Below are 45532 nucleotides of genomic sequence, written 5' to 3' on the forward strand. Positions count from 1 at the left end.
TCAGGACTTGACATTGATGCCTTGCGTATCGTCGCGGAAGGAGTGAATTCTCTTCGTTCTCCTGAGCGTTCTGCGATCGTGGTTACCCACTACCAGCGTCTGTTGGATTATATCGTTCCTGATTTTGTACACGTACTTTACAAAGGAAGAATTGTTAAATCCGGTGGAAAAGAGCTTGCTTTTGAATTGGAAGAAAAAGGATATGACTGGATTAAAGCCGAAGTTGAGGCTCAGGAAGTAAACTAATAATCTGTCAGTTTTAATTTTCAGGTTATTGTTGGATTGACCAGCGGGTTGATCAGATAACATCACTTTCAATACCAAAAACGGAATGAGTACCGAAACAATAGATTTAAGAACGAAATTAATCACTGATTTTCACGCGCGGGAATCCGTGATGAATGGTGAAGCAAAATCTGCTTTCCATCAGAAAAAACGTGCTGCTTTCACTCAGTTTGAAACATTGGGATTCCCAACGCCTAAAAACGAAGAGTGGAAATACAGCAACGTACGTGACTTGATCAGTGCTTCCTATAACTTTAATACCAGCGACACGCTTTCGGCAGAAGATCTTATCGATCTGAAAATGCCGGAGCAGGCTGCTAACATATTGTATTTTGTAAACGGTCATTACAATCCGGCACTTTCTACGGTGGTTTCTTCTACGGATCAGATCATTATAGATTCTTTACAAAATGCGTATAAAAACAATCCGGATCTTGTCAATTCTTATTTTGATGAATTGGTGAAAAACGACTCGGATGCTTTTACTTCATTAAATACTGCATTTGCTCACGACGGAGTTTTTATTTATGTGCCAAACAATCAGACTGTTGAGCACCCGGTAATTCTTCGTTTTGTTAGTGATGCCCGTGTAGAAAATGTAGCAAGTCAGCCGCGTAATATCATTGCCGTTGGAAAAAACGCGCATGTGAAAATTGCCGAAGCTTTCAGAACAATCGGCGACGAACGTTCTTTCACAAATGTGGTTACCGAAATTAACGTCGGTGAAGAAGCAGGCGTTGAATATTACAAAGTGCAGAATGAAAGTGAAAATGCTTATCACATTGGGACTACGCAGGTTCGGATGCTGGAAAAATCGCATTTTTACGCAGCTACGGTAACTTTAAACGGAAAGTTCACAAGAAACAACCTGAATATTGTTATTGATGGTGAGCATTGCGAAGCGCATATGTACGGATTGTATTTTCCGGATGGTACGCAGCATGTTGATAATCATACGGTTGCTGACCATAGCAAACCAAATTCTGAAAGTAACGAGTTATATAAAGGGATTTTGCGCGACAAGTCGAAAGGTGTTTTCAATGGTAAAATATTTGTTCGTCCTGACGCCCAAAAAACCAACGCATTTCAGTCTTGTAAAAACATCGTTTTGTCAAATGACGCAACGATGTATACCAAACCTCAGCTTGAAATTTTTGCTGATGACGTGAAATGTTCTCACGGAACTACAACCGGACAAATCGACGAGGAAGCATTATTTTACATGCGTTCACGTGGCATTTCCAAGGCAGAAGCCATGTCACTTTTGATGTTTGCTTTCTGTGCTGACGTTGTTTCGCAGATCAAAATCGATTCAATTCGTGAATATCTTGAAAATGTAATCGCAGAGAAACTTTCCAGGAAGTAATTATCGTTCTGTCTTTACGAATACTTATTATAATGCCCAACCTTCTCTTCAATTGGGTTGGGCATTTTTCTTAATACTTCATTAAAATGACTAATTTCCCAGATATAGCGTCCATTCGTAATGACTTCCCAATTCTTAATGAAGTCATTAACGGAAAACAACTTGTGTATTTTGACAATGCCGCTACAACGCAAAAACCTCGTATTGTACTGGATGCGCTGTCGGGATATTATGAGCATTATAATGCCAACATTCACCGAGGAATTCACCATTTGGCAGAAAAAGCAACTTTTGCCTTTGAAGAATCACGCCGGAGACTACAAAAATTTATCAATGCTGAATTGTCTGAAGAAGTAATATTTACTTATGGGACAACGGATAGTATTAATCTGGTTGCGCAAACATACGGACGGAAATTCCTGAAAGAAGGGGATGAGATCATCATTTCCACGATGGAACACCATTCGAATATTGTTCCATGGCAAATGCTCTGTGAGGAAAAAGGATGCGTTTTAAGAGTGATCCCGATCAATGATGAAGGAGAACTTTTAATGGATGAATATGAGAAAATGCTTTCGGAAAAGACGAAGTTTGTTTCTATCGTCCATGTTTCAAACGCACTGGGAACAATAAATCCGGTGGCAGAAATTATTGAAAAAGCGCATAAAGTAGGAGCAAAGGTTTTATTGGACGGTGCTCAGGCAAGTTCACATTTTACGATTGATGTCCAAGCACTGGATGTTGATTTTTACGCTTTGTCGCTGCACAAAATATACGGACCAACCGGAATGGGTATTTTATATGGTAAAAAAGAATTGCTTGAAGCCATGCCTCCATACCGTGGCGGCGGTGAAATGATCAAGGAAGTAACGTTTGAAAAAACGACTTACAACGAATTGCCGTATAAATTTGAAGCCGGAACGCCGAATATTGCGGATGTTGTTGCTGCTAAATATGCGATTGATTATGTTGATACTTTGGGCAAGTCAAACATTGCAAAACATGAAAATGATCTGCTTTTGTATGCGACCGATGCAGTTAAAGAAATTTCCGGGTTGAGGATCATTGGTCAGGCAAAGGAAAAAGTGAGCGTACTTTCTTTTGTTATAGACGGTATGCACCACCAGGATATTGCTGTGATTCTGGATAATCAGGGAATCGCGGTTCGTACGGGTCACCATTGCACGCAACCTTTAATGTCGCGTTTGGGGATTTTAGGAACCACCCGTGCCTCTTTTGCTGTTTACAACACGATTGAAGAAATTGACGGTTTGATCAAAGGACTTCATAAGGCGAAGAAGATGTTGGGTTGATTCGATCTCAATTATTTTGTATATTCATAAGCTTAAACTATTTAATATTCAGAAAATGGAAACTATTCCTAAAAATGTATTGATAGAGTCGCTTGAAGCAATGCCAGATAATTTGGAAGTAGAGCAAGTAATTGAACAAATAATTGTACTATCTAAAATCGAACGGTCAAGAAAGCAGTTGGATAACGGAGCGTTTCATACACACGAAGAAGTTAAAAATGCCTATAAAAAATGGCTCGAATAAATTGGTCCGAAGAAGCCAGACAAGATTTAGATACAATTTTTCTAGGATTGAATTCAGAATCTCTGTCTTATTCTAAAAAGTGGATCAATGATGTTTTTAGTAAGATCGAACTTCTTGAAAAATTCCCCAATATGGGCAGAACACTTCCGGAAACTAGATTAATTAGTATTAGAGAGATTCCAGTAGGCAAATATCGTGTTATATACAATGTTGCAAAGGATAATGTAATTGAGATCATGGCAATCAGACACTCATCACGGCCATTATCAGAATTTTAAATTATGACAATTAACGAAGCACAAGACGAACTAATCGAAGATTTTGAATTGTTTGATGATTGGGATAGCAAGTACGAGTATATTATAGATCTCGGAAAACAATTTCCAGCGTTGCAGGAAGAATTTAAAACCGAAGAAAATATAATTAAAGGGTGCCAGTCCAGAGTTTGGTTAAATGCCTCTATGGATGGTGAGCTTTTGAAATTTGAGGCTGATAGTGATGCGATTATTACAAGAGGTTTGATCGGTATGCTTGTAAAAGTTTTATCAGGACACACACCTGAGGAAGTTGCAAGTGCCGACCTTTATTTTTTGGAGAAAGTGGGTCTTCATCAGCATCTGGCACAAACCCGTTCAAATGGATTGGCTTCCATGCTGAAACAAATGAGAGCTTACGGAATTGCCTATCAGGCTGTCAAATAAAAAAATATCAAAAGTGAAAACTAAGACGCTTCACTTGCTGTTATCATAACTAAAAAAGAAATGAGCGAATCAGAATTGCGTGAAGAAGTGATTAAGGCGATTAAAATGGTTTACGATCCGGAAATTCCGGTTGATGTTTACGAACTTGGCCTGATATACGATTTAAAAATATTCCCGGTTAATAATGTATTCGTTTCGATGACGCTTACTTCGCCTGCTTGCCCATCTGCGGGAACGCTGCCTGGTGAGGTTGAGCAGAAGATCAGAGAAGTAGAAGGCGTGAATGATGTGAGTATCGAGCTTACTTTTGATCCTCCTTACACGACCGAAATGATGTCGGAAGAGGCGAAACTTGAACTTGGATTTATGTAGGTTTAGCCGTTGACTATTGGCTTTTAGCGATTAGCTTGCAGCTCTAATAAATTAGTAAGAATTCTATTACATCAATAATAAGCTAAATGCCTAACCGCTAATAGCTAACAGCTTATCAAATTTCAACTTTAAACTTTAAGAAAATATGTATCCTCCACAGTTAGTAGCGCCTATGAAGGCGGAGTTGACTAATGTCGGTTTTCAGGATTTGACAAGTGCGGAAGAAGTAGACAACTTCATGCAGAACATGAAAGGCACTGCTTTGGTAGTGATCAATTCAGTTTGCGGTTGTGCTGCTGGTGCTGCCCGTCCGGGCGTAAGAGCTTCTTTGGAACGCAGTGAAATTAAGCCAGATCAATTGGCGACAGTTTTTGCTGGGTTCGATTCTGAGGCTGTCTCAAAAATGCGTGAGTATACTTTACCGTATCCTCCGTCATCTCCCGCGGTTGCTCTTTTCAAAGATGGTGAGTTGATCCATTTTGTTGAACGTCACCACATTGAAGGTCGTTCTGCTGAAATGATTGCTCAGCATTTGCAAATGGCATACGAAGAATTTTGTGCAGAAGAAGCATAATTAATTCTTTCTGATATTTTAAACGGCTACTTTCAAAATTATTCGAAAGTAGCCGTCTGTTTTTTGTAGATTTATTTTTCAAATCTGAATTTTATGCAAGGACATCGTTTCACCAAATTTGTACCCGCCGAACAGACCGGTAATAGCAAGTTTGATCAGCTTTTTGATATTTTTCAGCAACTTTTGCTGATGACGTCAGGTGATGTTAGCGAGGCTATGTCATGGCTTAGCGAGTTGGACAGACAATATAATCTTACAAATGATTCTTATGGGATTGGTGATTTTTTCGATGATTTAAAGAAAAAAGGCTACATCTCGGAAGAAAAACGCGAGGGAGAAAGTAAGCTGATCATGACGCCAAAAGCGGAAAAAAGTATTCGGAAGAGTGCTTTGGACGAGATTTTTGGCAAACTGAAAAGATCGAAATCAGGCGGAAATCATCACACGCCTTATATGGGAGCGGGTGATGAACTAAGCAGTGATATCCGTCAGTTTCAGTTCGGTGATACGCTTGACCAGATTGCGATGACAGAATCCATCAAAAATGCGCAGGTGAATCACGGAATTGGTGATTTTATGCTGATGGAAAATGATCTGGAAGTAGTTGAGCGTGAGCAAAAAACGACTACTGCTACGGTTGTAATGATTGATATCAGCCATTCCATGATTTTGTATGGCGAAGACAGAATTACGCCTGCGAAGAAAGTAGCTTTGGCTTTGGCAGAATTAATCCGCTCCAAATACCCAAAAGATTCTCTGGATATTATCGTTTTCGGAAATGACGCATGGCAGATACAATTAAAAGATTTACCGTATCTGGAAGTTGGTCCTTACCATACCAATACTGTTGCTGGTCTGGAACTTGCTATGGATATTCTCCGTCGAAAGAAAACCCGTAACAAACAGATTTTCATGATCACGGATGGTAAGCCAACCTGTCTGAAAGAAGGGATAAAATATTATAAAAACAGTTTTGGGCTGGATCGTAAGATTATCAGTAAAACCCTGACGCTGGCCGCGCAGTGCCGTCGTTTAGAAATTCCGGTAACTACGTTTATGATTGCGACGGACCCTTATCTGAAACAATTTGTTCAGAATTTTACCAAAGTAAATAATGGACGCGCTTACTATAGTAATCTGCAAGGATTAGGAGGATTTGTACTGGAAGATTTCCAGCGTAACCGCCGAAAAAATATGAAGTAACAAAAAACGGATTGGCGTTAAACCAATCCGTTTTTTTGTTTTATTTCTTACCTGCTGAAATCATATTAGCAAAAAGTCGGTAGGCCCCGGTAACACCTGCCGGAAGTTCCCGGAAAAATGAAAGTCCGGTATAAATGTAATGTCCTTTTCCGTATTGGGCATAAAGTACGCCTCCTTCTTTCAAACTCTCATCGGTGTCATTGGCTGAGAAAATCGCGTCATAGTGCGTTTTATCCCAGTCATTGGCAAAATATAAACCTCGTTCCTGGATCCAGCCATTGAAATCTTTCTGCGTGATTTTGTTTGGATAATTTAGTAACGCATGTTCAGGTTTTAAAAAGCGCATTTCAGCATCTTCCTCAGCAACACGATCCTGGCTTAACTGAATCGGGTAAGGCCCGATCTGCTTCACTTTCATTCTTTGTGGTATGGTGTACTGGACAACCATCGTTCCGCCATTTTTGACATATTCCATCAATTTTTCCTGATAGTAAGTCAAACGATTTTCCGTATTATATGCTCTTATTCCGACAACAATAGCGTCATAACCGCTTAAATCTTTGGAAAGTGCAGCTTCATTCAACATGGTTACCGTACAGCCCATTTGTCTTAATGCAGTTGGGACATCATCACCGGCACCAGCAATGTAGCCGATATTTTTCACACTAATTTTTACATCAAGCTTGGCCAGTTTTGCTTCTGCGGGAGGGAATAGGGTTTGGCTTGGAATGTGGCGATAGTCAATGGTTTTAATCGATTTGTCATAACTTTTTCCATCCACAAGGACAACCGCTTTTACGACACCTTCTTCATTTTTGGCAGGTGGAGTAATGGTGAAACTGTAAGTCTGTTCCTGATATTTTTCAGTCATATCAAAATTTACACTGGCTGGTTCCGATTTCCATCCTTTTGGCAAATCAAGTTTCAAAGTTCCTTTAACATTACTTTTTTGCGCTTCTACCATAACACTTAATGTTTTGGCCGCCGAGTTTGGGAAAATGAAAACCGGCTCATTGATATTAGCAGTTACTGCCGGACGTATTTCAAATGGCCGGTAAATTTCACCTGAGGCAGGATCGGTAAATTTATAAATCCAGGGTCTTGAATAGGTAAATTTCTGTCCATCAATCTCAAAAATATAATCCGTTTTGGTCTCCGGTCTGTTTTCAGGATAACCAATATCCTGCTGATTATCAATCTGGAAAATACCTTTATCAATCGGTTTCAGAAGCCAGTATGGTTGCGTTGTTTTTAAGTCTGTTGGCAACTGTGCCTTTTTGGCAAAAGCATTCATTTCATTTTCGCCCAGATTTAGGTTTAAAACACTGTCAGCTTTAATGCCCGTCCAGTTAAGGGAAATTAACTTAACAGGATATTTAGAGCGTTTCACAACAGTCATTTTTATATCGGCCGCGTCACCTGCAACGGAAGAAAACTCGGTTGGATTTGTTTCAAAAAATAAACCAACACATTGAACAAGCAAGTCACAAATTTCTTGCTTTTTCGCCTTAACATAAATATTTGCTGAATCCAGTTTTGTCAGTTCCTGATTTATTTTTAACAGCGCAGGAACTGTCGCGGAAGGATTGCCAATGTCATAATTTTTAATCGCATCAGACACCAGCGACTGCACTTTCTGACTTCCATCGACACGTTTCCAGGTAATGTCTACATCGTCAAAAAGATTGCTTTTTGCTGCTGTTCCTTCTTTGTGAAGAAAATAATCAATTCGTTCACCACGCGCTGGCGCACTTCCAAATCCCTGGCTTCTATGCTGGCTACGGCTTTCCGCAGCAATTTCAGTATACGATTTTCCTAAAACCGGATTGTAGCCACCAATTTCTAAGGAGATAAACGGATTTTTTTCGCCTTCAGGTTGCTTGTTTGTAAATCCTGGTGTGAAGGTATTCCAAACCAAACGTTTTGCCTGCCAGGTTTTTACAAATTTCAGCTGATCAGGATATGAATTCGGATCAGCGGCTAATTTGAAAGCTTCTTCTGCAAGATATGCGGATGTTTGATGGTGGCCGTGTCCAGCACGCGGATCCGGTGGAAAACGTGTAATAATTACGTCCGGTTGAAATTTACGGATCAGCCAAACTACGTCGCCCAAAACTTTATTCTGATCCCAGAAATTCAGTGTTTCTTTTCTGGTTTTTGAAAAACCGAAATCATAAGCGCGGGAAAAAAACTGTGTTGCTCCGTCAATTTTACGTGCTCCCAATAATTCCTGAGTTCGGATTATACCAATATTAGCACCCTGTTCAGCACCGATAAGATTTTGTCCGCCATCCCCTCGTGTCAAAGAAAGGTAACCAGTTCTGACCAGCTGATCTTTCGACATGTAAGACAACATTAATGTATTCTCGTCATCCGGATGTGCAGCAATATGCAGAATAGAACCAAGGACATTTAATTTTTTTACGCCTTGATAAATTTCACTGGAAGATAGGGTAGGAACTTGTGCCCGGATCTGGAAAGAGAGAAGCAGAGAAAACAGAATAGTAATTTTTTTCATACGGGAATTTCAGGGGCTTAGCTTTTAATACTACAATGTACGGGTAAGGACGTAATCTTCAAAGACTTCATAGTGAATCAGGATCGTTTCCAATTTTTCTTTTCCAAAATGCACAGAAATTTCTCCTTGTGGTTTTGCCAAAAAAGGATTGACAGACATGTTATTTCTAGGATCAAGCTCTTTGATACCAGCATATTTGTAAACCGATTCCTTGGCCGACCAGAGAATATTAATCAGAATGAAATCTGCCTTATCAACCCATAATTGCTCCTCGTCGTTCAGGAAAAAGTCGATTCCTTTGCCTATGTCCGGTTTTATTTTTTGAATATCGACACCAGCAGATTTGTCTTTAACCAGATACATGGCTGCATATTTTTCAGAGTGTGAAATAGAAATTTTATAATTTGTTGATATAAGAAATGGCTTGCCATTTTCATCATAACTGATTTCATGGGTTTCTTCCAACATTTTTTCTAACAAAAGTCTTACGGCAACGGATTCTTTTTTTCTTTTGCTGTTAACTTTCCTCTCCAACTTTTTTTGATCTGAATCAGATAATTTAATAGCCTCAAACATCTCTTCTAACGATTCCGATATTTCCCATAAACCCAAAAGTGAATCGCCTTCCAATATCTTTTTATAGACTAAGCCCATTTAATTCGTAATTTTATGCGTTAATAAAAAGGGGTAAATGAGTTGTAGGGAAAATTTTCCGATCAGAAATGCCAGTTAAGAAATTTTACTCCGAATTCCCGTTTAAGCTATATGTGGCCCAAAAATAAATCAGTAAGTACGTTTCTTAAAATAATTTTAGTAATTCTTCTCGTTGCAGGAGTCATTTTTGGCCTATTTATCTGGGCGGTAAAATTGCCTGCGCCAAAGATAGCAAGTAATAAAACTATCGAAAGTTATAAGCGTATTCAACTGGGTCCCAATCATTATAAAGTTGAAAACTGCTGGCTCAAAAAGAATAAATACGGTATTTGGGAAATGTATCTGGAAGGAAGTCCTTACGAACGCGGACTTATTTATGGTATTTTGGCCAAAGAATTGATGGAAAAACAGGAAGTTCATTTTGTTGACCAGATCAAAGAAATTGTCCCAAATGCATTCTTTTTGCAGGTATTAAAAGGTTTTGTTGCCTGGTTCAATAAGGATATTTATAAATATATTCAGGACGAAAATTTGCAGGAAATCTATGGAGTTTCTCAATCTTTTTCTGACAAGTATAATTATATCGGCCCAAAATATTACCGGATCTTAAATTACCATGCAGCGCACGATATCGGTCATGCGCTGACGGATTTAAATATGGTTGGCTGCACTTCCTTTGCCGTTAAAAATTCTCTTTCAGCTGATTCTTCTTTGTTAATTGGCAGAAATTTCGACTTTTATATGGGCGATGCTTTTGCGGAAGATAAGTTGATCGTTTTTATGAATCCCGACAAAGGATACAAATTCGCCTCTTATGCCTGGGCGGGCTTAACCGGCGTTGTTTCAGGGATAAATGAAAAGGGGATTACGGTAACGCTTAACGCTTCCAAATCAGATATTCCCTATGGAGCAAAAGAGCCGATTTCATTACTGGCGAGGGAAATTCTTCAATATGCAGCCACAATCGATGAAGCACATGCGATTGCCAAAAAACGTGACACATTTGTTTCGGAATCACTTTTGATAGGATCTGCACAGGATAATAAGGCTGCTATTATTGAAAAATCACCCACAAAAATGGATTTGTATGCATCGGGTTCTGATTACCTTGTTTGCGCCAATCATTATCAGGGAACTGCTTTTATTAAAGATTCGGTCAATATCAATAATATTACGGATACAGATTCCAAAGCCAGATTTGACAGAATGAGCCAGCTAATGGTGCGTTCGTATCCGGTAGATGTTCAGGAAGCTGCGGATATTTTAAGAAATAAAGAAGGCCTGAATGATACTTTTATAGGTTATGGAAATTCAAAATCCTTAAATCAGCTGATTGCACATCATGGAATTATTTTTAAACCATCAGCACGGAAAGTCTGGATTTCTACGCCACCTTATCAGCTTGGAGCCTTTATTTGTTATGATTTAAATGACGTTTTTAGCCATAAGGAAAGTTTTCATGCGATTGATTCTTTGTCTATTCAGCCGGATCCTTTCCTGGCAACGGACGCTTACAGAAGATTTGAAGCATTTAAAGTGACCAAGCAAAAGATCCACAAATATGTGATGCTGGGCATTCCATATAAATTGAGTTTGAAGGATGAATATGCGATGGTTAGTAATAATCCTGAAAGTTATGTTACCTATCTAACGCTGGGCGAATATTATCAAAAGAATAAAAACTACGATAAGGCGATCGGTTATTACCAGGAATCTTTGCAACATGAGGTTTCATCTAAAAATGAAATTCGTGCAATTCAGGCTAAAATCGAGGAATGCAAAAAAGAAAAATCCTGAGGATATATTTTAGCAGCTCAAAATTTTTCAAGCGTTTTGCCGACAGATTTTTAAAACCTGAAATTAATCCTAATATTTCAGTCCGAATAATTTACCCCGTTTATGACAGAAATCAGCACATCACAAAGTGAAAAGTTAAAAGAGATTCTTCGATATATTAATACCAATTCCGCTTATTATCAACGGATTTTTGCCAGAGACGGGATTGATATTGAAACCATAAAAACGGTTAAGGATTTGTCTGGAATCCCATTCACAACAAAAGATGATCTCGCGCTTTATAATGATGATTTTCTTTGTGTTTCTAAAAATAAAATCTCTGATTTCGTAACTACGTCGGGGACATTGAGTGATCCTGTTGCATTTTATCTTACAGATAAAGATGTTGAACGCTTAGCGAATAATGAGGCCGAGGCCTTTAAATGTGCCAATGGTTCTGAAAATGATATCTACCAGCTAATGACCACAATCGACCGCCGTTTTATGGCTGGTCTTGCCTATTGGATGGGCGCGCGGAAAATGGGCGCAGGGATGATCCGGGTCGGTCCGGGTGCTCCCTTTCTGCAATGGGAATCCATTCAGCGGTTTTCTCCCACAGTTCTTATTGCCATTCCGTCTTTTATTCCCAGGCTGATTGATTATGCTCTGGAAAATAATATTGACTTTAAATCCTCCTCGGTAAAATCAATTTTATGCATCGGAGAGCCGATCCGTAATCCAGATTTTTCCTACAATGAATTAGGGAAACGCATCACGTCTCAATGGGAAGTCAAACTCTATTCAACCTATGCTTCCACAGAAATGGGCGCAGCATTTACTGAATGTGAGGAAGGAAAAGGCGGACATTTAAATCCTGATCTGCTGATACTCGAAGTTGTTGATGAGGAAGGGGAAATAGTTGGTGAAGGAGAAATGGGAGAAGTTGTTGTGACCACGCTGGGTGTGGAAGGTATGCCTTTGCTAAGATATAAAACCGGCGACCTGTGTAATGTATATTATGAGCCATGTGCATGTGGAAGAACTTCAACGAGGCTAGGCCCTGTTGTAGGACGGAAACAGCAAATGATCAAGTTTAAAGGAACTACAATTTTTCCACCTGCTCTTTTTGATGTTTTGGACATGGTTCCGGAAATAGATTTGTACCAGGTTGTGGTTTCTAAAAACGAATTTGGTAATGATGAAATTTCTATATTATTGACAATGAATCTGGAAACTCCGTTGTTCAAAGAAAAGCTTCATTCTTTGTTTAAATCGCGTCTCAGAGTTACGCCAGTGTTAAATTTCATAACCACTCAAGAATTAAACCACCGAATATTCAAACAGGAAAAAAGGAAACCGGAAAAGTTGATATATATTTGATTTTTATCATTTTAAAATCACCCCTAAACATGAAAAGGACCAAAATTGCAGTAATTTTTACGATTTTGTTATTCGCCGTTCAGGCTGGTTTTGCCCAAAGAGGAGTAGACTTACGATCCGGAGATGTTAGTGTACTTTCAGGAGAAAAAACAGTGAATGTACAGTACGATTATTCCGAGTTTGGTGTCGGGAAATTTGCTACTGAAAAAGAATATCTTGATAAGAAATCTGGCGAATACAATGCCAAAGAACCTGGGAAAGGCGATGAGTGGAAAAAAACCTGGGTTGCCGACCGCAAAAACCGATACGAGCCCAAGTTTGAAGAATTGTTCAATAAAGGGATGGAAGGTAAAGGATTAAAAGTTGAACAGGGAGCATCAGCCAAGTATACGTTTGTTGTACATACCACGTATGTTGAGCCTGGTTTCAATGTTGGCGTGATGCGCAAAAATGCATACTTAAATTACAAAGTGGATCTTGTAGAATCTGCTGGTAAAAAGACTATTGCAGAGATTATTCTAAGTAATGTAGCCGGCGGACAGTTCGGTGGATTTGATTACGATTCGGGCACGCGTATTGCAGAATCCTACGCAAAGGCAGGGAAACTTCTTGCTGCGTTTCTTGAAAAACAACTGAAATAATCTTAATAATTTCTATTTTTGAAGGTGTATCTTAATTTCAATGTCATGAAAAAAACATTATTATTTCTAATTGCATTATTCTTCGCAGGTCAGGTTTCGGCGCAAACGTTATCTGATTTATTTGCAGGAAATGCCAAACTTACATTCCTTGGCCTGGACTTTACGCAGGCTAAATTCATCGGACGCCTGGGTTTCGTTGATCCGGTTGCTATTAAAAATCAGCATATCACAAGCTGGAATGACCTGATTGAATATGAACCAAAAAAATTCTCTCTTCAGGATGCTTTCAAGCTCAAACCTGAAATGTATCAGTCGAAAGTTTCTGATATGGTAAAATTGAATGAATCGGTTGATGTGAAAGGTAACATTACAGAAGATGAATACGTAATCACAGAAGATCAGGTGAAAAAGTCAGTTTCAAAATATTCGCTAAGTGTGAAGGATGGAATTGGAATCGTTTACGTTGTTGAAAGTTTGAACAAAAAAGCTGAGAAGTTATTTGCCTGGGTTACTTTTATTGATTTGAAAACAAAAAAAGTTTTATACACTGAAAAGCTTGAAGGTTCTGCCGGCGGATTTGGATTCCGTAATTATTGGGCAGGCGGCGTTTATAAAATCAATAAATCCATTGATTCAAAATATTACAAACAGTGGAGTAAAACATTAAAATAGAATTACATACCGGCTTTTTTGCCTGATTTAATTCTATAAGGCATTGATTATTAATATAAAAAAATAATATTGCTATCGGAAGCTGTACATGGCTCTTTAAAGAGTGTTGTACAGCTTCTTACTTAACTGACGATCCTGTACTTTGAAAAAAATATTTATCATGTTGATCTTTTGTATGTCCTTTTTGCAGGGATGTTCAAAAATATTTTATCGGTCGGCAGAAAAAGCATTTGAAGAGAATAAGCGAAACCAGCCTTATGACGCGATCATTGTGCCCGGGTTTCCATATCAGGGAAAGGAATGGGATATGGTGTATAAAATGAGAATTCACTGGGCTTATTATTTATATAAAAAGGGCTATGCGAAAAATATCATTTTCTCGGGCTCTGCGGTTGCCACCCCTTATATTGAAAGCAGGGTAATGGCATATTATGCCGAAGGGTTGGGGGTTCCCAAGGAAAATATTTTCACGGAGGAAAAGGCAGAGCACAGTACAGAAAACGTTTATTATGCTTACAGACTGGCCAAGGATCTCGGTTTTAATAAAATAGCGCTTGCCACAGATCCTTTCCAAAGTAGCTATATGGGAAAATTTATGCGGAAATTTGAAATACCTGTTGCACTTTTGCCGACGGTTATTGATACGTTGAAAACGCTGGATTTGTACGAACCCAAAATTGATCCTAAACTTGCGATAAAGGACGGGTTTGTAAAACTGTCTTCAAGAGAGAATTTCTTCCAGCGTTTTAAGGGAACAATGGGTAAAAACATTATCTGGCATGAGGAGGATCTGAAAAAGAAAAAATACAGACGAAGATTTAAGGACCGCATGATTCCTTCAGGTGCGTTGAGTAAAGAACATTAATTTGTACAATGAAAAAAGAGATATCGGCAATAGATGCCAAATTTGAAGCACAAAAAATAGCCTTTGGGCCGATGTATTTTCAATCGGTCATTGCATTAAGAGATTTAGGAATTCTTGAATTTATAAACAATCACCGGAAAGGAGTAAGCATTTCTACGATCATTGAAAAACTGGACGTGTCCGAATATGGTGTGGATTTGCTGATTGAAGCAGCAGAAATATTAGGCGTAGTTGAATGTTTTGATGAAGGGAAAGTCAAAATTACAAAGGTCGGTTTTTTTCTTTTAAAAGATGAAATGACCAAAGTGAATGTCAACTTCATGAATGATGTCTGTTATCTGGGAGCGAAAGCGATGACGGACAGCATTAGAAACGGGAAACCGGAAGGACTTAAAGTACTGGGTGACTGGCCAACGATTTATGAAGGTTTGTCAATTTTACCTGAACCAGCCAAGAAATCCTGGTTTGAATTTGATCATTACTATTCCGATGGTGCTTTTCCGGAGGCTCTTAAAATTGTTTTTAGTAAAAAGACGGGTACAATTTTTGATATAGGAGGGAATACGGGGAAATGGTCCTTTGCATGTTGTGGATATGATCCGGATGTTAAAATCAAAATACTGGATTTGCCGGTTCAGCTGAAAGTAGCAAAACAAAACGCAACTGAAAAAGGTCTTCTCGGCAGGATTGAGTTTTATCCAATCAATCTGCTGGATACTGAACAAAAAATTCCTCAGGGTGCAGATGTGATCTGGATGAGCCAGTTCCTGGACTGTTTTTCAAAGGAAGAAATAGTTTGTATATTGAAAAATGCTTATCAGGCGGCATCGGAGGATACCAGAGTATTTATTCTCGAACCGTTTTTTGATAATCAGAATTATCCGGCAGCCCATTTTAGTCTTGTCGCCACTTCGTTATATTTTACGATAATGGCAAACGGAAATAGTAAAATGTACCGGATTGAAGTAATGAAATCATTGGTTAATGAAGCAGGTTTTGAGGTAGTTGAAACCTATCCTTTGATCGGAGACAGTTATCATACCATTCTGGAATGTAAGAAAAGAGTGTAAATGAAATTCATCAGCATACAGCCGGTAACATTTTTGATCATAAGTTTTTGTTTCATTTTTTCTGCATTTCGCATCGTGGAAGTAGATAGAGCTGAGTTTTATGAGGCTTTATCAAGTAAAACCGAGGAAGGAATTGATAAGATGATCAGCAGGCTGGACCTGGAAAAATCATCATCCATAGTTAACGCTTACCAAGGTGCGCTTTATATGAAAAAAGCAAATTTTGTAAAAGGTGTAAACATGAAAGTGAAAACTTTTAAAAAGGGTGCTCACTTATTGGAAGATGAGATTGGCAAAAATCCATCCAACACCGAATATCATTTTTTAAGATTGGCTATTCAGGAGCATGCACCTGGAATACTTGGTTATAACAAAAATAAAGACGAAGATAAAGTTGCAATTGTAAAAGGATTTTCAAAATTGAATTCAAGTTTGAAATCAGTCATTTCAAATTATGCGAAAGATTCGAAAGTTTTGAAAGAATCTGATTTAAATAACTGATTACTTAACCCTAATAGTTTGACGACTCGCACCCTGTCAAGCTTTATACATTATAGAATTGAAAAAGATCCTGGTGATTAGCTATTCACAGTCGGGACAACTGGATGAGGTTATTGATCATTTTCTGTTGCCATTTGATACTGTTTCGGTAGAAAGAATTTATTTAAAGCCGAAGAAACCATTTCCGTTTCCATGGACTTCTGACGTATTTTTTGATACAATGCCTGAATGTGTTGTTGAAGAAGCCGTTGAACTGGAACCTGTCAATTATGCTTCCTCCGATTATGATTTGATCATACTTGGCTACCAGCCCTGGTTTTTGTCACCCTCCCTTCCAACAACATCTATTTTACAGGATCCGGCTTTTCAGCGCCTGATTAATGGAAAGCCTGTTGTAACGATTATAGCGGGAAGAAATATGTGGATCAACGCACAGGAAAGTGTAAAACCTTACATTAAAAATGCAGGAGGAATGCTAGTAGCGAACATTCCCTTAATGGACAGGACTTCCAATCTGATCAGCGCAGTAACGATTTTGCACTGGATGCTAACTGGCCGAAAAGATAGCAAATGGAATATATTTCCGCTTCCTGGTGTTAGTAAACAGGATATTGAAGGGTCGTCCAGATTTGGTGCCATTGTTGAGGATGCGTTGCAAAAAGAAAATTATGGTAATCTTCAAAATAATATTCTGGGTTTGGGATTGATAGAAATTCCTACGGATATTTTATTTATTGAAGAGAGGGCCAAAAAGATATTTAGAATTTGGGCAGGTTTGATCAAGAAAAAGGGAACAACGCTACAAAAGCGGAAAAAACTTGTTGGTTTCTTTAAATACTATCTTTTGATCGCCCTGTTTATTGTAGCGCCGATCATACTGTTTGTTTATAATTTGTTAGTGGTACCCTTTACATCACGTTCAATTAAAAAGAAAAAGGAATATTTTTGTGGTTTAGAAACCAGAGCATAATGTCAGAAGCATATATTACAAGGATTTCAAAATTTTTACCTAATGAAGCTGTTCCAAATGAAGAAATGGAACAATATTTAGGCTATATCAATGGAAAACCGTCAAAATCAAAAGCGATTGTTCTCCGCAATAATGGAATAAAAAGCAGATATTACGCATTAACAAAAGAGGGGACCGCCACGCATACAAATGCTGAAATGGCAGCTTTGGCTATCAAGGATTTGTTTTCAAACGCGCCCGAAGAGTTGAGTGAGATTGATTTACTGAGCTGTGCAACATCCAGCCCCGACCAGCTCATGCCGTCGCATGGTGTTATGGTGCACGGTTGGCTTCCTGAAACGGACTCTATTGAAGTAGTTTCTCCGTCGGGTGTTTGTTGCGCCGGAATGCATGCGCTGAAATATGCTTACATGTCGGTCAGGATTGGTGAAAAGAAAAAAGCAGTTTCCTGTGCTTCTGAACGTTTGTCGCCAGTTTTGCGTGCGGATCAGTTTGAGGATGAAGTTCAGCAATTGATCAAATTGGAGCAAAATCCATATCTGGCATTTGAAAAAGATTTTTTAAGATGGATGTTATCCGACGGTGCAGGTGCATTTCTGATCGAAGACAAGCCGAACAAAGATACTATTTCTTTAAAAATCGACTGGATTGAAGGATGTTCTTTTGCAAATGTGGAGGAAGCCTGTATGTATATGGGCTCGGATAAAGAAAGTGACGGCATTTTGAAAAGTTATAAAGATTTTTCGCCTGAGGATGTTTTGGATAAATCAATATTTAGTATCAAACAGGATGTGAAATTGTTGGGCGAGAAAATTGTAAAACTTGGTTTTGTAAAACTAAGAGATATAATTGCTGAACGTGGGCTGGATATGAGTGAGATTGATTATTTCCTGCCGCATTTGTCAAGCTTCTTTTTTGAAAAGAAAATTGAAGATTTTTTTGTAGAAAATGACATTTCGGTACCAAAGGAAAAGTGGTTTACCAATCTGGCGAGTAAGGGAAATGTTGGTGCAGCATCCATTTACATGATGTTGGAAGAAGTTTTTAATAGTGGTAAATTGAAAAAAGGAGAAAAAGTGCTGTTGGCCGTTCCCGAAAGCGCCAGATTTTCCTATATGTTTTGTTTGTTGACAGTTTGTTGATCGAATAAAATTAGTTGAATCATCCAAAATTTTGATAAAAATGAAAAAGGAAGATTTACCACAGGATCCGGGCGCACTTGCCAATTTTACAAGAGAGGTTTGTTACGTCAAAAACCAGGAGGGGAAATACGAAACCGCGCTCAGCGAAGGCTGGGATGTGAAAAAAGAAGCATTGGATAATGCCTGGGTTGATGTCAAAGAAAGAATTGAGGAAGCGCGCCAGGCTGTGATAAACGGTGAAAAAAGTCCGGTTTATTATTTCATGGAGCTTCGTCTGATGGATATTCCGCTGCTTTCCGGGTATACCGGTTTTCTTGGCTTTTTCGTGAAAAGGCATTTCAAGCCTTCTATATTTAAAGGTTTGGGTGACAATAAATTAAAAAAATATGCAGACGCCTTTGATATTACATTGGACGAATTGAAAAATTTTAAAGGTTAATTCCGTTGAGCTACGATAGTCAGATAGAAGAATTTCATCACGTACAGACTGCGCATTGTGAAAATGGTGTGACCACAGCTTTGTTGCGTCATAATGGCCTGGATTTCATGACCGAGCCTTTGGCTTTTGGTATGGGTTCCGGACTTTTTTATATTCAGATTCCTTTTCTGACTGTAAACAACGGACCGGCGATTTCCTTTCGGACAATGCCCGGAGCAATTTTTAAAAGGACTTGCAAATCGCTTGGTGTTGATGTAAAAAGCAAAAAATTCGGTAGTCCGGAATCGGCTGAGGAATTTTTGAATAAAAAGATCAGTGAACATGTTCCGGTGGGTTGTCAGGTTGGTGTTTTTCATTTAACTTATTTCCCAAAGGAATATCGTTTTCATTTCAACGCGCATAATATTATTGTGTATGGAAAAGAGGACGGGAGATATTTATTGAGTGATCCGACGATGGAAGATGTTACATCGCTGAGCGTGGAAGAACTTAATAAAGTCCGTTTTGCCAAAGGTACTTTTGCTCCAAAAGGTCATATTTATTATCCTGAAAATGTTGGGATAGTGAGTGATGAAATGATCAGAAAAGGAATTGTCAAAGGTATCCGCAGGAACGTGCGTGATATGCTGCATATTCCTGGCAGTTTTGCGGGTGTAGACGGCATTCGATATACCTCCAATAATATCAGGAAATGGCGTGATAAGCTGGGTTTGAAAAAAGCGGGTTTATTTCTTGGCCAGATCGTACGGATGCAGGAAGAAATTGGTACAGGCGGTGGCGGTTTTCGTTTTCTATATGGTGCTTTTCTGGAAGAAGCTGCTGCTTATTTACAGGACGACCGATTGATCGGAATTTCGGAGGAGTTTACAAAATCGGGTGATATGTGGCGTGGAAGTGCTATTCAGATGGCGGGGGTTTACAAAGGAAGATTAACGGAACAGCAAAGTTTTGACGAAATAGCAGATCGGCTTCTGGAAATACGCTCGGTTGAAAAGGAAGCGTTTTTAAAACTTTCTAAATTGAATCTGGGGAAGTAATTATATTTTCTCATTCAACATCAGTTTTACGATGCACAAAGGTCCGTCAATTCATATTGAAAATGTTACTAAAAGATATAAGTCTGCACAGGAAGACAGCCTGAGTCATGTTACCCTGAAAATCAATGAATCGGATGTGTACGGTTTACTTGGGCCAAACGGTGCAGGGAAAACGACACTCATTTCTATTCTCTGTGGAATTATTCCTCCTTCGCAAGGAAATATATCTTTTTACATAGGAGGAGTGGAAATCTCAGGTATAGAACGGAGAAGCAGGCTAGGTTTTGTCCCACAGGAATATGCTTTTTATCAGGAGCTTACACCAAGACAAAATCTGGATTATTTTGGAGCAATGTACAATCTTTCCAAAGGAGTACTGTCGGAACGAATCGGAGAATTGCTTGACGAACTTGGTTTGACAAAGGTTGCGGATAAGGTAGTTTCTACCTTTTCGGGAGGGATGAAAAGGCGTGTCAACCTTGCCATAGGCCTTATTCACAAGCCTGCTGTTTTATTTCTTGATGAACCAACAGTGGGTGTGGATGTACAGAGCAAGAATGCTATCATAAAATATCTTCGGGAAATTAACCGGGCTGGCACAACGATTGTGTATACATCTCATCATATGTCGGAAGCGGAAGAATTCTGTAATCGCATTGCGCTGATTGATCATGGAAAAGTGGTTGCCGAAGGTGGCATGACTGACTTATTAGCTGAAAATAATGTTTCGGGGTTACAGGATTTGTTTATAAAACTGACAGGAGAGGAGTATCGGGATTAACCTATGTTCAAATTTTTTTCATCCATTCGTAAGGAATTTATTTTGCTTGTCAGCGACAAAGTAGGCCTTGCGCTTATGTTTTTGATGCCCCTCCTTTTGGTTTTTATAATCACTATTATTCAGGACAGCGCTTACAAAATCGTGAATGAAAATGAAATTCCGATGCTGGTCGTTAATCATGATGAAGGGAACCAAGGCAATAAATTACTGGATTTACTGATCACATCCCGGCTTTTCAAAATTGATACGTTGAACAGCCTCCCGGAAAAAGCTTTGAAAAAGGAATTGCTGGCAAGAGGAAAGATGATTGCGCTTTTTATCCCGCCTAATTTTACAAGCGGACTGGAAAGTAATACGGGAGAGGTTAGTCACATGATGATGCGTGATTTTGGATTGGAGACCGATTCGGCTATTGTAAAAACGAGAGATATGCCTGCCCTTTCTTTTTACCATGATCCTGTTTTGCAGGAAAATTATAGCGCTTCAGTGATGGGGGTGATAGATTCTTATGTTGGCGTGATCGAGAAGTCTATGATGATCGACAGGATTTATGCCGATATGGATATGGAGCCAAAATCAGAAAAGCTGAATGAGAAAATGGCTGTGAACCGGGTTAAAATTAACCAGATCATCGCCACAAACGGAAATTCCGTTGCGGTGCCAAACTCAACACAACATAACGTACCGGCATGGACAATTTTTGCCATGTTTTTTATGGTTGTCTCACTTGGAAGTAATATTGTAAAGGAGCGGGTTAACGGAAGTTTTTTGAGACTTAAAACGATGCCAACCAGTTTTATGCTGGTGATGTTCAGCAAAATGGCGATTTATGTAGTCGTTGCTATCTCTCAGGTTGCCTTGACATTTTCCGTAGGAATCTGGATTCTACCTAAAATCGGTTTGCCGGAATTAACAATTCCGACTAATTTTCCAGCTTTTGCAGCGGTCGTTTTAATCAGTAGTATGGCTGCTGTAAGTTATGCTTTATTGATCGGAGCTTTGGCGCACACGCAGGAGCAGGCGAATGGTTTTGGCGCGATATCCATTATTATTTTCGGTGCCATTGGCGGTATTTTAGTTCCTACTTTTGTGATGCCGGAATTTATGCAGTTTGCCAGTAATTTTTCACCTTTGCACTGGTGCCTGGAAGGATTTTATATTCTTTTTCTGAAAGGCGGCAGCTGGCATGAGCTTAGGTGGGTTATACTGTTTTTGGGAGTATTCATTTTGATTTGCCAACTTTGCACTTATATTAAACTTAGAATAGAAAAAATTATCTGATACTAATGGAAATTGAAAGCTTAAAGCCAGTTATAAAAGAACAAATCGTACAATATTTGAATTTACTGGATATAAACCCTCAGGATATAAAAGATGATGAACCTCTTTTTGGAGGTGATTTGGGTCTGGACTCGATCGATTCTCTTGAATTGGTGGTGTTGTTAGAAAGGGAATACGGAATTAAAATTACAAATCCTGCTGAGGGACGGAAAATTCTGGTGGATGTAAACCATATGGCAGCGTATATTATAACGAATGCAAAAAAAGCGTGAAGTTTCAGGTAAAGTTTATGTGACGGGGATAGGTATTATTTCTGCACTGGGTGCTAATGTTGAGGAAAATCATACAGGATTACTGAGTGGAAAAGCTGGAATTGGAAAGGCAATTAATTTTGAATCCTATTACACTTCTGTGTTACCTTTTGGTGAAGTTAAATTTAGTAATGAGAAACTGAAAAATATTCTGGGTCTGGAAAATGAGCCAGGTTATACCCGGACTTCACTTTTGGCAGTCAAGGCATTTGAGGAAGCGATTCATGATGCAGGTTTGACAGAACACGAAATTTCCTCTTTTGATACCGCCCTTATTTCTGCAAGTACCGTTGGAGGGATGTGTTTGACGGATCAGTTGTATGAAGACGCGAATTTAAAATCAGCTGGATCTGAGTATCTGGAAGCATATGGCTGTGCAGCGCATACTTTGAAACTGGTTGAAAAATATAAGATCAACGGATTTACGAATACTATTAATACCGCTTGTTCGTCCTCTGCCAATGCCATTATGATGGGTGCCAGATTGATAAAATCCGGTCGTGCCAAACGCGTGATTGTAGGCGGTGTTGATGCGCTGGCAAAATATACGGTCAATGGTTTCAATTCACTTAAAATCCTTTCTGAATCTCCCTGCAAACCTTTTGATGAAAACCGGGATGGCTTAAATCTTGGAGAAGCCGCGGCTTATCTTGTTTTGGAATCCGAAGAAATTGTCGGGAATAAAAAAAAATATGCGGAGATCGCAGGATATGGTAATTCCAATGATGCGCACCATCCGTCTGCTATGTCTGATGACGCGGTTGGTGCTATTATTTGTATGAAGGAAGCGATAAAATCCGCCGGGATTAATGCTTTTGAAATTGATTATATCAATGCGCACGGAACCGGAACACCCAATAATGACAGCGTTGAATTGACCGGAATCTCAACAGTATTTGACAAAGTGCCACCTTTTAATTCAACAAAATCATACACTGGACATACCCTGGGAGCATCGGGAGCGGTTGAGGCTATATTCAGCATATTCAGTTTAATACATTCCGAAATTTATCCAAGTCTGCATATCGAGACAAATATGAAAGACTATGATGCAAAGCCTGTTGGCGAACTTCAAACCGGAATTCCGGTAAAGTATGTTCTTTCTAATTCTTTTGGTTTTGGGGGGAATTGTACTTCTTTGGTTTTGGGGAGGGCGGATTAATCCTCCATCAAATCCTTCAAAATCTTCTGGGCAGCCACGGAAATAATTGTCCCGGGTCCAAAAATTCCTTTCACACCGGCATCATATAAAAACTGATAATCCTGGGAAGGAATTACTCCTCCTGCAACAACCATAATATCTTCCCGTCCTATTTTTTTTAATTCTTCAATAAGTTGTGGAATAAGCGTTTTGTGCCCAGCAGCTAAACTGGATGTACCTACAATATGAACGTCATTTTCAGCTGCGTTTTTTGCAACTTCTTCGGGTGTTTGAAAAAGCGGGCCGATATCTACATCAAATCCAAGATCTGCAAAACTTGTGGCAATTATTTTTGCTCCCCGGTCATGGCCATCCTGGCCCATTTTTGCGACTAAAATCCGGGGTCGCCTGCCTTCCATTTCTGCAAACTGATTAGCCATTTCTTGAGCGAGCCGGAAATTTTCATCATCAGAGACTTCTGATTTATAAATTCCGGATACCGACCGGATTACCGCTTTATATCGTCCGAATTCTTTTTCCATCGCATCAGATATTTCTCCTAATGTAGCTCTTTTACGGGCAGCGTCCACGGCCAGTGCCAGTAAATTACTCTCCATGTCTTTGCCGCCCCTTTTTTTACAAGCAACTGTGATAGCTGCTAATGCTTCCAAAACTTCTTCCTGATTTCTTTGTGATTTTATTCTGATAAGTCGGTTAATCTGAGCTTCCCGGACACTGTTGTTATCAATATCCCGTATGTCCAAAACTTCTTTTGAATCGGTCTTGAATTTATTTACGCCCACTATGATTTCCCTGCCCGCATCAATTCTAGCCTGTTTTCTGGCAGCAGCTTCCTCAATACGCATCTTTGGCAAACCCGTTTCGATTGCCTTTGTCATACCCCCCAGTTGCTCAACTTCCTCAATTAATTCCCAGGCTTTTTGAGAAAGTTCATTGGTAAGATATTCAACATAATAAGAACCGCCCCAGGGGTCAACGGCTTTGCAAATATCGGTTTCAAACTGCAAAAATAATTGGGTATTGCGGGCGATTCTGGCCGAGGCATCCGTAGGTAAAGCAATGGCCTCATCCAGTGAATTTGTGTGTAGCGATTGTGTATGACCTAAAACTGCCGCCATCGCTTCCACGCATGTTCGTGCCACATTGTTATATGGGTCCTGCTCTGTGAGACTGTAACCGCTGGTTTGGCAATGTGCTCGTAATGCCAGGGATTTATCCGATTTTGGATTAAACTGATTCACAATTTTCGCCCATAATAATCTTCCGGCCCGGAGTTTAGCGATTTCCATAAAGTGATTCATACCAATTCCCCAGAAAAAAGATAATCTTGGTGCGAAATCATCAATTTCCATTCCTGCCTTAAGGCCGGTTCTAATATATTCCAGTCCATCTGCAAGCGTGTAAGCAAGCTCGATATGTGCCGGCGCACCGGCTTCGTGCATATGATAACCGCTGATACTGATGGAATTAAATTTTGGCATTAAACGGGAGGTATAAGCAAATATATCTCCGACAATGCGCATGGAAGGCGTAGGTGGGTATATGTAAGTATTGCGCACCATAAATTCTTTCAGAATATCATTCTGAATGGTTCCGGAAAGTTTTTCTGCAGATACGCCCTGTTCCTCGGCTGCGACAATATAAAACGCCATAATAGGAATAACGGCTCCGTTCATGGTCATGGAAACCGACATTTCATTGAGTGGTATCTGATCAAAAAGTATTTTGACATCTTCTACCGAATCAATGGCGACGCCTGCTTTTCCAACGTCACCCGTAACACGCGGGTGATCCGAATCATATCCCCGATGTGTGGCCAGATCAAAAGCCACAGAAAGTCCTTTTTGTCCTCCCGCAAGATTACGTCTGTAAAATGCATTGGAATCCTCAGCGGTGGAAAAACCAGCATACTGGCGTATCGTCCACGGTCTTTCCAGATACATACTGGCGTAAGGACCGCGAAGATAAGGCGCGGAACCTGCACCGGAACTGAGGTGACCGGATTCAGCCAAGTCTTCTTTTTGGTAGGATGATTTTAATTTTATTCCTTCCTGGGTTAGAAAAGGCTTTGCCGATTTTTCGGGAAGAGGTATCGTTTCTTCACTTTTTTGAAGCGTAATATTTTTAAAATCAGGCTTCATAATTTTAGTTTTTATTTTAAAAGCAGATTTGGTTTCTGACTTCCTCTATTTTTTGAAAATTGTTGTAGACAAATTCCTATTGGGCAAAGTTAAAAAGTCGGTAAAATTATTTTTCGAACTGTCAATTTCACTTATGTAAACGGAATCTACTTCCGACTTGTATTTATTAACGCCGATCATAATTTTTCCGCCATTCAAATCGTCTATTTTTTTCTGCCAGGAATTTTCAATTTCTGACTGGATAAAACCTTGTTTAAAAGCGGAAATCAGGCCTCCTTTTTCTTCTGTTTGTAAAAATAATTCCCAGGCTGCATCCGCAATTTTTAGCGACATCATTTCAATTTGATAAGAACCAGCTCCCGGATCTGCAACCGCACTAAGGTAACTTTCATTTGCGAGCAACGAGGAAACATTTCTGGCCACCCGCTCGCTGAATTCTATCGGATGTTTAAACGAATGATCAAAAGCCTGAACCGACAATCCGTTACATCCGCCAATAACGGCACTCATGGCCTCAGAAGTTGATCTTATCATATTAGTTTCGGCGGAGTGCGCTGAATCGTAAAATGTAGAAGTCTGCGCTTGAATAAAAACGTTACAAAGTTCATCAGGTACCTGATAAGCCCGGCTGATTTTTCTGTAAAGAAATCTTAAAGCACGAAGTTTTGAAATTTCTGTCAGATACTCTGTACCAATCGATATGGAATAAAAAAATCGGGATAATGCATGGAGCGGAGAAATTCCGGCATCGGTCAATTTGTCAAGATAATGAACCGTTGAAGCCAGCAGAAAAGCAAGCTCCTGAACCACATTTGCACCTGCGTTATGGAACACGTGACTTTCGATCATAAACGGACGAAATTCACGCATCAGTTTTGTCTGGTTTAGGACTTTGCAGATGTTTTCCGTTGCTTCTTCAAAATCATTTCCGGTACGCATCCAATTCGCCAAAGGATCATTATAAATCCCGCCTTTCAGGTAATATCCGGCGCCGCGGGAAATTTCTTCAAATAAATTTTCAGAATTTATTGATGTACGAAAAAATATTGGTGTGTCACTCAGCCTTATCCCATGCAATGTTTTCGAAAGCTCAGATTTTATAAGATCCATTTCTGTCAGATCAAGGATAACCGCGTCAGCACCGGATTCCAAAGAAGATTTTAGTTTTGCATTGTTTGGCCAGGCTTTGTCGAAAGAAATGAAAGGTATATTGAGCCATCCTGGATTTTTTTTCTGGCAATTTTGTAAATTACTTATCGCTTCATCTTCGAGGTTTTCCCCTGTGTAATAAGGTTCTACGAATAAATCAGGAGCGATCTCCCAACTGCCGATCCTTGTTTTATTTTCTCCTAGTTCTTTTTCAGCCTGCTTTTTCCAGGTGTCTTTTGTTGAGAATTTGAATTCTGAAAACAGCAGTTTTGACATAATTTCAATTTTGACAGAACATTTTTTTCAAAGTCGGCGTGCCTGAACAAAGCTACTAATTTGAGATTACATTTTTTTAATTCTCATGTTACCAGACAGGAAATTGGCCGTCAATAGGTTGGATTATTCCAATGGATTTATTTTTGGGCTTGGTATTCCTTGGGAATGGTTTTAAATTCAACACTGGTTTATCTGCAGAGACCATCTATTTTCTTATCTTTGCCGTCCTTTTGATTTATGATATCTGATTACGCAAGTTTGACATTGGAAAGAGTAACCGCACATAGAGAAGTAGACCAAATATGGGATAGTTGCCTTCGGGTGATTCAGCAGCATATTCCTGAGCAGAGTTTTAAAACGTGGTTCGAGCCAATCCGACCACTGAAAATCTATGGTAAAGTCCTTACGATTCAGGTACCAAGTCAGTTTTTTTACGAATGGCTGGAAGATAACTACGTTAATCTCTTAAGAAAAGCTTTGGACTATGCCATCGGTCGTGATGGTCTTCTGGAATATTCAATAATCGTTGACACAGGAAACGAGAAGCATCAGCCGCTTACCATGAATGTGTCGACTGTGAAGTCGCCGAAATATTCGAAACCTGATAATTTTGCTACGGACCCAAGAATGGGTTCAAATAATAATAATGTGAAAGATCAGGATTCGATGAATCTTGACACGTATCTGAATCCGAATTATTCTTTTGATAATTTCATCGAAGGAGATTGTAATCGTTTGGCGCGTTCTGCGGGCTTTGCAGTTGCTCAGCGACCTGGCTTGACTTCCTTCAACCCTTTGATGATGTACGGCGGCGTGGGGCTTGGTAAAACGCACCTTGTACAGGCTATCGGGAACTATATCATGAACCACTTCGACAATAAGCTGGTACTTTACGTTTCTTCGGAGAAATTTACAAATCAGTTTATCAACTCGATCAAAAACAATACGCTGCAAAATTTCACGGATTTCTACATGAAAGTGGATGTTTTGGCGATTGATGATGTTCAGTTTTTGTCAGGAAAAGAAAAAACACAGGATACTTTCTTCCATATATTTAATCACTTGCACCAATTAGGCAAGCAGATTATCATGACGAGTGACCGTCCGCCGAGAGAGCTTGAAGGTTTGCAGGATCGTTTGCTATCACGCTTTAAATGGGGTTTAACGGCGGATTTGCAAACGCCGGATTTTGAAACACGTATTGCTATTATTCAAAAGAAAATCCAGGCGGAAGGAATCGATATCAATTATGATGTAATTGAATATATAGCGCACAGCGTGAATTCTAACGTGCGTGAACTGGAAGGTGTAATTGTTTCTTTGATGGCTCAGGCTTCTTTGACTCGTCGTGAAATTGATGTTGAACTGGCGAAAAATACGCTGAAAAACATCGTGATGAACGAGGATAAGGAAGTTACGATTGATACGATTCAGGAAGTTGTAGCAGATTATTTCAAAGTAACCATTGCTGATCTGAAAAGTAAAAGCCGTAAAAAAGAAGTGGTTTATCCGCGTCAGCTTGCTATGTTTCTGGCAAAAGAATACACTGATCTTCCTTTGAAATCTATTGGCTATCATTTTGGGGGAAGAGATCACAGTACGGTTATTCACTCGATTCAAAGTGTAAATTTACTGATGGACGAAACACCTGATGTAGAAGAAACTTTGCAAAAGCTTCGCAGTTACTTTAAGTAAAAAATAGTCAGTTTATGACTTTGCCGATCCTGCTTCCGCGCTCCGAAATTATTGATGAGCGCTGGAATGAGTTGATCACAAAATCTGAACAAAGCATAATATATGCAAACAGTTGGTATCTTGACGTTGTTTGCGATAATTGGAAAGCGATCGTTTGGCCTTCTGCTGACGATTATCAGATTGTAATGCCCTTGCCAATTAAACGCAAATGGAATATTGAAGTAGTTCAGCAGCCTTTATTTTGTCAATATCTGGGCTTATTTTCAATAGATAAAATTTCGGAGCAACAGCTTTATTTGTTTTTGAAAAAACTTTCTTCCTCTTTTTCCTACATCTCTTCCTATCATTTTCATCCTGATCATTCAGCGATTCTATCGGATGTCTTTCATCACTTTCCAAAATTCGAAGTAAAGCATAATCATACTTACTGGCTTTCTTTATCTGATTCACTTCCTGACATTCAGTTAAAATATTCTTCTGACCGAAAAGCCAATTTGAAAAGGGGTGAAAAATTTGATTGGATAATTAAACCCAGTGAAGATATTGAGCCTCTTATTCAATTATTTCGAGACCATCATGCGGCAGGAATTTCGGGCGGAGTTTCTGAAAAAGCATATGAAATTTTGTCTTGCTTATTTAACGCATTAAAAATTAATAGCGCAGCAAATGTTTTCTATGCAGAAAAGGATGGCAGGATTAATGCAGGAGCTTTGTTTGTGAAAGCGGATAAAATGGTAATATTTTTGTTCAATGCAGCAGATTTGATAGGAAGAAAAGAGAACGCCCGAACCGTTTTGCTGGATCATTATTTCAAACTATATGCTGGAAAATCACTGAGTTTTGACTTTGAAAGTCCTGAGATAAAAAAAATTTCCAGTTTCTACAAAAGTTTTGGAGCTTCTCCCGTTCCTTATTTTTCAATCAGAAAAAACGATTTGCCATTTCCTTTCAAACAAATTCAAAACTGGCGGGTGAAGAAATCACTTAAATCAGGCACTAACTAAAAGCTTTTGAAATCCCAAACAACTTTTACATTTCGTTAACCTTCTTTTACAGGTCATTAACAGACGACAGGATAAAGACTATTAGCTTTGTTGAAATCTTAAAAACAATGAGAATATGACCAAGCTGGTGTGCGTATGTACTTTATTGATGTTTGTTTTTTGCATTTCTTCTAATGGACAAGGCAAAACTGACCAATCCCAAAATAATATCAAGTCTGAAACCAAAAACACAAGCTATTCTTATGGGCCTGACGCAATGGTTCGTAATGTCAAAAAAGGCAGAAACGGGACCATTTTGTTTGCCGCATCATCTTCTGGTGTTTTTCGATATGATCCAAAACAGGATGTAGGCGAATCATTTACTAATCTCACAAGTGAAATAGGTTCTCATAGATTCTGGGATGTTCTGGAAGATCGGCGTGGAAACTTATGGTTCGCTTCTACTGATTCCGGGGTTTATTATTATGATCGCAAACGGACAGTTGGGAAATCCTTTCAACATTTTACTACAAAGGATGGGCTTGTGAGCAATATTGTCTTTAAGATTTATGAAGATAAAGCCGGAAATATTTGGTTCGCCACAGCAGGTGGAGCAAGCCGCTTTGATCCCAACCAGACAGTGGGGAAATCTTTCCGGAATTTTACGACGAAAGACGGAATTCCCAATAACAATATTACAACTATTATGGAAGACAAAACCGGGAAATTATGGTTTGGAACACGTGGCGATGCTTGTTTTTATGACGGAAAAACATTTACAGTTTTCAGAAATAAAGACGGTAAACCCTTTTACAATGTCGGGGATATAATCGAAGATCGAAAAGGTAATATTTGGTTCGGGGGCTCGATAGTCAAAGACCGAAAAAGAACATCAGGTAAAGGCATTATTTTGACCGTTGAAGCCGGGCTTTGGCGCTTTGACGGCACCACCTATACCAAGGTGTCGGAGAGAGGTGCATCTGCAATGATTGAAGATAAAAAAGGAAATATTTGGACTACTGGTAGCATAAATCCTCCTAACGGAGCGGTCTGGGCACTTTCCCGTTACAGTCATAATACATTATACAATAAAAAACCCACTGTAACCGAAATAATGACAATAAAAGGACCGGGAATGCTTTGCGGGATTTTGGAAGCTAACGATGGAAGTATTTGGTTTGGAGCTTTGGGAGCTGAGAGTGGGGTATTTCGTTACGATGGAAAGACCATCAGGGATTTTAAACGTAAAAAGGGTCAGAAATAATTTGTATCGGCGATTTGAAAATCATTTCTCAATTATTAATCAATTTTATTTCTGTTTTATGAATAAGGAGCTATCAGTCATTTACTTAATTTTAACTATTATCCCATTGTTCTTTGGGTGCGGTGGAGGTGTAAAAGAGGAAAATAAAAATATCGAAACGGAAAGCTCTACCTCTCTGGGACATGTATCAAATGAAAAATATAGTATAGATACAAAGGAAAGTGTTGTAACATGGAAAGGTTCAAGCTTGATTGGTTCAAACAGTCATACCGGATACGTATATATATCGCAAGGGGAATTGATGATTGAAAACGGTAAACTTAAAGGCGGGTCAGTTGAAATCGACATGAATACAATTGAAGATAAAAACCATGGTCGTGATAATAAACTAGTTAACCATTTAAAAGATCCTGATTTTTTTGATATTAAAAAATTCCCATTTTCCAAAATTACTATTACCAAGATTGCATATATAAATGCTGATAATCATAAAGTTACCGGGAATCTGAGCATTAAAGCAATTACACACTCCGTTACATTTCCAGTCCGGATGGAAGTTAAGAATGGAGTTGCGCAAGCAAATGGCTGGCTGGTCATTGATCGTGCAAAATGGGACGTGCGTTATAAATCAAGTAAATTCTATGATATTTTAGCTAATCAGGTTATATCGGATTCGATTGAATTCCAGGTAAAAATTATAGCAAAAAAATAATATATTAATCAATTAAAACCATTGAAGTTCAGTCTGAAGATTTTTGACCGATTTGATATCCATTTCCAGAGATCCGATGGCAAGTTCCACCTCAGCTTTAAGAGGAATTTTATTGACGTCATCTGAAACCCATAACTTTACTGCGCCTTCTCCCTTAAATAATTTATTATCAGGAATTAAAGGATTTAATTTCAAAACTTTAATCTTTCCAAATTTCGTTTTGATCACGTCTTTACCAGCATATTTGATACGAAGTTTATAAACCTCGTCACCAAAAAAAGTCGGAATTTCAATAACTTCACCCAAAGCTACTTTCTCAAAATTTATTGTACGAAGAAAAAAATAGCCGCTGATGATGTCATTGATATTATTAGGGCAGTTAAATGTCTTGGTTTCATCCTTAATGGTCGAAGTAGCCTGATCTTTGTCGTGATTAAAAACAATTGTTTCCTCTTTCCGGTATTTATTTTCCTGAATGCTCTGGTAAAACATATGCGGCACAATGGCAAGCGTATCCACATACGATCGCCAATTGTCACGTACACGCGTGATCAGATCAAAAGCTCCAACAGTTCTGCCAGTAACGTTGATCTTGTAACACGGGTGATTATTGACAATTGATAAGTTTCTGGCAATTTCAACCTTGGCCTCGGCCGCATTGATAAAACCGTAATGAACGCGGTATTCTACCTTTTCACCAAAACTGAAACTTTTATTTACGATAATTCTATTTTGTTCAAACTGCCTGAAAGCCAGGATTCCCATAAGTGATAAAACTGCAATAATCGTAATTTTCAATCTCTTCATATATATCGTTGTATTACTATAAGGAAGGATATTTTTCTTTTAAATAGGACAAATACTTTCTGAAATTCCCTCCGAATTTTGTTTCAAATTCATTACGAAATAAATTTTGCTTTGACTTATAAGTCTGATAACTGATAAAGTAAGCATTATTAGGCAGGTTTTTACCTTCCCACCGGCTTTTGGTTTTCAACGTTTTTTTATCAGCAAACAGTGTATCAGCATCATTAAGTATTTTTAAAATTACCTGATTCTTTAAAATATCCTTTGCTGAGGTGTCCAGTTTCACTTTGTCAAATGAAGTATATAAGCTGTCAAGTCTTGAAATTCCCCTCAGCATATGCTGCGAATAAGCATCGTTATATTTTTTCGAAAATTGATATGTACGAAGTTCTTTCGATTCCAGACCATATTTTTGTTTTAAAAAACGAATTGCTCCCAAATCTCCGACGAAACTGGCCAGATTTTCATTCAATTCAAGGTCATTTTTGACAAAAAGCGTACCATGCGTAAGTTCATGGAGTATTAAATTGGCCAGACTTCCCTCACGCCTCCTTAACATACTGGAAAGAATCGGGTCTTTCAGATATCCAAGTGTAGACCACGCTGACACTTCCCCGATGTCGGTATCAAAACCTTCCTGTTTCAAAACCTTCTCTTCCCGCACGGCCCGGGTTGAATCGAAATATCCTTTATATGGGAAAGTACCAATGATTGGAAATGACCATTTGTAAGCATTTATTCGATATCTGTCCGAGGCATTGATAACCCATATTAGCGGTTTTCCGTGTTGATTATAAAATGTTGTATAATTTTTTGAAGGACTCAAACCAAGAGAATCCACACCAAATTGCTTGATTTCTTCAATAAGCCGAATTCTTGATTTTAAAGAATCCGGAAATGCAGGATCATGAAGAACTTCTTCCACATCCTGAACATTCATAAGAATTGTAACCTGCCCTTTGGCCTGCATCCAGCCGTAACTGACCAGATCATGGTAATAAATACCAAGCAAAATCAGCAAAACAAATAAGCCAAGAAATATTTTTTTTACCACGGAAATACAAATTTGTTTTATCGAAAAAGGCCAGTCAATATAACCGGCCTTTTTCGATAAAACAAAAATAGAGAAAACCTGCTGGTTTAATTGACGGGATTACAATTTCTTAATGTCCGGAAACGGAGAATTTTGAAATTCGATAAGTTTGTTAATTCATTTTGTGAAAATTTGTGCATTCGTGGCAAAAATTTACCACGAGGCACAAATTTCAAACCAAGTATAGAGGGAGGGTGTTTACATGTATTTCAGATCATTGTCCGGTTTAAGCCGAATAATTTTCAGTTTGTTGAGTAGCAAAATGAAAGGATAAGTAGGATCGAACTCATGCCATTTAAAACCGAAATTGGCTCGGCCACCGTATTTGTGGTGATTGTTATGATAGGATTCTCCCATCATCAGAAAGTCAAAAGGGAGCAGATTTTTGGCCGTATCGTCTACTTTAAAGTTTACATATCCGTAACGATGTGCATACCAGTTGATGATGACGCCGTGAACGGGACCCATCAGGAAATGAATGGGCAGCAATAAAAACATCCACCAGGAAGTAGCAAATTGTATATAAAAAGCAATATAAAATACGCCCCAGCCAATTCTTGAAATCCAGGAGTCTCCAAGTTTTTCCATGAATTCCCAATGAGGTACACCTTTCTTGAATTTAGGTTCAATTGTGTCGGTTTTGTGAACGATGTTGTTATAGTAATTTTTCGTCTTCCACATCATATCCACGATGCTGTCGGAAAAACTTGGAGAGTGCGGATCGAGCTCTGTATCCGCATAAGCATGATGTAGCCTGTGCATGACGCCATATGCATAGGGACTTAAAAAAGAGGATCCCTGAAAAACCCACGTGGCCGTATAGAAAAATTTCTCCCAGGCCGGACTCATTGTAAACATTTTGTGAGCTGCATAACGATGCAGGAAAAATGTCTGCATTAATAAGGACAAGTACCAATGCGCAATAAAAAAGATTAATATGATCATTTAAGCAGATCGAAAAGAAGAATATGATTTTAACTGGACAAATTTATTCAGGCAGCAACAAAGGGAAGATGATAAAAATCAGTTGTGGCAGAGACTTTGATCTGGCATAAAAAAGGAAATTTTTTAGGATAGCAGGCTTCCCGGGAATTAAGTTTGTCAAACCAAATAATGATACTAATAGTAAAAATTATTTTTACGAAATATGACCATAAATACTTGAAAAATAATTTCGATTTAAGTACTAAATATCTGTTTAATATTATGTTATAAATTTTTTGTGTAATACTTTAATTGATACGGAAAATATCATATCTTTGTTACTGAGTTTATCGAATGGCTGTAAACAGCTTAAATAAATTCTAAGATCTAATACTCCGGGCTAGAGAATTTATTTTTTATGTCTCGTTAAAAAGGGGTAAATTTACATTAGTCAAATGAGTGATTTCTCGCGGTTTTAAAATGAAAAACCGCTTTTATGTACAAACCAAATCAACTTGTCCTGCTTTATGGCACAATCAACAACAACGGATAAAGAAAACAAATTAAAAGCACTTCAGACAACGCTTGAAAAACTTGACAAAACGTACGGTAAAGGAACTGTAATGCGTTTGAGTGATAGTAAAGTGTTGGATATACCGGTTATTTCAACAGGTTCTCTTGGGCTCGATCTTGCCTTGGGAGTAGGAGGAGTTCCTCGTGGCCGTGTGGTTGAAATTTACGGGCCTGAATCTTCCGGTAAAACTACACTGTCAATGCATTGCATTGCAGAGGCTCAGAAAAAAGGTGGATTGGCTGCATTTATTGATGCTGAACATGCTTTTGACCGTGCTTATGCTGAAAAGCTTGGAATTGATACAAAAAATCTTTTGATTTCCCAGCCAGATAATGGTGAACAGGCACTGGAAATTGCTGAACATTTGATCAGCAGTGGAGCTGTGGATATTATCGTGATTGACTCGGTTGCCGCTCTGGTTCCCCGTGCGGAACTTGAAGGCGAGATGGGGGATAGTAAAATGGGTCTTCAGGCTCGTTTGATGTCACAGGCACTGCGTAAGCTTACAGGTGTAATTAATAAAACTGGATGCTGCTGTATCTTCATCAACCAGCTTCGTGAGAAGATCGGTGTAATGTTTGGTAATCCTGAAACAACAACCGGTGGTAATGCATTAAAATATTATGCTTCTGTTCGTTTGGATATTCGTCGGGTAGGTCAGATCAAGGAAAGTGCTGATCAGATTCTTGGTAACCGTACGCGTGTGAAAGTTGTTAAAAATAAAGTGGCTCCTCCATTTAAAGTAGTTGAATTCGACATCATGTATGGCGAAGGAATCTCGAAAGTAGGAGAGATCATTGACCTTGCTGTGGAACTTGAAATTGTTAAAAAATCAGGTTCATGGTTTAGTTATGACGGAAATCGTCTTGGACAAGGCCGTGATGCAGTAAAAGCGCTTATCAAAGATAATCCGGAATTGATGGATGAACTGGAAGCAAAAGTTCGTGCGAAAGTAAACCATGAACCAGATGTTTTGGTTGATACATTGGAACCAAATATTGTTGATGAAGGAGCACCTGAATGATCCAGGTCTTGAATAACCTATAAAAGTAAAGCCCTCCGGAATTTCCGGAGGGCTTTACTTTTATTATATGTTTGAGGTAGATTTAGAATCTACCTTTTTCATCATCATCATCGTCAAAATCGAAATCTTCATCATCCGGCCCGGAGAACATACTACTCACAAGATCCTGGAATTTAATTCCCTGGTCAAGCGATTGTTTTCCGATCAAAGAATATTCCGCCATACCGTGCAGTGCAAATTCCATCATGAAAAGTTTTTCATTCGCATCGCCATAGGCACTTAGCATATCAACGAAATCATCAAGTCCATCTATGGTTTTAAGACGGGCGATGTATTCACGATCCGGCATATCACCGATCATTTCCATTTCATTTCCTGAACCAAACCATTCAATTACTTTCGCAAATGGATTGATCTTGCTTTTCTTCGATTTTTCGGGATCAGGGAAATAATTCAGGAATTGTGTACGAATCGCCTTTCCAATCAGGTTTTGCGCAACAATCACTGGTCCTTCAACTTCACCTTCATAAACCAATTCAACTTTACCACAAATTGCAGGGATTACGCCGTATAGGTCAGAAATACGTACATAAGTTGAATCTTCACCATTGATTAGTGCACGTCTTTCAGCAGAACTTAAAAGACTTTCGTAAGCAGAGATTGTCAAACGGGCAGAAACACCACTTTTGCTATCCACATATTCACTTTCACGCGCTTCAAAAGCAATTTGTTCAATCAAAGTTTTGATCAGCTCATTAACCTTAACGATCTGCTTTTGTTCTTTTTTTACAACAGCTTCCTGTTCAGTAATTTTCTTACCGACTTCAAGCGTTTTCGGATAATGCGTTACAATCTGGCTTTCAATTCGGTCTTTCAAAGGTGTTACAATACTACCACGATTTGTATAATCTTCCGGATTGGCAGTAAATACAAATTGAATATCAAGCGGTAACCTCAATTTAAAACCACGGATCTGAATATCACCTTCCTGCAAAATATTGAACAAAGCAACCTGAATACGCGCCTGCAAATCGGGCAATTCATTGATTACAAAGATCCCACGATGTGAACGGGGAATCAAACCATAATGAATAACGCGTTCGTCCGAATATGGCAACCGTAAAGTAGCTGCTTTAATTGGATCAACATCACCAATTAAATCCGCCACAGATACATCCGGCGTAGCCAGTTTTTCTGTGTACCGCTCACTTCTGTGAAGCCATTCAATCGGTGTATTATCACCTTTTTCTTCAATTACATCTTTTGCAAAACGTGATAACGGGGCCAACGGATCATCGTGAAGTTCAGAGTCTTTCACGAATGGAATATATTCATCCAGCAAATTCACCATCATACGGGCAATACGCGTTTTCGCCTGTCCACGCAAACCCAATAAATTGATGTTGTGCATCGACAGGATCGCACGTTCCACATCAGGAATTACAGTTTCTTCATATCCCCAGATACCAGGAAAAACTTCTGTTTTACTTTTTATTTTTTCAATAAGGTTATCCCGAAGTTCCTGCTTGATAGAACGGGACTCGTAACCAGCTTTTTTTAATTCACCAAGCGTATGAATGCCCAATGTTTGTGTACTTGTCAGCTCTGAATATTTCATGTATCATTAGGCTAGTTTACCGCGCATAAGCTACTGAGCGCATTTCGCGGATTACAGTAATTTTTATTTGTCCCGGATACTGCATTTCTTTTTCAATTTTTTGCGAGATGTCAAAAGAAAGCATACCCGCTTTTTCATCAGAAACATTATCGGCATCGATGATCACACGAAGTTCACGACCGGCCTGAATTGCATAACATTTCTCAACTCCATCAAATGACATGGCCATATTTTCAAGGTCACGCAGACGCTGGATGTAAGATTCCATCATCTCACGGCGGGCACCCGGACGGGAACCTGAAATCGCATCACACACCTGAATGATCGGAGACAAAATACTCGTCATTTCAATTTCATCATGGTGAGCTCCGATAGCATTACATACTTCCGGATTTTCCTTGAATTTTTTGGCAAGTTCCATACCCAGAATTGCGTGTGGCAAATCTGATTCTTCCGGCCAGACTTTTCCAATGTCGTGTAACAGACCGGCACGTTTTGCCAGTTTAGTATTTAACCCTAATTCAGCCGCCATAGTTGCACAAAGCTTTGCAACTTCTCTTGAATGCTGCAAAAGATTTTGTCCGTAAGAAGAACGGAAGCGCATACGTCCGATCATTTTTACAAGCTCAGGATGAAGGCCATGAATACCCATATCGATAACGGTACGCTCGCCAATTTCAACGATTTCATCGTCAATATTTTTACGCGTTTTCGCAACAACTTCTTCAATACGTGCCGGGTGAATACGACCATCCTGAACAAGACGGTGTAAAGAAAGACGTGCAATTTCACGGCGAACCGGGTCAAATCCTGAAATTACGATCGCTTCCGGCGTGTCGTCCACTATGATTTCAACACCAGTTGCAGCTTCCAAAGCGCGGATATTACGTCCTTCACGACCGATGATTTTCCCTTTAATATCGTCATTTTCAATATTGAAAACAGATACACAGTTTTCAATCGCATGTTCTGCGGCTGTACGCTGGATGGTTTCAATAACAATTTTCTTAGCTTCTTTTGTAGCGGTAAGGCGAGCTTCTTCCATAGCGCTTTTCACGTATGAACCTGCTCTGGTATCAGCTTCTGCTTTCAGGGCGTCCACCAATTGATCTCTTGCCTGATCAGCCGTTAAGTTTGCCAGTTTTTCAAGTTGTGCAACTTGCTGACTAAGCATTTTTTCAGCCTCTTCACGTTTTTTAGAAGCAGTTTCAAGCTGATGCGTCAGGTTGGTTTTAAGTGTTTCAACTTCTGCTTCCTTACGCTTGCTTTGTTCAACTGTTTGCTGAAGACTTTGCTCACGTTGTTTCAGCTTTTGTTCATTTGTTTGAAGAATTACCCTTTTCTTGTTGGATTCTTCTTCAAATTCACTTTTCAGTCGCAGGTACTTTTCTTTTGCTTCAAGAATACGGTCTTTTTTGATGTTTTCGGCCGATTGCTCAGCGTTGCGCACGATCTCAGCCGCCCGGTCCTGGGCTTCTTTTTCTTTTTGATCGAATGACTTTTTGAAAATGTATTTACCTGCAAATACCCCCACACCCAGTGCGATGATATCAGATAGAAGTGCAATAAAAATTAAAGAATTTGACATTTTAGTAATGTGTTTACAATAGTTGGGTTCTACCGACTAACTGCGTTTAAAATGCCGAACTTCTCTGTTTACGGTTATAAGGAGATCATTTACGATTAATAAAAAGTTTAAATGATTGCAAACGAGTTACTTATCTATTTGCAAGGCAGAAAATTTACAGACTTAATTAGGGATACCTTCTGAAACTTTTTCATCCAGAATATTCACCCTGTTATCGAACATGGACATAAGACGTTCTGTCTCGGCTTGATTTCTTTGCAATGCCACCAGGCACTCAATAGAAGCAAGCGCTATGGCCTCGATATCGTCGTAACCTTTCCCTTTTCCTTTATTCTTAATTATTCGTACTCTTTCCATGAATGTATCATAACCGTCCCTGTAAAATATTTCCTGGTCAGCCGGAACACTCAACTTGAAACCTCTGTCAAGTATCTTGATGAAGACTGAAACATCGGGATTGGGTATATGATTATTTTTCATAAGGTATCTTCAAGCAATTCAATGCACTTATCGATCTCTTCAATATATCGTTCAACAGATTCTTTCAGTTCGGACAAACCGCCTGTTGGTGTCAGTTTACTAGTGACAATTTTAACGAAAGTTTTAGACTTATTAAAGTCTTTTTGCAAAGTAGTGTATTTTTTCTTTATTTCTTTTACTTCTTCCTTTAACTCGCTGTTGTTATTACGTAACTCTGAGTTCTCGCGTAATAATTCTGAAACTGACCAACTTAGTTTCTCTTTCGTCATGATTAAGATGTCCAACTTCTTCTCCAAGTCGGATAATTTTCTTTCAATCATACGTGGAGTGAGCTCTTCCATTTTTTTGACGAAAGCGGATCTAGCCGCAGTTAAAAGTTAAAACCGAACGGATTACCGTCCGGTTTTAATATCGTTTGTACGTTTTACAAAACCTTTATTTTTCTTAAATTCCGTATTAATCAAACGGATTGGTAATTATTATTTTCTAATGACAGCACCCAATTCGCGCTCGTAGGTGGTGATCAACCGATGCATTGATTTTTCAATTACTTTGTCGGTCAGCGTTTGCTGATCATCTTGTAAAATGAAACTGATAGAATAGGATTTCTTTCCTTCCAGATTCGCTCCTTCGTAAACATCAAAAACATTTACTGAACGTAATAATTGGCGTTCTGTTTTATAAGCGATCTGACGAAGTTCTTCAAAAGTGATTTTCTTTTCAACAACCAGCGATAAATCTCTTCGTACTTCCGGGAAACGGGAAACTTCTTTGAACTGAACTGCATAATTATATTGGCGCAGCAAATAATCCCAGTCAAAATCAGCAAAATAAACCGGAGATTTGATATCTCCTTTTTTGGTGATCGAAGATTTTAACAGGCCGAAACTAACCAGCGGTTTTTTATTAAGCGTAAGCATAATTCCTTGTTGGAAAATATTTGCGTCAGCAGCTTCCTTTTCTACATTTTTCACTTTCATGGCCGACAATACCTGATTAACCGCAGCTGCAAGATCGTGGAAAGTCACATCTCTCGACTTTTCAAGCCACGTTTCTTCCTGGAAATTTCCGGAAATGAAAAGAGCCAGACGTTCTTTCTCAGAATACTTTCCGTTTAACTCATGGTATGTTTTACCGAATTCGAAAATTTTAAGATCTTTTTGACGGCGGTTTGCATTGTAAGCAATAACTTCCAAACCTGAGAAAATTAGAGTCTGACGCATTACTGACAGATCTTCGCTCAGATAATTCAAAATCTTAACCGGATTACCAAAAACACTTTCGCCCAAAGTAGACTGTGGTTCAGGTTTTGTCAAAGAGTTTGTTATAATTTCATTATAACCATTAGCAGCCAACAATTCCGAAAGACGCATTTTTAGTTTTTCCGGATCATTAACCGGGAAATCAGAAAGGAAATCAGAACTCAGACCGGCCGATAATTCAATTTGACCAAAACCATAGATACGCAGAATTTCCTCGATCACATCCGCTTCACGCTGTACATCCACGCGGTATGGTGGAACGATAGCAGTGAAGCCAATTTCATCTTCATTCTGAATTTTAATATCAAGTCCGGTTAAAATCGTTTTGATTATCGATTTATCAAGTGGCTTTCCTAGCAGACGGTCGATGTGACGATATTTCACATTAACTTCAAAATCTTCAACCGGGTTGGGATAAATATCGGTAATGTCAGACGAGATTGTTCCGCCTGCGATTTCTTTTACCAAAAGCGCCGCACGTTTTAGTGCATAAAGCGGCATATTCGGATCTGTTCCTCTTTCAAAACGGAAAGAAGAATCTGTTTTCAAACTAAAACGTTGCGCTGTACGACGAACCCATGCCGGATCGAAATAAGCTGATTCTAAAAAGATAGAAGTTGTTTCCGCAGTCACACCCGAAGTTAAGCCACCGAAAACACCGGCGATACACATCGGTTCAGTTTCATTGCAGATCATCAGATCCAGATCAGAAAGTTTTCTTTCCTGTCCGTCCAGTGTCACAAATGGAGTGCCTGCTGCTACCGTTTTTACAATTACCTTATTTCCCGTGATTTTATCAGCATCAAAAGCGTGCATCGGTTGGCCAAGATCATGGCAAATGAAATTGGTAATATCAACGATCGAATTAATCGAACGAATCCCGATTGTAGCCAACCGTTGTTTCAACCACTCCGGCGAATCTGAAACTTTAATTCCTGTAATTGTAATACCAGCATAACGAGGTGCCGCTTCTTCATTTTCTACCGTTACCGTTATTGGTAAATTATGATTTTCAACGGCAAAAGAATCAACCGAAGGCAATTTGATTTCGCGATTCAAAACCGCTTTCAAATCACGCGCTACTCCATAATGTGAGGCTGCGTCGGCACGATTTGGTGTCAATCCGATTTCAATCATGAAATCAGAAGAAATCCCGAAATATTCAGATGCCGGTGTCCCGTTTGAAAGAACAGTATCCAAAACCAGAATTCCATCGTGAGATTCTCCCAAACCCAATTCATCTTCCGCACAAATCATTCCTTCTGAAACTGCTCCTCTTATCTTTGATTTTTTCAAAACCAAAGGTTCGTCACTTCCCGTTGGATATAACGTTGCGCCCACGGTAGCCACAATTACTTTTTGTCCGGCTTCAACATTTGGAGCTCCGCAAACGATATTTAACGGTTGTTCCAAACCAACATCAACGGTTGTAATTTTTAGACGATCTGCTTCCGGATGTTTTTCACAAGTCAGTACTTCACCGATTACAACCCCTTTCAAGCCACCTTTTATGGATTCAACCTCCTCGATTCCTTCAACTTCCAGGCCTGTTCCGGTTAGTAATACACCTATTTCTTCCGGGGATTCTGTAATTTCAATTATTTCTTTAAGCCACTTATACGAGATCTTCATGCGGGTATTTTATATAGGTACGAGGTGAGAAGCTATTAAAACCTCTTATCTTTTTGTTGCTTGTAATATTTTAACAAAATTAATGATTTCCTTGTTCTCCTGCGCGTATTGCTACTGATAAAGTATTTTCTTTTGGAGGAACCGGGCACGCGTAGGTTGGTGCATACACGCAATAAGGGTTGTAAGCTGTGTTAAAATCAAGGACCAGCGAATCGCCCTTTATTTTGGAAACCGGATAATCCAGATAACGGCCACCTCCGTAAGTTTCTTTTCCACTGGTAGCATCTTTGAAAAGAACAGAAATCACTGCTTCATTTTTCAATAACAAAAGTTTCTGCGCTACACCATTTATACTGAAATTAGCATAACCCATTTTTTCATAAGTAGTTGTGCTTCCATCCGTATACGGAACTTTCAGTTCAACATCCTTTTTATCGTAAGGTGAAATATATGCTTTTACACGATATGATGGGTCGATGTCAAAATAATGGAGCCCGTGAAAGTTGTCTTTGTCCTGAATGGGAGAGTCTTTTGTAGTCCTGAACTGATCGTCTTTTGAAACCCTTTCCTGTGTAATTTTTTCGATGTATTGCTGCGGATTTGCAGCGATCAAATCGTCTTTATCTGCCTCAGCATTGCCGGAACTAAAATTTTCAATAAAAAAATAAGCGAGGATAGCCACAAGCATCGCCAGGGTACTCCAGCGTATTACTTTGTTTTTGAACATAATATTGCAAATCAATTAGTAAAAAGAATTACAAACTTACATCTGAAATATGCGTTTGTAAAAATCAGAACCGGATTATTTATTTTTTTATGATAATTTTGGAACTTCCCGGCTGCGGAATTTGCGTTGTTGAATGAAATTTACCTAAATTCACCTGCCAAATAATTAAAAAACAATACCTGATCCATTATATGTCCTACACAAAACGAGTACTCATTGCCGAAGACAGCTCAGTAATTCAAAATCTGGCAAGGAAGATTCTGGAATTTCAACACTATGAGATTACTTCCGTAAAGAATGGAGAACAAGTGTTACAGCTTCTTGAAAAGGAAGATTTTGACATCATTTTGCTGGATATCAATATGCCTGTGATGGATGGAATGGAGTGTGCACGGAATATTAGAAAATTGGCAAATGCTGACAAAGCAAAAACACCAATTGTAGCGATAACTGGCAACGCCAAAAATTATTCAGAAGAAGACTTTAAAGAAGCCGGATTCGACGATGCGCTTATGAAACCTTTAAACTTTGACCGTTTGGTAGAAGTGGTTGCGCATTTGACAGAATAATTTGTTGCATGAAGATTACATTTTTAGGAACCGGCACATCACAAGGAGTACCCGTTATTGCTTGTGATTGTGTCGTTTGCCGTTCAACTGATTTCCACGATAAACGTCTCAGAACCTCCGTCTGGATTCAGGTTCATGGAAAATCTTTTGTAATTGACACCGGTCCGGATTTTCGGCAGCAAATGCTTCGGGCCAATGTCCGTGAACTGGATGCTATTATTTACACACACCAACATAAAGACCACACCGCAGGCCTGGATGACGCCCGCGCATTCAATCATCGTCAGGGAAAAGATATCCCGCTTTATGGACGGCAAGAAGTTCTGAATCAGATTCAGGTTGAATTTGCTTATGCATTTCAGGAAATGCGCTACCCCGGCGTTCCACACTTTGAGTTGCATTCAATAGAAAATGAACCGTTTGAAGTTCAGGGTGTTAAGTTTACGCCCATCGAAGTAATGCATTACAAACTAGCCGTCTATGGCTACCGTATCGGCGATTTTACCTACATAACCGACGCCAATTATATCTCCGAAATAGAACAGGAAAAAATTGCAGGCACGCGCGTTCTCGTCCTGGATACACTACAAAAAGAACCACATCTTTCTCATTTCACGCTTTCACAAGCACTGGAATTAATTGATAAACTCAACGTTCCTATGGCTTATCTGACGCATATCAGCCATCGACTTGGATTACATGCCGAGGTTGAAAAGGAGCTGCCTCCGAATGTGAGGCTGGCTTACGATGGGTTGGTTTTGGAGTTGTGAAGTAGTAGTGGGGAATATATTTAAAGCAGTATTTTACCAAACTATATTCAAATCGTACTGATTTAAATATTCGTCTAGTGTAATTATACTTAAATTCATGCTTATAGCGGTTGATGCAATAATCCTGTCAAAAGGATCTTTATGAAAAGATGGCAATATGAGTAGTTCGTTTAAAAAGGCTATTTCGATTGGGATGATTGAAATATTGGAGATTGAACAAGCGTTAATAAGGTCATTAATAGTGTATCCCAGTTCTAATTTTACTAAACTTAATTTTATTGTGATTTCCCAAAAGGAAGCAACACTTATATAAAGCTCTGAATCTTCATCGCTTAATATTCTCTTTGCCAATGGAGAAAGATTTTTATTGTCATCTTGCATCCAAAGTAGTGTGTGAGTATCTAATAAATATTGTGGCATCTTACATGTAATTCTTAAAATCTTCAAGAGGAGTATCAAAATCATCACTCATTTTCATTTTTCCCTTTAATAAACCCAAAATACGCTTCTTCTCCATTTTTGGCTGATTGATTTTTTTTTCCAAAATAAAATCAACAAAGTCTTCCACTTCCTTTTGATAGGCAGTTGGTAATTTTTTTACTTTTTCTATTAATTGAATCTCGGACATTTTATAATATTCTTTAAATTCAATAGACAATATCACGAATGATTTATTATTGGCTTTCTGAATTTATTTCTAAGGTTGTGCAATCCAACAGCCAACATCATGATTAAGTGTCTGGCTTTGGAACACTTTAACCGTACCTTATTTCTGACTATTTTTAGCCTTTTAATGGAAGAAAATACGTTCTCTATAAGTACACGTTCTTTACTAATTCCTTTATTGATAGACTTTTGCAAATCTGTTAATTCTCGTTTCTTAGGTTTTTTGAAAGGTAATATTGCACAGGGGCAATCTTTTTCAGCTCCCTGAAACCCTAAATCAAGCAAAAGGTTAAGTCCCTGGGTATGAATCTGAACCTGAT

Annotated in this window: 47 protein-coding genes (1 of these 47 cut by a window edge); 31 read left to right on the plus strand and 16 right to left on the minus strand. The window is 38.9% G+C overall.

Going from position 1 to position 45532, the window contains the following annotated elements:
* From sufC to FZF08_RS23145, 9 genes are all read left to right on the plus strand, one after another.
* A protein-coding gene (gene sufC, locus FZF08_RS23105) for a Fe-S cluster assembly ATPase SufC (protein ID WP_159474027.1) crosses the window boundary here: on the plus strand, nucleotides 1-246 show its 3' end. Its footprint begins 519 nt before the window's first position; 246 of the gene's 765 nt are visible here — the last part of the coding sequence; the start codon falls outside the window, past its left edge; its stop codon occupies nucleotides 244-246.
* Nucleotides 247-331: 85 nt separating this feature from the next.
* Complete coding sequence (gene sufD, locus FZF08_RS23110) at nucleotides 332-1651, plus strand: Fe-S cluster assembly protein SufD (RefSeq protein ID WP_159474029.1); 1320 nt, start codon at nucleotides 332-334, stop codon at nucleotides 1649-1651.
* Nucleotides 1652-1737: 86 nt separating this feature from the next.
* Entirely contained in the window at nucleotides 1738-2964 is a 1227-nt protein-coding gene (locus FZF08_RS23115; protein ID WP_159474031.1) for a cysteine desulfurase, read from the plus strand.
* 55 nt (nucleotides 2965-3019) lie between these two features.
* Nucleotides 3020-3208: a hypothetical protein gene (locus FZF08_RS23120; RefSeq protein ID WP_159474033.1), complete on the plus strand. Its 189-nt coding sequence runs from the start codon at nucleotides 3020-3022 to the stop codon at nucleotides 3206-3208.
* Nucleotides 3196-3486 (plus strand): type II toxin-antitoxin system RelE/ParE family toxin, encoded by a 291-nt coding sequence (locus FZF08_RS32360; protein WP_159474035.1) that lies wholly within the window; start codon nucleotides 3196-3198, stop codon nucleotides 3484-3486. Before FZF08_RS23120 ends, FZF08_RS32360 begins: the two co-directional genes overlap by 13 nt.
* A 3-nt stretch (nucleotides 3487-3489) precedes the next feature.
* Nucleotides 3490-3909: a SufE family protein gene (locus FZF08_RS23130; RefSeq protein ID WP_159474037.1), complete on the plus strand. Its 420-nt coding sequence runs from the start codon at nucleotides 3490-3492 to the stop codon at nucleotides 3907-3909.
* A gap of 60 nt (nucleotides 3910-3969) precedes the next feature.
* Entirely contained in the window at nucleotides 3970-4281 is a 312-nt protein-coding gene (locus FZF08_RS23135) for an SUF system Fe-S cluster assembly protein (protein ID WP_159474039.1), read from the plus strand.
* A 145-nt stretch (nucleotides 4282-4426) separates the two neighbouring features.
* Nucleotides 4427-4855, plus strand: coding sequence for a BrxA/BrxB family bacilliredoxin (locus FZF08_RS23140; RefSeq protein WP_159474041.1), 429 nt, complete (start codon nucleotides 4427-4429; stop codon nucleotides 4853-4855).
* A 93-nt stretch (nucleotides 4856-4948) separates the two neighbouring features.
* Nucleotides 4949-6058 carry a VWA domain-containing protein gene (locus FZF08_RS23145; RefSeq protein ID WP_159474043.1) on the plus strand — a complete coding sequence of 370 codons (1110 nt, stop codon included), beginning with the start codon at nucleotides 4949-4951 and terminating at the stop codon, nucleotides 6056-6058.
* Nucleotides 6059-6098: 40 nt separating this feature from the next.
* On the opposite strand, the gene FZF08_RS23150 is transcribed toward FZF08_RS23145, so the two are convergent.
* Nucleotides 6099-8576 (minus strand): PIG-L family deacetylase, encoded by a 2478-nt coding sequence (locus FZF08_RS23150; protein WP_159474046.1) that lies wholly within the window; start codon nucleotides 8574-8576, stop codon nucleotides 6099-6101.
* Between the two features lie 30 nt (nucleotides 8577-8606).
* Nucleotides 8607-9230, minus strand: a complete 624-nt coding sequence (locus FZF08_RS23155; RefSeq protein WP_159474049.1) for a 4'-phosphopantetheinyl transferase superfamily protein — start codon at nucleotides 9228-9230, stop codon at nucleotides 8607-8609.
* 111 nt (nucleotides 9231-9341) lie between these two features.
* Here FZF08_RS23155 and FZF08_RS23160 point away from each other — a divergent pair, with 111 nt between their 5' ends.
* From FZF08_RS23160 to FZF08_RS23230, 15 genes are all read left to right on the plus strand, one after another.
* Entirely contained in the window at nucleotides 9342-11027 is a 1686-nt protein-coding gene (locus FZF08_RS23160; RefSeq protein ID WP_159474052.1) for a C45 family autoproteolytic acyltransferase/hydolase, read from the plus strand.
* A gap of 102 nt (nucleotides 11028-11129) precedes the next feature.
* Nucleotides 11130-12386 carry a phenylacetate--CoA ligase family protein gene (locus tag FZF08_RS23165; protein ID WP_159474055.1) on the plus strand — a complete coding sequence of 419 codons (1257 nt, stop codon included), beginning with the start codon at nucleotides 11130-11132 and terminating at the stop codon, nucleotides 12384-12386.
* Between the two features lie 29 nt (nucleotides 12387-12415).
* The gene (locus FZF08_RS23170) at nucleotides 12416-13027 is read left to right on the plus strand and encodes a hypothetical protein (RefSeq protein ID WP_159474058.1); all 612 of its coding nucleotides are present in this window, start codon (nucleotides 12416-12418) and stop codon (nucleotides 13025-13027) included.
* Between the two features lie 45 nt (nucleotides 13028-13072).
* The gene (locus FZF08_RS23175; protein ID WP_159474061.1) at nucleotides 13073-13699 is read left to right on the plus strand and encodes a hypothetical protein; all 627 of its coding nucleotides are present in this window, start codon (nucleotides 13073-13075) and stop codon (nucleotides 13697-13699) included.
* 142 nt (nucleotides 13700-13841) lie between these two features.
* Nucleotides 13842-14564, plus strand: coding sequence for a YdcF family protein (locus tag FZF08_RS23180; RefSeq protein ID WP_229216658.1), 723 nt, complete (start codon nucleotides 13842-13844; stop codon nucleotides 14562-14564).
* An 8-nt stretch (nucleotides 14565-14572) separates the two neighbouring features.
* Entirely contained in the window at nucleotides 14573-15634 is a 1062-nt protein-coding gene (locus tag FZF08_RS23185) for a methyltransferase (RefSeq protein ID WP_159474063.1), read from the plus strand.
* Nucleotides 15635-16135 carry a hypothetical protein gene (locus tag FZF08_RS23190; RefSeq protein ID WP_229216659.1) on the plus strand — a complete coding sequence of 167 codons (501 nt, stop codon included), beginning with the start codon at nucleotides 15635-15637 and terminating at the stop codon, nucleotides 16133-16135.
* Between the two features lie 58 nt (nucleotides 16136-16193).
* Nucleotides 16194-17105, plus strand: a complete 912-nt coding sequence (locus FZF08_RS23195; protein ID WP_159474066.1) for a hypothetical protein — start codon at nucleotides 16194-16196, stop codon at nucleotides 17103-17105.
* Complete coding sequence (locus FZF08_RS23200) at nucleotides 17105-18247, plus strand: beta-ketoacyl-ACP synthase III (protein ID WP_159474069.1); 1143 nt, start codon at nucleotides 17105-17107, stop codon at nucleotides 18245-18247. The genes FZF08_RS23195 and FZF08_RS23200 overlap by 1 nt, the downstream gene beginning before the upstream one ends.
* Nucleotides 18248-18287: 40 nt before the next feature.
* Nucleotides 18288-18686: a hypothetical protein gene (locus tag FZF08_RS23205; RefSeq protein ID WP_159474072.1), complete on the plus strand. Its 399-nt coding sequence runs from the start codon at nucleotides 18288-18290 to the stop codon at nucleotides 18684-18686.
* A gap of 5 nt (nucleotides 18687-18691) precedes the next feature.
* The gene (locus tag FZF08_RS23210) at nucleotides 18692-19723 is read left to right on the plus strand and encodes a BtrH N-terminal domain-containing protein (protein ID WP_159474075.1); all 1032 of its coding nucleotides are present in this window, start codon (nucleotides 18692-18694) and stop codon (nucleotides 19721-19723) included.
* A gap of 31 nt (nucleotides 19724-19754) precedes the next feature.
* Entirely contained in the window at nucleotides 19755-20504 is a 750-nt protein-coding gene (locus FZF08_RS23215) for an ABC transporter ATP-binding protein (protein ID WP_159474078.1), read from the plus strand.
* A 3-nt stretch (nucleotides 20505-20507) separates the two neighbouring features.
* On the plus strand, nucleotides 20508-21785 hold the full coding sequence (locus FZF08_RS23220; protein ID WP_159474081.1) for an ABC transporter permease: 1278 nt from the start codon (nucleotides 20508-20510) through the stop codon (nucleotides 21783-21785).
* Nucleotides 21786-21790: 5 nt separating this feature from the next.
* Nucleotides 21791-22057: a phosphopantetheine-binding protein gene (locus FZF08_RS23225; protein ID WP_159474084.1), complete on the plus strand. Its 267-nt coding sequence runs from the start codon at nucleotides 21791-21793 to the stop codon at nucleotides 22055-22057.
* Nucleotides 22041-23258, plus strand: a complete 1218-nt coding sequence (locus tag FZF08_RS23230; protein WP_159474087.1) for a beta-ketoacyl-[acyl-carrier-protein] synthase family protein — start codon at nucleotides 22041-22043, stop codon at nucleotides 23256-23258. The genes FZF08_RS23225 and FZF08_RS23230 overlap by 17 nt, the downstream gene beginning before the upstream one ends.
* Here the strand turns inward: FZF08_RS23230 and scpA are convergent.
* Both scpA and FZF08_RS23240 read right to left on the minus strand, forming a co-directional pair.
* Entirely contained in the window at nucleotides 23255-25399 is a 2145-nt protein-coding gene (gene scpA / locus FZF08_RS23235) for a methylmalonyl-CoA mutase (protein ID WP_159474091.1), read from the minus strand. The two genes, FZF08_RS23230 and scpA, sit on opposite strands and share 4 nt — an antisense overlap.
* 45 nt (nucleotides 25400-25444) lie before the next feature.
* Nucleotides 25445-26824, minus strand: coding sequence for a methylmalonyl-CoA mutase family protein (locus FZF08_RS23240; RefSeq protein WP_159474094.1), 1380 nt, complete (start codon nucleotides 26822-26824; stop codon nucleotides 25445-25447).
* A 237-nt stretch (nucleotides 26825-27061) separates the two neighbouring features.
* Between FZF08_RS23240 and dnaA the strand changes: the two genes are divergently transcribed.
* The 4 genes from dnaA to FZF08_RS23260 all read left to right on the plus strand — a co-directional run bounded on the left by dnaA (nucleotide 27062) and on the right by FZF08_RS23260 (nucleotide 31478).
* Nucleotides 27062-28519: a chromosomal replication initiator protein DnaA gene (gene dnaA, locus FZF08_RS23245; protein ID WP_159474096.1), complete on the plus strand. Its 1458-nt coding sequence runs from the start codon at nucleotides 27062-27064 to the stop codon at nucleotides 28517-28519.
* 14 nt (nucleotides 28520-28533) lie between these two features.
* Nucleotides 28534-29523, plus strand: a complete 990-nt coding sequence (locus tag FZF08_RS23250) for a GNAT family N-acetyltransferase (RefSeq protein WP_159474098.1) — start codon at nucleotides 28534-28536, stop codon at nucleotides 29521-29523.
* A 115-nt stretch (nucleotides 29524-29638) separates the two neighbouring features.
* A complete protein-coding gene (locus FZF08_RS23255) occupies nucleotides 29639-30766 on the plus strand; it encodes a two-component regulator propeller domain-containing protein (RefSeq protein WP_229216660.1) in 1128 nt (375 codons plus the stop codon).
* 58 nt (nucleotides 30767-30824) lie between these two features.
* A complete protein-coding gene (locus FZF08_RS23260; RefSeq protein WP_159474101.1) occupies nucleotides 30825-31478 on the plus strand; it encodes a YceI family protein in 654 nt (217 codons plus the stop codon).
* A 12-nt stretch (nucleotides 31479-31490) separates the two neighbouring features.
* On the opposite strand, the gene FZF08_RS23265 is transcribed toward FZF08_RS23260, so the two are convergent.
* From FZF08_RS23265 to FZF08_RS23275, 3 genes are all read right to left on the minus strand, one after another.
* Nucleotides 31491-32285, minus strand: a complete 795-nt coding sequence (locus FZF08_RS23265; protein WP_159474106.1) for a DUF3108 domain-containing protein — start codon at nucleotides 32283-32285, stop codon at nucleotides 31491-31493.
* A 16-nt stretch (nucleotides 32286-32301) separates the two neighbouring features.
* Nucleotides 32302-33339, minus strand: coding sequence for an aminopeptidase (locus FZF08_RS23270; RefSeq protein WP_159474109.1), 1038 nt, complete (start codon nucleotides 33337-33339; stop codon nucleotides 32302-32304).
* 237 nt (nucleotides 33340-33576) lie between these two features.
* Nucleotides 33577-34323, minus strand: coding sequence for an acyl-CoA desaturase (locus FZF08_RS23275; RefSeq protein ID WP_159474112.1), 747 nt, complete (start codon nucleotides 34321-34323; stop codon nucleotides 33577-33579).
* 506 nt (nucleotides 34324-34829) lie between these two features.
* Here FZF08_RS23275 and recA point away from each other — a divergent pair.
* Nucleotides 34830-35900, plus strand: a complete 1071-nt coding sequence (gene recA / locus FZF08_RS23280; RefSeq protein WP_159474115.1) for a recombinase RecA — start codon at nucleotides 34830-34832, stop codon at nucleotides 35898-35900.
* A gap of 82 nt (nucleotides 35901-35982) precedes the next feature.
* Here the strand turns inward: recA and FZF08_RS23285 are convergent, their stop codons facing one another.
* From FZF08_RS23285 to FZF08_RS23310, 6 genes are all read right to left on the minus strand, one after another.
* The gene (locus FZF08_RS23285; RefSeq protein WP_159474118.1) at nucleotides 35983-37518 is read right to left on the minus strand and encodes a sigma 54-interacting transcriptional regulator; all 1536 of its coding nucleotides are present in this window, start codon (nucleotides 37516-37518) and stop codon (nucleotides 35983-35985) included.
* 16 nt (nucleotides 37519-37534) lie between these two features.
* Entirely contained in the window at nucleotides 37535-39106 is a 1572-nt protein-coding gene (rny, locus tag FZF08_RS23290; RefSeq protein ID WP_159474121.1) for a ribonuclease Y, read from the minus strand.
* Nucleotides 39107-39268: 162 nt separating this feature from the next.
* Nucleotides 39269-39586 carry a cell division protein ZapA gene (locus FZF08_RS23295; RefSeq protein ID WP_137341441.1) on the minus strand — a complete coding sequence of 106 codons (318 nt, stop codon included), beginning with the start codon at nucleotides 39584-39586 and terminating at the stop codon, nucleotides 39269-39271.
* Nucleotides 39583-39927, minus strand: coding sequence for a hypothetical protein (locus FZF08_RS23300; protein ID WP_159474124.1), 345 nt, complete (start codon nucleotides 39925-39927; stop codon nucleotides 39583-39585). Before FZF08_RS23300 ends, FZF08_RS23295 begins: the two co-directional genes overlap by 4 nt.
* A 138-nt stretch (nucleotides 39928-40065) precedes the next feature.
* On the minus strand, nucleotides 40066-42480 hold the full coding sequence (gene pheT, locus FZF08_RS23305) for a phenylalanine--tRNA ligase subunit beta (protein WP_159474127.1): 2415 nt from the start codon (nucleotides 42478-42480) through the stop codon (nucleotides 40066-40068).
* Between the two features lie 79 nt (nucleotides 42481-42559).
* On the minus strand, nucleotides 42560-43207 hold the full coding sequence (locus tag FZF08_RS23310) for a DUF1684 domain-containing protein (protein WP_159474130.1): 648 nt from the start codon (nucleotides 43205-43207) through the stop codon (nucleotides 42560-42562).
* Nucleotides 43208-43398: 191 nt separating this feature from the next.
* On the opposite strand from FZF08_RS23310, the gene FZF08_RS23315 reads away from it, so the two are divergent.
* Together FZF08_RS23315 and FZF08_RS23320 are read left to right on the plus strand one after the other, a co-directional pair.
* Nucleotides 43399-43776, plus strand: coding sequence for a response regulator (locus FZF08_RS23315; protein WP_137341445.1), 378 nt, complete (start codon nucleotides 43399-43401; stop codon nucleotides 43774-43776).
* Between the two features lie 8 nt (nucleotides 43777-43784).
* A complete protein-coding gene (locus FZF08_RS23320) occupies nucleotides 43785-44546 on the plus strand; it encodes an MBL fold metallo-hydrolase (protein ID WP_159474133.1) in 762 nt (253 codons plus the stop codon).
* A gap of 33 nt (nucleotides 44547-44579) precedes the next feature.
* Here the strand turns inward: FZF08_RS23320 and FZF08_RS23325 are convergent, their stop codons facing one another.
* From FZF08_RS23325 to FZF08_RS23335, 3 genes are all read right to left on the minus strand, one after another.
* The gene (locus FZF08_RS23325) at nucleotides 44580-44966 is read right to left on the minus strand and encodes a type II toxin-antitoxin system VapC family toxin (protein ID WP_159474136.1); all 387 of its coding nucleotides are present in this window, start codon (nucleotides 44964-44966) and stop codon (nucleotides 44580-44582) included.
* 1 nt (nucleotide 44967) lies between these two features.
* Entirely contained in the window at nucleotides 44968-45204 is a 237-nt protein-coding gene (locus FZF08_RS23330) for a DUF2281 domain-containing protein (protein ID WP_159474139.1), read from the minus strand.
* A gap of 2 nt (nucleotides 45205-45206) precedes the next feature.
* Nucleotides 45207-45532: transposase family protein (locus FZF08_RS23335; protein WP_159474142.1), on the minus strand; the 326-nt coding region annotated here is incomplete at its 5' end.

The organism is Dyadobacter sp. 3J3, from assembly GCF_009801115.1.
Lineage (GTDB): Bacteria > Bacteroidota > Bacteroidia > Cytophagales > Spirosomataceae > Dyadobacter.

Bases quoted from the DNA above. Each gene is read 5' to 3' on its own strand.
- FZF08_RS23190 (WP_229216659.1), top strand. From the start codon at position 15,635: ATGAAATTCATCAGCATACAGCCGGTAACATTTTTGATCATAAGTTTT.
- FZF08_RS23165 (WP_159474055.1), top strand. From the start codon at position 11,130: ATGACAGAAATCAGCACATCACAAAGTGAAAAGTTAAAAGAGATTCTT.
- FZF08_RS23255 (WP_229216660.1), top strand. From the start codon at position 29,639: ATGACCAAGCTGGTGTGCGTATGTACTTTATTGATGTTTGTTTTTTGC.
- FZF08_RS23185 (WP_159474063.1), top strand. From the start codon at position 14,573: ATGAAAAAAGAGATATCGGCAATAGATGCCAAATTTGAAGCACAAAAA.
- dnaA (WP_159474096.1), top strand. From the start codon at position 27,062: ATGATATCTGATTACGCAAGTTTGACATTGGAAAGAGTAACCGCACAT.
- FZF08_RS23140 (WP_159474041.1), top strand. From the start codon at position 4,427: ATGTATCCTCCACAGTTAGTAGCGCCTATGAAGGCGGAGTTGACTAAT.
- FZF08_RS23230 (WP_159474087.1), top strand. From the start codon at position 22,041: ATGCAAAAAAAGCGTGAAGTTTCAGGTAAAGTTTATGTGACGGGGATA.
- sufD (WP_159474029.1), top strand. From the start codon at position 332: ATGAGTACCGAAACAATAGATTTAAGAACGAAATTAATCACTGATTTT.
- FZF08_RS23285 (WP_159474118.1), bottom strand. From the start codon at position 37,518: ATGAAATATTCAGAGCTGACAAGTACACAAACATTGGGCATTCATACG.
- FZF08_RS23320 (WP_159474133.1), top strand. From the start codon at position 43,785: ATGAAGATTACATTTTTAGGAACCGGCACATCACAAGGAGTACCCGTT.
- FZF08_RS23130 (WP_159474037.1), top strand. From the start codon at position 3,490: ATGACAATTAACGAAGCACAAGACGAACTAATCGAAGATTTTGAATTG.
- rny (WP_159474121.1), bottom strand. From the start codon at position 39,106: ATGTCAAATTCTTTAATTTTTATTGCACTTCTATCTGATATCATCGCA.
- FZF08_RS23175 (WP_159474061.1), top strand. From the start codon at position 13,073: ATGAAAAAAACATTATTATTTCTAATTGCATTATTCTTCGCAGGTCAG.
- FZF08_RS23135 (WP_159474039.1), top strand. From the start codon at position 3,970: ATGAGCGAATCAGAATTGCGTGAAGAAGTGATTAAGGCGATTAAAATG.
- FZF08_RS23240 (WP_159474094.1), bottom strand. From the start codon at position 26,824: ATGTCAAAACTGCTGTTTTCAGAATTCAAATTCTCAACAAAAGACACC.
- recA (WP_159474115.1), top strand. From the start codon at position 34,830: ATGGCACAATCAACAACAACGGATAAAGAAAACAAATTAAAAGCACTT.
- FZF08_RS23155 (WP_159474049.1), bottom strand. From the start codon at position 9,230: ATGGGCTTAGTCTATAAAAAGATATTGGAAGGCGATTCACTTTTGGGT.
- FZF08_RS23220 (WP_159474081.1), top strand. From the start codon at position 20,508: ATGTTCAAATTTTTTTCATCCATTCGTAAGGAATTTATTTTGCTTGTC.
- FZF08_RS23200 (WP_159474069.1), top strand. From the start codon at position 17,105: ATGTCAGAAGCATATATTACAAGGATTTCAAAATTTTTACCTAATGAA.
- FZF08_RS23325 (WP_159474136.1), bottom strand. From the start codon at position 44,966: ATGCCACAATATTTATTAGATACTCACACACTACTTTGGATGCAAGAT.
- FZF08_RS23275 (WP_159474112.1), bottom strand. From the start codon at position 34,323: ATGATCATATTAATCTTTTTTATTGCGCATTGGTACTTGTCCTTATTA.
- pheT (WP_159474127.1), bottom strand. From the start codon at position 42,480: ATGAAGATCTCGTATAAGTGGCTTAAAGAAATAATTGAAATTACAGAA.
- FZF08_RS23115 (WP_159474031.1), top strand. From the start codon at position 1,738: ATGACTAATTTCCCAGATATAGCGTCCATTCGTAATGACTTCCCAATT.
- FZF08_RS23150 (WP_159474046.1), bottom strand. From the start codon at position 8,576: ATGAAAAAAATTACTATTCTGTTTTCTCTGCTTCTCTCTTTCCAGATC.
- FZF08_RS23300 (WP_159474124.1), bottom strand. From the start codon at position 39,927: ATGGAAGAGCTCACTCCACGTATGATTGAAAGAAAATTATCCGACTTG.
- FZF08_RS23170 (WP_159474058.1), top strand. From the start codon at position 12,416: ATGAAAAGGACCAAAATTGCAGTAATTTTTACGATTTTGTTATTCGCC.
- FZF08_RS23205 (WP_159474072.1), top strand. From the start codon at position 18,288: ATGAAAAAGGAAGATTTACCACAGGATCCGGGCGCACTTGCCAATTTT.
- FZF08_RS23160 (WP_159474052.1), top strand. From the start codon at position 9,342: ATGTGGCCCAAAAATAAATCAGTAAGTACGTTTCTTAAAATAATTTTA.
- FZF08_RS23260 (WP_159474101.1), top strand. From the start codon at position 30,825: ATGAATAAGGAGCTATCAGTCATTTACTTAATTTTAACTATTATCCCA.
- FZF08_RS23250 (WP_159474098.1), top strand. From the start codon at position 28,534: ATGACTTTGCCGATCCTGCTTCCGCGCTCCGAAATTATTGATGAGCGC.
- FZF08_RS23265 (WP_159474106.1), bottom strand. From the start codon at position 32,285: ATGAAGAGATTGAAAATTACGATTATTGCAGTTTTATCACTTATGGGA.
- FZF08_RS23215 (WP_159474078.1), top strand. From the start codon at position 19,755: ATGCACAAAGGTCCGTCAATTCATATTGAAAATGTTACTAAAAGATAT.
- FZF08_RS23295 (WP_137341441.1), bottom strand. From the start codon at position 39,586: ATGAAAAATAATCATATACCCAATCCCGATGTTTCAGTCTTCATCAAG.
- FZF08_RS23145 (WP_159474043.1), top strand. From the start codon at position 4,949: ATGCAAGGACATCGTTTCACCAAATTTGTACCCGCCGAACAGACCGGT.
- FZF08_RS23310 (WP_159474130.1), bottom strand. From the start codon at position 43,207: ATGTTCAAAAACAAAGTAATACGCTGGAGTACCCTGGCGATGCTTGTG.
- scpA (WP_159474091.1), bottom strand. From the start codon at position 25,399: ATGAAGCCTGATTTTAAAAATATTACGCTTCAAAAAAGTGAAGAAACG.
- FZF08_RS23225 (WP_159474084.1), top strand. From the start codon at position 21,791: ATGGAAATTGAAAGCTTAAAGCCAGTTATAAAAGAACAAATCGTACAA.
- FZF08_RS23120 (WP_159474033.1), top strand. From the start codon at position 3,020: ATGGAAACTATTCCTAAAAATGTATTGATAGAGTCGCTTGAAGCAATG.
- FZF08_RS32360 (WP_159474035.1), top strand. From the start codon at position 3,196: ATGGCTCGAATAAATTGGTCCGAAGAAGCCAGACAAGATTTAGATACA.
- FZF08_RS23315 (WP_137341445.1), top strand. From the start codon at position 43,399: ATGTCCTACACAAAACGAGTACTCATTGCCGAAGACAGCTCAGTAATT.